This window comes from Treponema zioleckii (genome assembly GCF_014737315.1).
Classification (GTDB): Bacteria; Spirochaetota; Spirochaetia; order Treponematales; family Treponemataceae; genus Treponema_D; species Treponema_D zioleckii.
In genome coordinates this window covers 1-43,140 of sequence record NZ_JPUF01000036.1, presented here as the reverse complement: position 1 = coordinate 43,140, position 43,140 = coordinate 1, and the positions used below count along the sequence as shown (strand labels likewise).

Below are 43,140 nucleotides of genomic sequence, written 5' to 3'. Positions count from 1 at the left end.
TACCGCTAAGGAGAGTTTGTCTAAAAAGTTGGTCATGCCGAATTTATTTCGGCATCTATACTGCATTTTGTATGAAGGACTTCGAAGCAGGTTCGGAATGACAACGGTCACACACGACTGTCTAGGATGGTCACACAAGCCTAGCTAGGATAGTCTCACAAGCCTAGCCAGGATGGTCACACATTCCTAGCTAGGACGGTCGCACCTTTCTAGCTAGGATGGTCGCACCTTTCTGGCTAGGATGGTCACACCTTTCTAGCTAGGACGGTCGCACATGACTGTCTAAAAACCCGAAATCGCACTGTCACCCCGAACATGTTTCGGGATCTGTGCTTCGACACCCTTCGACTCCGCTCAGGGAACAGTGGATGCTGAAACGAGTTCAGCATGACAATAATTCCGTCCATGCCCGGCGTGCGCAATTCTCAATTCTCAATTCGCGGTAAGGCTTGCGCACGAAGAAGGCTTAGCCCCGATTGGAGGGGCGGCGGGAGCCGTTGCGAAGCAATGGAGCGATAGCACGGAACCCAGACGAGCACGACAACGAAAGTGCTCGCGCAAAGCGGGGAATGCAAGTGGATAAGTGGCGCCTGCACGCCCCATGCTTGGTCGACAGGGGGCATTCGGCTCCAAAAAATTTCCCGGTAAGCTAATACATTGGATTTCAAATAATTGGTCAGCCTGCACCCTATGCTTCGGAATCTGTGCTTCGGCTTCGCTCAGCAACCGCAGATGCTGAATCAAGGCGACCGCGAAAACGAAAGCGGTCGAGTTCAGCATGACTTTTATTTGTTATTCGTTATACTAGTTGTGCGAGATGGCTATTAAAACCGGAAGGACACGGTTGTTTACCAAAAGATTTTCCGGGAGCGCGGCACTGAAATTTACGGCTGACTTTGCGAACGCAGCGTATTTTTCAGGAACGACTAAGTTTTTGCCGACTGCATTTTTTACGCGCTCTGGAAAGTTTTCTTTTCCGGCAAGTCCGCCAGAAACCATCTCTTCGTACCGCGCCATAATATCGTTCAAATTAAGTTCTTCAAGGGAATAAAGGACTACAAAATAATCCGTGCCCTCAACGCCATCAAGGCAGATGCATTTTTCCTCGCTAGGATAGACGACGGTATTTTCCGAATAATCCAAAAGCGCGCTCGTATTTGCAAGCGGAAAAATCACATTAGCTTTTCCGGTAGCTTCATCGGCACTGAATGCATAAACGTAGCACGGACTTTTATTGGTCATGTAAAGCTGGAATTTTGTGTTTTCTTTATAGGATTCCGTTGTGGAATAAAAACCGTTTTTATATTCAACGGAAATTTCTTCGTCGCCGGGGAACAAAGGAAGAGAAAAACTGCCCCGAAAAACCTGAACCGTCTCCGAATCAGCATTTTGTTCTTCAAATTCAGGAAGAGAAATGTGTTCTGTAAACGGAACATATTTTCCTGTAGAAACAAAGCCCGGACTTATTTCATACGCTTCGCGAGTCTGACGTGCAAAATCTTCGTACCGAATCCAAATGCACCCGTTTTCGCCCCAGTCACTTCCCCAGCTGTTCTGCACTTTGAACGCACCTCCGTACCGGCTGTCGTCATAGGCAATCACGACCATTGCGTGCCATCCGCCATCAAAATCAAAAAAAGCAGTCGGTTCCCAGAGAGAACGGGATTTTGAAGAATGAAAAGAGTTTTTCGTCATAAAAGAAATGATGACCGGCTTATTTTGCGAAAGCGATTTTTTGATTCTGGTGATTTTTACCAGCGGGTCAGCGTACCAACCATCAAACAGTTTTGCATACGAGCCGATTTTATACTTTCGGCTTGAATCATAAATGTGCTCGTCAAAATAAAGAAAGTACGGATCTTCTGCAGGAATGCGTTTTGGAACGCCGGTGTTTTTCATAAAAGAAAGCGCATCGTAAAGCATCATTCCGTTTTCGCCTTTTCTGTCGTAGGGATTTGCTCCACGGTAAAGAAAATACGGCGAAAAAACTTTCTGCGTTACAGAGTCCCTGTCTGAAAGTCCGCTCGTAACGGCTGCGGCAGTAGTCATTGCGGCATAGGCAGAGGCCCACGCGGCGCAGGTTCCAAATTTTCCCTGGTCTCCTGCATACGGCGTGAACATTGAAAGATTCTTTGAATCCGGCAGGGCTTCGTAATCACGGGTGGAAAGAACGGCTTTTAGCGGAACTTCGTCATAAGCCTTGCTGTCCAGCACAAGACCGGTTTTATAGCCTTTTGAGCATGAAAAAAGACTGGAGCCAAAAACAAAAAAACTAAATGTGATAAAAAACAAGCTTGATTTTTTCATGCGTTCCTCACAGCCCTGAATCCTGTGGCATCGCTTTTATATTCTGGCACGTTCAAAACGAACGATTCAGACGCACAAAATTCTTTTTCAGAATCCCACGAACCGCCGGCGGCGGCCTTTTTCTCTTCCCTGCCATCTGCGCACCATTCCCAGACAAGTCCGTTCATGTCAAAAAGTCCGTATTTATTCGCCTGTTTTGTTGCCACGGAATGTGGAGAAAAAGATGAATTTTCAGAATGCCAGGCGAACAAATCAATGTCGAACGGATTTTCAGAAGCGATTCGCCATTCTTTTAATAAAGGAAGTCGCCAGCCGTTTTTAGAATAATCGATTTTTACATTTGCCAAATCCGAAAGGTCGTAAACTTTCTCAAGATTTTCTTTTTCGCTAAGTTCATTCAAGAAACGAAGCGCGTCGAACCACGAAACGCCAGTTACAGGAAATGAAGCTCTAGGCATGCCAGAATCCTTTGAGAATGAATACTGAGCGTTCGTTACGGGTGTCTTTGCGAATAAAAGTTTTCCGACGCGCACAGTTTCGATTAAGTGGCAAGATTTTTCTGAATCTTCATTTTTTGAATCTGTTTTTGAATCAGTCTTTTCAGCATTGCCCGCGGCCGTTTTGCCAGAAGATTTCGTATCGCGTTCGGCAGTTTTTTGCTTAGCGGAGCCATTTGCATCATTTTTTGCCCGAAATTTCAGCATTACAGCCTTTAAATTTTCCCGCTTAAAATAGAGGATTAAAAGCAATGCAATAAAAAGCGGAAGAACTGTAAACAGCAGTGAAAAAACGTTTCCATCGCCGGTAAAAGCTGAATAAGTGCTTTTTCGCTTTCCTTCGCCGTTTAAGAAAATAGGAGAAGTAAGATTTTTTGTAACCCACGGAATCTGCTTGCCGGCGGTAGATTTTTCAACTTCATCAAAGACGTTCATAAGCACGTCATCAAACGAAATTTTTTGTGCAGTCATGTGATTAAGAAGAGCCTTCGTAAACGGACTGTACTTGTCGTTACCGTCATCAGCGGTGCGGCCAGGCGAACAAGAAAAGACAATGCAGCTTTTTACGGAAGGAGGCATGTCCACAACGCTCAAACCTTTTGAGGCACCGCGTTCTCGCCCGAGCGGATTATTGCGGCAGGCATCGATAATCACGAGCAGTTTTTTGCAGTTCGTGTCGGAGCATTTTTCAAAAATGTCGTTAAGGCTCAGCGCATTTCTTTTTAAGTCATTTTCAGTTTTGATTTTATCAGTTATCGGAATAAGGTAATTCACGTTGTTTGCCTGAATTCCATGCCCCGAAAAATAAAAAAAGGCCAAATCCGCATCGTCAATTTTTTTGCAGAATTCATCGAGTTTTTTGTCCATTGTGCTCGTATCAGCGTTTTCTACGGAAATCACATCAAACCCGATTTCTTTAAGATTTAAAGAAACCGCGCGAGAATCATTCACAGGATTTTCAAGCGGATTATTTTTGTAAGAGGCATTTCCGATTACGAGCGCAACTTTATTTTCAGAAAAAGCAAGTGCCGGAAGAACAAGGCACATTAAAAAAAAGATTTTCTTTACCACCATGATGAAAGCTCCCTGTTTAGATTTTTGTAAGCTTCCCTTGCCTCCGGAAGCATATCTTTTGCGGCCTCGTAGTACGAGCTTGCCGTGTACAAATCTTTTCTGACTCCCTGTCCGTTTTCGTAACAGACTCCAAGCGCATAGCAAGTTTTGTAAAAAATATCCGAATGTGAATATCCGTTGTAATAATCATATTCCTGCCTATAAGCACGCTCAAAATAAAGAACGGCCTTGTTATAATCAACAGGATTAAGGCATTCGTGGAACAAAACTCCGCAGTAATACGACGCGTCCGGCCCCGGATATATTCCCCAGGCTTTTTCAAGGCATTCGGCAGCAAGTTTGTAAGACTGTTTTTTCATTAAATCAAGACCGAGTTTATAAAGATACTCGCCGTCGGCCGGCATCGAAAGCTTTAAGGCACGGGCATAATATGAATACGAAAGTTCCGGGTCACTTTCAAAATAATACTCGCTGAGTTTCTTTTCGGTTTTGCGCCGGATGAGCCGCACATTACGCTCTTTTTCAGCGGCAATTTCCTTGAGCTTTGTGGCAAGTGCCTGTTCGCCCAAAAGGTCATTGTCATACGGAAAGAAAAGCCTGTTCTCAGAAACCATGCGGCTTAATTCAGCTGCATTTGCGGCCAGTGCCCTGAGCGAAGCGATTCTGCTTTCCTCCACAGACGAGTTAGTAAAATACGAAGAGTCGATTTGTTTAAGATAAAAAAGCATTTTTTCTTTATCAGGAAGAACGCTGTCACTGCCCTCTTCCGCATAAGAAGCAAGATTCCACATTGCAAAAACAGAGCCTTTTTCCGCCGCAGACTCCATGAAGTCAATTCCGTTTTTAGAGGAATCTCCGTTGAATTTTACACAGGCTTCGCCGTAGGCCAAAAGTGATTCAGGATTTTCAATCACGTAATTTTCTTTTGAAGAAGGCGCAAGGTACTTTTTTCGGACAAATCCGGTAAAATCATGGTAGCGAACCTTTGCCCAGTCACCGTCAAAATCGCCGTCAATCAAAAGAACGGTATCGTCCTCGTTCAAACGGAGTATTTCTTTTGAGTTTAGCGAGTTTTCAACGCGAAGAATGAGCCTGTCCCCTTCACCGGTAAAAACTTTTCTGTATTCGGCTTTTTTAAAAACTTCCGCAATTGAAAAACTGCCTTCAGAAAAATCATTTTTTTGAAAAAATCGCCCCGCAAAATTTACGGCAGAAAAAACAATCAACAGAACAATCGCTATTTTTAACGCATTTTGAATTTTCCTTAAATCAAAAAGTTTGGTTTTTGCACCAAAAAAATCTGGCTTAAATCCGCCGGAAGGACTTTTTGTTTTGGATTTAGATTTCGTTTTATTTTCATAAAGAAGCGCAAGAGCTTTTGGAAGTTCCTTCAATTCACACTGCATTTCTGGCCGCGAAGCAAAAATCGAGTCCGCAGGATTTTTTGAACCGCAAAGGACTCTGGAAGATTTTGTAAACGAACCGACCACGCAGAGTTTTCTAAAAAAATCATAATTCTTAATGCTTTCGCCCGAAAGAATTATAAAAAGCGGATAGCGCTCATCTTCTGAGACAGCCCTGCTCTGGATTTTCTCAAAATAACTTTCAACAGATTTTTTTCCAGAGTTTGAAAAATACGAAAAGTCGTCGTAAGAAAACGCAAAAAGATCAAAATCCGAAAAATTAATTTCGGCGCCAGAATCACTCTCCTCAGAATCGAGTCCCGCAAAGCCAATTCGAAGCGAAACGTCTTCGCTACAAGAATATTCTTTTAACCGGTACACCGACTGCCGTAAAACATTCCAAAAATCCGATTCATTTTTAAGCTTATCATCATCAAGAACAAAAATAACGTCCTGCACCAAGCGCATAAGTACACTCCTAAGATTATTTTATGTTCTTTTCGTCCGAACTGCAAATGGAAACGCTGCAAGTATTTTTTGGCATAAAGTGCACTCTGAGCGTTTCCGTTGACACAGATGAACACTGATAAACTCAGATGGGACACGGATGAAACGAAAATCGGTGATGGTTGAGCGTAGTCGAAACCACAAGCAACTCAATCACAATGAAAGATGGCTCGAAACCACAAGCAACAAAAGCGCGAGTTTTTCGCCAGAAAAACTTGCGGGAAACGCACAAGAGGCTCTTTTTATAAAGTGAATTTCTAGCGTTTCCGTTGACACAGATGAACACTGATAAACACTGATGGGACACAGATAAATTGAAAACGCACGGTTGCTGAGCGGAGTCGAAACCCAACAAACTCAATCGCAAAGAAAGATGGCTCGAAACCACAAGCAACAAAAGCGCGAGTTTTTCGCCAGAAAAACTTGCGGGAAACGCACAAGAGGATCTTTTTATAAAGTGAATTTCTAGCGTTTCCGTATGAACGGGCATGAAAGCTGAGATTTACTATGTTAAAGGATAATGTTATGCTGATGCCATTGGAGGCAAGGAATAAGAATGTTTGAAAACGACGATTGTGAAAAATTAATTCAACAAAATATTCAAGACGAAAAACTTATTGGAATCTTTCAAGCAACTGAAACCATGTCTATGACACCCAAAATTTATCGCATTGGAGTAACAGACAAAAATTTATACTTTGTAGATACAACCAAAAATATTTCAAAAATTTCCTGGGAAGACGTTTCTGAAATTAAAGTCAAAGGAAAACTTCTGGGATTGCAGACTCTCGTATTCTGTTACAAAAATGGAGAAATGAAAAAATATCTTGCAAATACAAAGGGTAAAAAATATTTATTAACTCCAGAACTGCTGGAATATTTGAAATCAAAAAATAATAATTCGATTACTCCTGAAATTAAGAAAAACCAGGTAAAATACAAAATAGTTGCTTTTATTTTTTATATGATTGTTTTATTGGCTTTGGCATTTGCTATCACAGCAAGAAAACACTTGTTTGGATATTAAAATTCAAATGGCAGTTACGGTGGTTTTGAGAAAGTTCAACAAACACCAAATTACTGCCATTTTTTTTGCAGAATCCAATACTAGATGATATAAAACCAATTTTCGTCCTGTACGACTTCCTTTTTCGTTCCGGTTTTAATGTCGAGTTCCTGATTTTTAATGCTTACCTTTGCATCCGCATCAATTGATGTGGTGATGAAGGCATTTCCTCCGATTACGGCATTTTTTCCGATTACGGTGTTGCCACCAAGAATCGATGCTCCTGAATAAATAGTTACATAATCTTCGATTGTAGGATGGCGTTTCTGACCTTTCAGCATCTGCCCTGCCCGTGTCGAGAGCGCTCCGAGAGTAACACCCTGATAGATTTTTACATGTTCGCCAATAACGGCAGTTTCACCGATTACCACTCCAGTCCCGTGGTCAATGAAAAAATATTTTCCGATTGTAACCCCCGGATGAATATCTATTCCTGTTTTTGAATGCGCGTATTCTGTCATGATTCGCGGAATCAGCGGAACATTAAGATTGTAAAGTTCGTGAGCAATCCTGTTTATTGCAATCGCCCAGATTCCAGGGTATGCGAGGATGATTTCATTTTTGTTGAACGCCGCAGGGTCTCCGTCAAAGGCGGCCTTAACGTCTGTGGCAAGATATTCTCGCACCACAAGAAGCCTTTGCAGAAAAGTGCGGATGACATATTCTGTCTTTTCTTTTACAGTAACGCCTACAACTCCGTTCTTGTCCAGACATTCCGGACACTGCTGCAATGCCAGATAAATCTGTTTTTCCAGATTGTAGACAACATCTTCTATTAAAGAATTTATGTAGCTTGAAAGATTATAAAATTTAAAATTCTTTTCACGAAAATATCCCGGAAACACAATTCTGAGCAGTTTGCGCGTGATTTCATGAATCACATCTACATCAGGCTGACTGTTGAATTCAATTTCTTCTATATGTTCATCATTCTTGTAATTGCTGATGAGCGTATCGACAATTTCACCGGTTTCATAGTTTTCCATTATATTGCCTCAATGATTAAAACAAAGGCCGCCCGTTGATTTACGAAGCAGCCCTTGTTTTTAGAATGTATGAAGGACTTTTACGAGTGCATCAACGTCATCCGGCGAATTGTAAATTGCCAGAGTCGGACGAATGCTTCCTTCAAATCCGAAGTGTCTCAAAATCGGCTGGGCGCAGTGATGACCGGTACGAACTGCAATTCCATAAGAATTGAGCCGCTGACCGACTTCTTCGTCATCGTGCCCGTCCAGCTTGAACGAAAGAACACCGGCTTTGTTTGACGGTGAGCCAACAAAATGAAGTCCTTTTACGGTTTTCATTTCCTTTACGGCATACAGTGTAAGCTCGTGTTCCCACTGGGCAACCGAAGCCATTCCGATTCCTTCAAGATATTCAAGAGCTGCTCCCAAGCCAATCGCATCAGCGATGGAACCTGTACCTGCCTCAAATTTGTTAGGAGCCGGATTGTAAAGTGTTCGCTCAAATGTAACGTCCGCAATCATATTGCCGCCACCATGGTATGGTCGGGCAGCTTCAAGCAATTCCTTTTTGCCGTACACGCCGCCGATTCCCGTTGGTCCGTAAACCTTGTGTCCAGAGAACACATAGAAATCTGCATCGCTTGCACTTACGTTCACCGGAATGTGTGCGATTGACTGTGCGCCATCAATAAGAATCCGAACACCGTGACGGTGCGCAATCGCAATCAGTTCCTCTACAGGCGTTATTGTGCCGGTGACATTTGAAACTTGTGTAACAGAGACAAACTTTGTTCGCTTTGTAAACAGTTTTTCATATTCACCAAGAAGAAGCTCGCCTTTGTCGTTCACAGGAATCACTTTGATTACAGCTCCTGTCTCTTCGGCAACCAGCTGCCACGGAACGATGTTCGCATGATGCTCCAAAAGACTCACGATGATTTCGTCCCCCGGCTGCAAGGTCGGCTTTACATAAGCATTCGCCACAAGATTGATTGCCTCGGTTGTACCACGCACAAAAACTATATTCGAGCTTGAAGGTGCGCCTATAAAGCGGGCAACAGTGTCCCTGGCATTCTCGTAGGCATCGGTTGAACGTGCAGCCAGAGTATGCGCCCCGCGGTGAACGTTCGAATTCTCGTGCTCGTAGTAGTATGTAATGCGATCAATCACCTGACGCGGGCGCTGGGTTGTAGCGCCGTTGTCGAGCCACACCAGATTGTTCCCGTTGATTTTCTCCTGAAGAATCGGAAAATCATCACGAATCTGCTGCAAGGTTTTAGAACCTATGACGATGCTGGAATTACGTGAACTTCCTTTTTCCCCGATAAAAGAAGTCTTTCGGTCTCCGCCAAGCGAAGTCGGAGCATTGATTGCTTTTGAAGCCTTCTGCCCTTCTTCCTGAGAATAAACTTTCGGAGAATAGCTGACCGCAGAATAATCAACTTTCGGATTTTTCTGCAAAGCCTCCCCCTGCCTTACATCCTTCGGCTGAATACCGGCTGGAGAAGCAGGTTCATTTACTTCGCTTAAAAAAGGGTCTTCAAACGAAGCAAAGCTTTCTGCCTTCGGAACATTTCCATAAGTCGAAAGTGTATTTTCTGCATGGTTTTGGTATTCGCCATATACAGGACTTTCTTCCGTAGCAAAATGAGAATATTCGTCTGCAGTTACGGGAGCACCCGGTTCTCTGCCAGCTTCTGCTGCTGCCGCTGACTGCCCCTGTGAGCCAAAATTGCTGAAATATTCCTGACCGGAACTTGTCGGACAGAATTCAGCATTTTTCTGAACCTCAGGAATCAAATCAGGGAACAGAGAATTTGCAAGCTGCTCAAGTTCCTGAGCAGTAGGCAAATCATACGCCTGTTCATTAGTCGTAATCATAGTATTCACCTACCTCTACATCTTCGAGAACTGCGATAGCATCATCAGAGAGAATTGCCGCAGAGCAGTACAAAGATAAGAGATAAGATGCAACACCTTTGTCGTCAATTCCACGGAATCGGACTGAAAGACCTCGTGAATGTTCGTTCTTCAGACCTGCCTGGAAAAGACCGATTACACCGCGTTTTGCTTCTCCGGTGCGAACAAGAAGAATGTTTGTCTTTCCGCTCTGTGATTCAGGTTTCTTAAGGCCGTCAACAAGAAGCTTGTCGGTCGGGATGAGAGGAATTCCGCGCCACAAAATAAATGTGCCGCCAGCGATATTTGCTGTTACCGGCGGAACGCCACGGCGAGTACATTCACGCTCGAATGCGGCGATTGCTCGTGGGTGAGCGAGGAAGAAGCTTGGCTCTTTCCAAACTTTTGAAATCAATTCGTCCAAGTCATCAGGTGTTGGGCGGCCGTCTTCGCGAATTGGACGGATGCGCTGTGAATCCGGAACATTTTTAAGAAGACCGTAATCATCGTTATTGATGAGCTGGCTTTCCTGCCGCTCACGCAAAGAATCAATTGCGAGCGAAAGCTGTTCCTGAACCTGGTCATACGGAGAAGAATAAACATCTTCAACCGCTGTGTTCACATTGATGATAGTAGAAATTGAATTCAATCGGTATTCACGAGGTTCTGTCTCATATTCAACATAGCCGTCAGGAATAATGTCAGATTTTTTTGTCTGTGAGCAAAGAACGTCAAGCGGAGTTTCACCTTCAACAACTTTGTTTACTCGGAAAATTCCTGTTTCAAGACCTTTGAATTCAAGGACTTTTGTAAGCCATTTTGGTGTAAGCGCACCATAAATCGGCTTGGTTTTTGTTACATTGGCAAGATTGTAAACTGCCTTTGCACCTAATGCGTTAATTTTACCTTCGTTGTCTGCCATTTAGCTGACCTCCATGTTTGCTGATTCAGAACCTACTGAATACAGCTGATTATTTTAAATCACCGTCAACAGACGATGTTTTTTGAACTATAACCATGCACCTTCATGCGGAAGGATGACGTCTTTCGCAGCCTCAATACCGCCTTTTAAGTTGTACATTGGTCCCGTATATCCGGCTTCACGCAATGTGTTGATTGCAAGCACACTTCGTTTTCCTTCACGACACACAAAAATCGTGTCGATTGTCGGGTCAAGTTCCTTCTGTCGGCGGGCAAGCTGACCGATTGGAATGACAATGGCATTCGGAAAGCGGTTAATTGCCCGTTCATGAGGTTCCCGCACATCAACAATGGTCATTCTGTCTCCTTTGGAAATGCGCTCGGCAAGCACAGAAGCCGCTATTCCTTCAACAGTAATTTCATTTTCATCCTGCTTCAATCCACAGAATTCTTCGTAATCAAAATCTTCCACTTCAGTAATGGAAGGACTCAGACCGCAGAGCGGGCAAGCATCATTCTTTGCAATTTTTACTTTTGAAGATGTAAGGTTCCAGGCATCAAAAACAAAGGCCTCGCCAATAAGCACGTCTCCTCCGCCAGTAATCAGCTTTAGAACTTCCGTGGCCTGAATACTTCCGATTATGCCTGCCAGAGAACTAATTGAACCGCCTTCTGAACAAGTGGGAACAAGACCAGACGGCGGCGGAGCAGGAAATGCACATCTGTAACAGGGACCGTGCTGAGAATCAAAAACAGAAACCTGACCTTCAAACTGATAGATTGCGCCGAATACATCGGGCTTACCAAGCAAGACGCACGCATCGTTTATCAGATAGCGGGCTTTGTAATTATCTGTGGCATCTGCAACAATGTCATAATCAGCGATAATCTCCTTGATGTTATCTGCCTCAAGTTTTGTATTGTAGGTTTCAACATTTATAGACTGATTAATGCCTTTAATCTTATCTTTTGCAGACATTACTTTTGGCCTTTTTAAATCACGCCTTCCGTACAGTATCTGATTCTGCAGGTTCTGAAGATTCACAACATCAAAATCAACGATTCCGATTGTACCAACGCCCGCCGCAGCAAGATATTCTGCCAGTACCGAACCGAGTGCACCAAGCCCGCAGATAAGAACCTTCGCCGCTTTGATATTCTTTTGACCTTTTACACCAATTTCACGAAGCATAAGATGTTTTGAAAAGCGTTCAATTTCCGTGTCATCAAGTTTTGCTTCTTTTCTTCGTTCCTGCGGTATTACAGATTCTACCGGTGCGCCACCCGCAATTGCCGGCAGCAGAAGAACAGTGTCCCCATCTTTCAACCGAGTCTCAAGATTCTGAAGCTGTTTAATATTTACATCATTAACATATATATTGATAAAAGAGCGAAGAAAGTCATTCTCATCATAAAGTGCCTTTGCAAAATCAGGATATTCTTCAATCAGAGATGCAAGAACCCCTTTAACAGATTTTGAATCCAAAAGAAACGAGGCGTTACGACCAGTGAACGTGCGAAGTGTTGCAGAAACAAGGACTTTTATTGACATACGATTTCCTCCTCGGAAAAATTATTTTTTTCAAATCCGCCTATAAATGCGTAACTTTTTATGACAGCTGCCTTTCCATTTAGAACCTGAACAATCGGATAAGACAAACCAGGAACGGCAAAAGATTTATCTTTTTCTGAAGCAACAACCTCAAAATTTACATGCGAGTGACAGAACCCCAATACATCCAGCCCCTTTACTGCAGCTTTTTTTTCAACTTCCAGCAAATCTTTTTCAGAAATGGCAAATTCTGTTTGTCGATTCAAAGCTGAGTTTTTAATAGGAAAAAATTCTGTTGCAATACGGATATCCATTGCTGACCGGCCAAAAAGAACTCCAGTGCCCTCTTCTGGAAATGCATATTCTGAATGTCGCCGTATCAGAGACAAGAGTTTTTCTGAAAGAATCAGCACCTTTTTCCTCCTGTAATAACCTAGATTACCTATCTATATAGTAGGTAAATAATTTTGTCAAGAGTATTCTACAGATACTGGGCTATTACAGACAGAAAATGTACAGATAACAAAAAGTTAAAATATTGAGTTTGAAACGTAAAAAAAGCATTTTTTTTGTAAAAAAGGGTTTTAAACTATTGACATTTTTTGAATATACGCATAGACTAGTTATCACTTTCGGGCGACTAGCTCAGTTGGTAGAGCAACAGACTCTTAATCTGTGGGTCCGGGGTTCGAACCCCCGGTCGCTCATTAAAATCAGTCCTTTTTGGGGCTGATTTTTTTTCTTTTCGTACCTTGCTGAACTCGTTACAGCATCTGTGTTCATGGATTCCGAAAGGAGTTCGGAATGACGGTTAATTACTTTTCGTTGTACTAGTTTTGAAATCTCTACATTACCAAATTACCAGGCATAAATGATGAATCAAATTCATCATGACAATACTGCCCGCACAAGCCTACTGCATCGTCGGTCGGGTGAATTTAAAATATTTCGGAGCCTTAAAGTCAAGTTTCCACTTTGGAAGATAGAAGCCATTGTCATTGGCGAATGGCGAAACAAAAATCACGAAAAGCGGATTATAATTTTTGTCCACGGAATTCTCGATTTTTGAAGAATCATATTCAAAAACAGTCGAATCCCAGTCGGTGCGGAGATTTTCGGCAACAGGAAAATTTTCAACGTGGTCTTTTGGCGTGTAAACTGAAATTTTATATTTTTCGCCGTGGTTCGTGTTCAAATAAAGATGGCAAATCATTCCGCCGTCAAGATAGAATGATTTTTGATACCACTTTAATTTTTTAGGTTGGTCTATGTACGCATAAGACGCCTTTGCCTGCGTGTACGTAACGTCTTTTCCGTTTTCATCCTCGATTTTTATCCAGCAACGAACCTCATTAATATGGGAAGTGTTCTCCGGGCGATAAATCATAAGTTCATTAGAAAACGCAAAGCTTGAGAAAAACATGATGAATATAGAAAAAAATGCCTTTTTCATACAGTTACGTTTCCTCCACGCAAAAATCCTAGCTTCTCAAAAGAAGGACAATCCACTCGTCTTTTGCGTTTTTAGCCATTACCAAGAGCAGAATGTTAGAACTTTTTCCGATATTTTCAAATTCAGCCTCGCAACCAACATCGCACAAAAAAATATCATCGTTCAACTGAACGAACGTTTCTGGATACAGGCAAAATTTTAAGTCCTTGCTCTTTGCAAAAGTATTTTTAAAATCAGTGTCGAACCGGTAAATAAGATTTTCCTTTTTAAAAGACTTGTAATCCTCAATAAAGTTTTTGTATCGCTCATCGCCGAGCCTGTAATAATGCAAAAAAGCAAGCATCACCTGAAGCGGCTCGCCCTTATCGATTGAAGACGTGTCCTTCAAGAAATCTTCCAATTTAAATCCGTCCTCAACAAGAATTCCTTCACCGAGCGTTTTTTTTAAATTTCCACGGGTATCTTCAACTTCAAAAGATTCTTTTAATTTTTCTACAGTCTTCTCGTTGACCAACGCCAGCGTAATTTGTTCCGTATCGATTTTTTCAGTAATCTTTGCACGAACGAGAACTTCGCCTTCAAAAACAATTGCGACGCACTTTCCGATATTTTTTCCAGTCACACTTGCAAGTTTTTTCTGCCCATTCTTTGAAAGCTCAAAAACCACCGTTGGCTCATGATCCATCTCATCGTCTTTTAGAATGATTTTCGTAATGTGCTTCTCGTCGATAATCGCTTTTTTTTCAACAGCAAGTTCTTCTTCGCCGTATTTTAAAGCTTCGCAATTCTTCGGCAATTTTTCAACATTCAAATTCACATCGTCCCGAATCAGCCTGAATTGCAGAGAGTTTTTTGAATAAGCCGCAAACGAGCACAGCAAAAGTAAAATCAAGATAAAATTTTTACGCATACCTTTGAGTTTAGCCTATCGACGCTGGTTTGTCACGGTATAAAAAGAAACGCTGAAAGATAAAATTAAATCAAAAAGTTTGCTTTGTGCGTTTTCCACAATTTTTCAATGAAAACTTGTGCTTCACTTTGCGCGCAATCCTTGCCACCGAAACTCGAAAACACCTATAAATTCCCCTCCAGCCGAGCAGTTTTCGTAAGAAATCTACTCTGGCACGGCAAAATTGCACGCGTTGCGCGTGCAATAAAACTGCCCCTCCGTGGTGGAGGCCTTGCTTGCCGCCGCAACCACGGAAACACCTGCAAGTTTCCCTCCAGCCGAGTAGTTTTCGCAAGAAAACTACTCTGGCACGGCAAAATTGTTCGCGTGGCGCGGACAATAAAGCTCAACCTCCGATGTTGTGGCTTTCCTTGCCGTCGCAACATCGGAAGCACCTGTAAGTTCCCCCACCAGCGGAGTAATTTTCGCAAGAAAACTACTCTGGCGCGGCAAAATTGTTCGCGTGGCGCGGACAATAAAGCTCAACCTCCGATGTGGCGGCTTTCCTTGCCGCCGCAACATCGAAAACACCGGCAAGTTTCCCCTCCAGCCGAGTAGTTTTCGCAAGAAAACTACTCTGGCGCGGCAAAGCCAATCCAAACTCGTAAAGTTGACAATACCGCGCCATTATAACTATATTTTTAGTCTAGCAAAAGGATTTATAATGGAAAAATTTACATCAAAGACGACGGGAGTGCTCAAACACATTTCTACAGTTGTTGTGACACTCAAAAAATTCAATTTTCAGCCTGAGTACAATAAGGATTTTAAAAAGGCACTTTCATTTTTAAACAAATATCTCGAAACCGATGAAGTTCAGACGGTACTATTCTGCAGTATTTTTACGGCATACTTCGACTACCTTGAACGCCCATTCACGCTCATGCAGATTTCAGATTATTACGAATGCAATCCTCTCAACGTGCTTCAATACAAAGACAAAATGCAAGAGCTGCTCGAAAAAGGCCTCATTGAAGAAACAGATGCACCAGACGGGATGAACGGAAAACCTTTTTACAAAATTCCGAATTATGTTACAGATGCGATTCTTGCAGGCGACAAAATCTCAACAGTTTCTGGAAAAAACGTAAAATCAATTCAAACATTCATCCGGCAAACAGAACGACTTGGCGACCGGCGAGTTGACTCTTCGGAACGCATCGACACGCTTTTTCGCGCAATCGAAAATCTCGAACGCTCGCACAAAGACGTAAAAGCCATCGAGCAGCTAAAAAAAATCATTCCTCGCATCGAAGACCGCGTGATTCTCTACGATACGACGGCGGGAATGATAAATCACATGAATTCGGAAGTTGACCTTATGGTTCTCATAAACCGCGTTACCGACGAGGGACCGGCACGAATGCAACTTGCCGAAAGCATTATGAACGAAACCAACATTCTTTTTAAGAACGAACTCATGCAATTCGAAAACAAGTCCACGATGATGGAATCCACAATTTCGCTGACGGACAAATCACTTCACCTGCTTTTGGGCGACGAAGGAAAATTCTACGAGAAAAAACTTGGCGAAAAACAACTGAAAAGCCACGAAAAGATTCAGCAAAAAGAACTTTTTTATATGGAAGAAAACGAAAAGGAAATCTCAAAACTTTTCGCCTCGCTCAAGCAGGACAACTTCGTAAAATTGCAGACACGGCTCGAAGAACGAAAAATGCCGGTCGGAATCTGCGTGATGTTCTATGGGGAACCCGGAACCGGAAAAACCGAAACCGTTTATCAGCTTGCAAAATCCACGAACAGAAATATTTTTCATGTGGACATTGGCAGCGTCCGTTCGCAATGGTACGGCGAAACTGAACAGAAAATGAAGAAAATATTTTCTGACTACAAAAAGCTCTGCGAATCCGCTAAAAAGAACAACGACAACATGCCGATTCTGCTTTTTAACGAAGCAGACGCACTTTTCGGAAAACGCCGGGAAATTTCAGGACCGGGTGAAGGCAGTCGCACCGACAACACGATTCAAAACATATTGCTTGAAGAAATGGAAACTCTTCCGGGGATTTTGATTGCAACAACGAACCTAGAAGAAAATTTTGACAAAGCTTTTGAAAGACGATTTTTGTTCAAAGTGAAGTTCAAAAGTCCGAACGCTTCTGTAAAAGCTAAAATCTGGAAGAGCAATCTTGCATGGCTCACGGAAGAACAAGCCCAGACGCTTGCAAAAAATTATTCTTTTACGGGCGGAGAAATTTTAAACATCGTAAGAAAAACCACGATGGACGAAATTCTTACAGGAAATCTTCCATCATTCAAAGAGGTTCTCGACTACTGCAAGAATGAAAAAATAAAATCAGGAGCAGAACCAATTGGCTTTGAACGGAAAATATAAAAAGTAAATCTTGTCTTTTTGGCGCAGATGGGAAAGTATACGTTTCACTAACATACCGCATCCTATTCGCAAAAATCTGCGCCAAAATACTAATTTTCCTGTATTTATCTGGCTTCTATTGAATAAACTATGGATTTTTCAAGGCCGTTTATATCGCCTACAACCACGGCAATTTCATTTTTGCCTTTCGGAATCGTAACTTCGCCCAAAAGCTGCAATCCAGGCTCCGGGTAACAATCCTCCACCGCATAGTTTGTTCGCCCACCAGTAACGATTTTCCCGTCTTTTTCAAGCAAAACATCATAGGTGAGAGTCTCAACCGAAGCTCCGTTCACGTAAACAATAGTCTTGAACGGCATGGCAATATCCTGACTCTCGCGATAAAGCCTGTAAATTCCAGAATCAAGATTTTTCTGGAATCCCAAGTTGTATCGCTCGCCTTTTTTGTTTATGGCCGTAACATTGCGGATTGAAAGTTCCAGTTCATCCCCATATCTAGGCATTAAAACTCTAGGATTTATGAAAGATTCGTTCTTAACGTCAACTACCTGAAACTCAAGACAACCCTCGCCCATTTGCCAGCCAGAACTGCCTGTTTTTCCCAAATAAGTTCCAGAAGTAACGTCTCGCATCTTAAAACGCTCTTTTTCATTTGAATCGTCAAGATTCGCGTAAACGGTCATCATATTGTCATCATGCGAAATAATAACCGCGTTTCCGAGAGTGCTTTCAAAAAAATCTCCGCCGGCATTATCCGTAAGGACAGCAAGAACACGCCCCTGCCCCGCGGCCTTTACTTCGTGGGTTTCAGAAAAAACAAGCGAGGAACTGATTGTGCCCCCCCGGTCCTGAGCAAAATAAGAAAAGAATGTATCGGAACTGATTTCATTCTGCGGCCAGTCGAACGCAAAAACCAACGCGGCAGACAAAACCGCAACTCCAGCAACAAATATTTTTTTCATAAGGCAAATCCTGCAAAATCAAAATTTCACACATTAACGGTGATGAATGTTTATCTTTGAAATTTTTGTGTCCCGTCCAACGTACAGAGAATTATTCTTAACCTCAATAAAGGCGTCGTCGGCATCAAAAGAGAATGAACCGGCAAAAACATCTACAGGTTCAATCACAGAAACGGTATATTTTCTTCCATCACGGCTAAGAACAAAAACAATTCCGTTTTCAGACTCTTTAATCGAAATTACAAGACCGTGCAAAGGAATCTGAGTGTATTTTAAAGTCTTTGTATTAACGATTCCAATTCCGCCGTTATAGTTATAATAAACCGCTTTCTCATCATTTCGGAATTTTACAAGGACTTGATGATTCATTTCTGTATCAAAAAATTTGTGAGAAATAATCGCAGTGTTGTCTCCAGTTTTCTTTGAGAGAACAAAACGCTGTCTTTCCTGACCAGAAACAGCAGCAACGAACTTTCCAGAATCAGAAATTCCCGCGCCGTAAATAACAGGATAATTGCTTCCGCCAGGAGTAAATCTCTGGGTAATTTTGCCTTTTTCATCAAAGGCAATGATATTTCCGTCGGCAAAGCCCGCTACAACACCAGCCTCAGAAGACGAAAAAGCTGTAATCGGTGAATAATATTCAAAAGTCCATCGAACAGTTCCGTCATCGTTCAGCTGCGAAAAAGAAGAACCGCCCGGCAAAAGAAGATATTTTCGATTCTCCTCAAAGAAAGGGAATCCATATTTGTTTATAGAAAAAACGAGATTTCCGTCAGGAGAATAAACTGGCATTGTTGGTGAACTAGTTCCAAAAACCGTGTAAAACTCCGGCGTAAGAACCGCTTTGTAAGGAAACGAAACATACGTAAGAACTTGGCCGTCCTCGTTAAAATAGCCCATATTCTGACCAAGCTTAAACGGAATTACATTTTCGAACGAAGGATTTTCGACTTTTGCCGCACGGCTTGAATCAATCGTCCAAACCGGTTCAAATTGAATTTCTCGTGACAAAGGACGTGCCGCAATAACCACATACAAGATACAAGCACCCAACGACGAAAAGAAAATAATCTTTTGCTTTTTATTTTTCATACCACACTGCCTGCTATTTTTCTATTTTTAATGCAAGCTAAAATTATAAAGAAAATTGCTGAATTGATAAAGTGATACGCGAGGAAAGCTCACGGCTTCCGCAGTATAAACTTGTAAGTGTAAAAATTGTCTGCACTACCGCAAAAAGCCGTTTTTGTTCACGCGGTGCAAGACGCAAGGAAATTTATTGACGCCACAAACCGGCTCACCTTGCAAACGTTCACAAAAGCCGTTTTTTGCTCTCGTTCCGCCAATTTTTTCGTCAACATGCCTGTAGTGCGGAAAGTCTGGTAATTTTAGAAAAAATCATTCCATGACACTTATTTGGTATTTGTTATACTAGAAAGTAGGAAACCGAAGTTTTTCTGTTCAGGAACTTCATTTTTCCGTATACGTTGTTTTGGTCTTTACGGTTCCGTCCTGCCAGAAAGTGTATTCGTACCATTCTTCATAGCCGCCGCTGTTTTTAAAATAGATTTTATTTCCTTTGGAATCAAGCTCGCTCCACGATTCACTGATTTTCTCTGAGGAAAGAAAGCTCGTCGTGTGCATTTTAGTCCCGGTCTCGTCGTAATCAAAGTGAAATTCGCTTCCGTTGCATTTTGTGCAAATCTTTCGTCCCTGCGCGTCAAATTCATTCCATTCAGAAATCTTCAGATTTTTCACATAAGTTTTTCCTTCGGCAGTCACCGTTTTTCGGACTGTAGAACCGACCTTTTTGTTGGAAGAACACGACGCATTAAAAAGAATTTGTGCCGAACAAAATAATAAAACAAGCTTTTTCAAAATTGGCTCCTGTTTGCTGATGAATGAGAAAAGGATTTTTAAAGTTTCTGCAAATTCCACGGTCTGATTATGCAGGAACAAGATTTTTGCTGTATAATCTGAACTGTTCGGAAACCTATGTTTCCTCCAGGTCTATGCGAGTTTTTTCAGGCTAAAGCCTTGCAAAAACTCAGTTTTATTTGGAAGCTGTTCGAAAAGCTGAAGTTCTCGAACACCTCTAATTTAAAAAAAATAATTAAAAAAAGGAAGTGTTTATATGGGTGCTCCGTTAGACGCAGATTTTTCCATTCTTTTTGAGATTATAGGGTGGCTCCTGTTTTTCGGACTTACAGCCCTTGTTTCAGGCGTGATTCTTATTTTTGCATCTGGAACTGTAAAGACTGTTGCAAGGATTGTGTTCGGACTAAGTTTTTGTCTTCCGTTAGGACTGATGATTATCGGTGGAATTTTTTCCAGTATTTCCGACAGTTTTTCAGAGTGGAAAGAAGCGCGGAACTTTAAAAAGGAACTTACGCCGCTCGTGCGCGCTGTTGAAAAGAACAATGTAAGAAAAGTTCGTAAGCTGCTTAAAAAGGGGCAGAATCCGAACGAGACTTCAAAAGAATTTTCAGCACTTTCTCTTGCCTGCCTTGATGACGAAAACGACAAGTCAAACAAAATAATCACTTTGTTGCTTGATTCCGGTGCTGATGCAAATTTTGTTCCGCTAGATGAACAAACTGGAAAGCCGGTTCTTTTTACCAAAAGTATTTTTGCAAAAAAAAGAAACCAGGCTTCCTCAGCTTACCTTCGCATTCAGGCTTCACCGCTTGCTTTTGCCATTCAGGGAAACAGGTATTCTGCAGTAAAAAACCTTATTTCGCACGGAGTTGATTTTAGCGGCAGTGAAAACAAAGATTCGGACTGCGTTCAGCCGATTCAGCTTGCCCTGCATAACGATGATTATGAAAAAATGACTCTCTTGCTGCTTGAAAACGGCGTAAAGCCTGCGCACATGTTCTGTTCATATACCCACCCTGACAGGACGCTTATAATGGAGCTTTTTGAAAAGAAGGAGATGAAAAGCCTTGAGGCAAATGTTTCAATATTAAAAAAGCTGATTGAATTTGGATTTGATTTGAATGCCGGTGATTACTGGCAACAGACAGCCGTGCATTACGCTGCGGATGCCATTTCAAGAGGAACTTCGCCTTTTGCCCTGCAGCTTGCATCCGTTCTGCTTGAGTACAGTCCCGACGTTAACAAATTTAACTACTACGGAAATACTCCGCTTCTTGAAGCTGTGGCTCACGAAGAAAAAATTGAAAACATTCTTTCGGCAGTTGAACTTTTATGTTCACATGGCGCTGATATTACGCTGAAAAACAAGAACGAGATGATAGCGCTTGAAGTGTTCCAGAGTTATTTTCCTGAACCGCGTCCGAATTTCACGCCTAACGAAGTTAAAAAATACCACCGCATAATAGAGCTTCTCACGCCAAAAACTGCCGAAATCAGTGAGATTCAAAAAATCGAGCCTCCGGTCGCTAAATCTATAGACAAATCGATAGCAAAATCGGTAACTAAAAAAGAATTGAATCAGAAAGTCAAACCTGCTGAAAAGAAAGATGTTGAAAAAGTTGCCGAAAAAGATTCGGAACGAAACATTTCCTCGATTATAGAAAATACAGAAAAAGTTGAAGTTCAAACCGCCAAAGTTCCAGAAAAATCCACTTTTCAGGAAGAAGCCCACGTTGAGCTTTTTGACATGACAGACAACTGGTAGAAGGCAACGCCAAGAGAGAATAAAATGGAAAACGAAATAATTTTATACACTGACGAAAACGGCAGAACGAATGTTTCCGTTCGGTTTGCAGATGCACCGTCAGAGCTGATTTTTGGTCAACTTTTTTTTTAATTTTATATTTCTCGAATCAGATTTTTATACACAGAAACACTATTTTTTGATTGCAAATTATTAATTATGTATTATCATAATAAATAGTTCTGTTGTTTACTAACAGACGTAAAAATGCTCTAAAAAGTCATGGATTGTACAAAAACACAACAGAAAAAAGAAATACGTGCAAAATCTCGCATATCTTGACAACAAACCGCAAACCTTGCAAAATAATACAAATGATTTTTGGGGAACTTCCCTTGTTGGAAAATACGAATTAAAGAAAATAAAAGGAGATTTATCTTGGAAGACGATATTCTTACGATTGAAGAAGTAGCAAAATATTTAAGAGTTTCAGAGCGCACAGTTTACGACTGGGCACAGAAAGGCGAAATTCCAGCTGGGAAAATCGGCACTGTATGGCGATTCAAAAAATCAGAAATCGAAAAATGGGTAAACGCACGCCTTTCATCACCTGTAAAACAGACTGAAACAGTACAGCAGGTTCGCGTTAAGAACATTCTTTCTCCTGACAGAATCATTTATATCGACCATTCAACAAAAAGAGATGCAATCGTAGAGCTTGCCCAAAATCTTGCAACTGCACCACAAATAAAAGACGGAAGCGAACTTGTTCGCGAAATTCTTAAACGCGAAGAGCTCATGTCAACCGCAATCGGACGCGGACTTGCAATTCCGCACGTAAGACTTTCGTCAGTCACTGATTTGGTAATGAGCGTCGGAATCTGCAAAAACGAGTTGATTGACTTTCAGGCAATTGACGACACGCCGGTTCGCCTCCTGATTATGATTGCAGCCGCTTACAACCAGCATTCATATTATTTGCAGACATTGAGTTTCTTTAGCTCTAAACTCAAGCAGCGCGAAGTAAGAGATTCTCTTTTGAACTCTACAAACCCACTCGAAGCATACAACATTCTTACAAACGAATAGGACGAATGCAGAGCTTCTATAACCACTTGCCGTGCCCGGCACGGCAAGCTTTAACAGATTCAGCTGCAACGGTTATCGGGTCTAGTCCGATACTGGAGCACAGCTTGATTTTGTAAAATATAGAAATAAAAATCAAACCGAATAAAAAATGGGGGCATCCGCCCCATTAAAATCAATACATTTCAATAGCACGCCATTTTGAACGGTCTTGCATCTGAGCGTCAATTTTTCCGAGCGTAAGATTTTTCGCAGTCGTTTCGCCCACAAGATATTCTTTATCATCAACTTTGATTTTTTGACCTTCCTTATCAGAAAGACAAATCCCAAACATTGCATGACTATAAATTTCGCTTACGAACATACAAGTGTCCATTCCGCAATTCTTTAAGATAACCGCAAGAAGCATACTTCGAGAATCGCAGTCACTTCCGCGCCCAGCCAAAACATCTGGCAAATTCGTAAAATCGGCTTTGTCAGTCTTTGCAGAAACACGTTCATAATCAAATTCCTGAACCCAGTTCAGAAGGATTTGCGCAAGGGCTGCATCTGGATTCAAAGCATCTTTTTTCATCGATTCAGCCTGCAGAGCAGACCAAATATCAAACGAAGCCTTTTTTAGCCTTCCGAGACTGTCACGGGCAATCAGCCTGTAAAAACGAATCCATGCGTCATACATCAAAGGCGACTTTGTGGCCGCATAATACTTAAAAACATCAAATTCGCGGTCAATCAAAAATTGGCTGGCCTTAGAATCAACATTATCGAGAGTTGTCTTTATAGACTTTCCGGCGATTTTTAGCGCAACATCCTTTTTGCCCTCGCTTGGAAAGGCAAGCGTCGTAATAAGTCCTGGCTCCGAAAAACTGCCCTTATCAATAAAAATTGCGTCCAGCACCGAAATCATCATTTGCTCGGTGTCAAAAGCCTGACTTTCAGGCGAGTAGGCTAGAACCGTAAGTATTCCTTTTTTTTCGGGAACGGGCACACCGGCCCCCCACCCGATTGAAATTCCTCGTTCGCTGAGTTTTGCCGACTTAAAATTCGTAACGACGCACTTCTGCTTTCGCCATTCCACCTCGGAAGTGTCAAATTCCGCACCGAGACGCTTCATCGTATCATTCATCGCCTCTTTTGCATTCTTGAACTGGCCTTCAGGCCAAGCCCTCAAAAGCACGTCCAAATTCAACGAGGAATGGGAAAACACAACGATAGTCTGGTCTTCGCTCATGTCCTGAATCTCAAAACCTTCTGGAAAATCAATCGAATAGCCAAATTCATCGGAAGTAACCAGCTCCGCATGGGCAAATCCAAAAGAAAAAACGAGGAAAAGAAAAATAAAAATTTTATTCCCAAAAATCCTATTCATAAAAACTTCCTTTTAAAGTAGTATAATGCAAATGAATAATATTCCAATCGTTTTTGAAAACAACGAAATTATAATCATAAACAAACCGGCCGGCATTTCGGTACAAGGCGGAGAAGGAGTCGCGCACCCACTCGACGAGGAACTTTCAAAGCAAATGGGCTACAAACTTCATCTCGTTCACAGACTCGACAAAGAAACCTGCGGTCTTATGGTCGTGGCAAAAAATCCTGCCGCCGCCGCAAAGTGGATAAACTACATTGCGGGAGGAAATGTCAAAAAAGAATACATCGCTATAACATTCGGCATTCCACAGCTCAATGGCAAGGAAAAAAAACAGGGAACGATTCAAGACAACGTTACAAAAGGAAAGCGTGAACTTTCTGCCGTAACGCATTTTTCTGTCGAAAAGACTTGGACTACAGAAATTCCTTCGCAAAACGAAAATGATGAATCAAAATCGCTCACCTTTTCAAAAATTCACCTTAAACTGGGAACGGGCAGAATGCACCAAATCAGGATTCACCTTGCAAAAGCAGGCGCACCGATTGCTGGTGACGACAAACACGGAAATTTCAAACTGAACAAAATGGCAAAAAAAGCGTTGAAAATCAAAAATCTGCTTTTATGCTCAAAAAAACTCACATTAAAAGAAAACGGAAAAACAACGGCATTTGAAGTTGAACTTCCAGACTACTTTTCTTTCGAAAATCCAAAGGAATAAAAAAATGAATGAGACTCTAGTTATTGGCAGCACTGTTGCCGACGTAATTATCAACGTTTCAAAGCTCCCAGAAACAGGGGAAGACATTGTTTTTTCTTCTCAGGAAGTGAATCTGGGAGGATGCGCATTTAACGTATCAGAAATTTTACGGCACTTTGCAATTCCCTACACGCTCTGCTCGCCGGTCGGCAACGGAATTTACGGAGATTTCGTAAAAAAATCACTTTGCGAAAGAAACATAAAAATCTTCGCGGAATCAAAAGAAGAAAACGGATGCTGCTACTGCCTGGTTGACTCAAACGGCGAACGAAGTTTTATGTGCAGGCACGGAGCCGAGTACAAATTTGACAGGGCAAATTTTTCGGAGATTGATTTTAGCAAAATTGACAGCGCATACATTTGCGGACTTGAACTTGAAGAATCAACGGCAGAAAACGAAATAGAATATATAGAAGAAATTTTTAATTTCCACAAAAAAAATAGGTTCAAAATTCACTTTGTTTTTCGCACCGGCACCGAGAATCATGTTCTTGAAGGAACCGCTTATGAAAAGAATTTTTGCCTGCAATCCGGTGATTCATTTGAATAAAGACGAAGCTCTAAATTACACGCAGCAAAAAGACGTTTTGTCCGCGGCAGAAAAAATCTATGAATCAACTAAAAATCATGTTATCATAACTTGTGGCTCTGACGGAGCGTTTTTCTTTGATGCGGGCACAAAAGAGATGGGAATGATTCCGTCCGTAAAAACGACGGTAACAGATACGATTGGAGCGGGCGACTCGCATTTTGGTTCTGTAATCGCCGCATTAAAACTCGGCAAATCCCTAAAAAATGCCGTTTCTGTTGGAAATTTGGTTGCCTCAAAACTCGTAAGCAAAAAAGGCTCAACTCTGACGGACAAAGAATTTGCAGAATTGAAATTAGAAGATTTTTAGAGAATCAGAAAAAATAAAAAATGGAGTGAAGATGAAAAAAATCATTTTTGTTGCGATTCTTGGGCTTTTTTCGCTCACACAATTTTTTTCGCAATCAATGCTGGATTCAAAAACCTACGCAAAAGTGATGGGAGCAGTTTTTGAAGTCGTCGTTGAAAAAACAGATTCAAAAAACGTGACTTACGAAAGAGAGCTGCCAATCGACAGAATCGACTTTACAATCCGAAACGACAAATACGTGCCGATTGGAACGGCTTTCCGAACGAGCGACGGAACTTTTTTTACAGCCGCTCACGTAATAACACTCTTTGGCGAAAGCGTCTACAAAGATTATTACATTCGCGACACTAACGGCGAAGTTTACAAAATTGACGAAATCACGGCATTTTCCACCGACAGAGATTTTATTTCGTTCACGGTAGAAAATTTTAAGGGCAAAAAAAAGAACGGTTTTCAAATCGCAAAATCAATCGAACCGAATTCGCAAGTTTTCTCAGTCGGAAACGCGCACGGTGAAGGAATCATCATTCGTGACGGCGTTTTTACGAGCCAAACTTACGAGTCAAAAAACGGTGAATGGCGCTGGCTAAGATTCTCTGCGGCGGCAAGTCCGGGCAACTCCGGTGGCCCGCTAATCAAAGCGGACGGTACGGTTGTCGGAATCATCACGATGAAAAGCGAGAACGAAAATCTAAATTATGCGCTACCGATTGAAGAGGCAATTTCCGCAAAAAAGAATGTCGGTGTGTTTTCAAAAAGATTCAACTACGTGATTCCGAATATTTTTAATCAGAAATTTTATCACGAATCAAAGACCGAAATTAAACTTCCAAAAAAACTGAACGATTTGCAAAAATCGCTCACAAAGATTCACAACAAAAATATCGAAGAAATAATTGAAGATATCCGCAAGGACTACTCTCCGACCAGTCCAAAAAGTTTTGACAACAGCTCAGGCAAGGCTGAATTTCTTTCGAGCACCTACAGAATTGACTTTCCGTATGTTTTGTATCTCGGAGAAACCGGCCACTGGGACTGGGCAAAACCAGCAAAACTCAATACTTACAGACTAGAAAACAATGGATACGTAGAATTTGGCAGAATGATGAATCAAGTTTTTTCAGTCATCAAAAAGCCAGACGATATTTCTATGAAAGATTTGGTGTCAAACCCAAAAATCTACATGGACTATCTTGCAAAAGCGACGAACTTGAACCGAACGATGGCTGGCGAAAAAATTCAGATAACATCGCTCGGCGAACCCGTAAAGACAGATACGCACAAAGATTTTTTTGGTAGGACATGGCTCGTAAATTATTTTTCGATTGACTTTGCCGACTGCATGGTTTTGACGTATGCACTGCCACTGCCTTCTGGCCTGTTCGTAATTTACTCGATTGGTTCCACAAAAACCATAAAAAGCGAGTCTTTCCACGATTTGGATTTTTTGACAGATTTTGTCTACATGAGCTATCAAGGAAAACTAAAAGAATGGAAAGAATATCTTGAACTTCCGGCCGAGTATGCTCCTAGAAGCGCGGATTTTGAATCGTCAATCAAAATTGAACGCGGAGAAACGACTTTTGAAGTCAAAACTGATAAAATTGAACTTTCGCTTCCACAAGAAATTTTAAAAGTTGATGACGACACGACACTTTTTATTTCGAACGGATACACGAAGAATGATGGAAAACTGGGAATCGAAAATCTTTCGATGGGCGTTTACACAGACCCAAAATCCGAAAATTACACTTCATTTTTGATTCGCTACCAGAATAAGCCTGCGAACGACGCGCTTGAAGAAACAAAGAATTTCTGGACACAGCTTATGCGCGAAATTTCGCCGTTCAACGGCATTCCTACGGACAACAAACAGTTTACGACAATCCAAAAAGTTATTTTCCCGGAAGGCACGACCGACGAAAACAAAGAAGACATTGACCACGCCTACATTTACGGCACGATTATGACGTGTAAGAACGACAAGGACGTGATTTTGGAGTTTAGTAAAAAAGCTCAAGACTGCTTTAAGCTAAAAGAAGCTGGAAAGTAAAAAAACAACAAAAAAGCGGATTAGGAAGCCCCTAATCCGCTTAATTTTTTAAAGCACCAAGTCAAATCAAATTCTGAAATGGCGACTAACTATTCCTCGCGGCTCTTGTCAATTTTCTCAATCACTTTGTCCCCAAGATTGTCGATTGTGATTCCAAGCAACGAAAAAACAAAAACCGAAACCATAATAGCGAAAAAAATACCTAATCCAAATAACATAATGACCTCTTTTTACTTTCAAGCAGTTCTGGAAACTGCACTTTTCAAAACTGCTTCAAGAACTTAAAAATTAAAAATCCGATTATCCGAAGATATTAAACAGAATGAATTCAAGCCCTTGTCTAGCTGAAGAACACAACACAGACAACAGTAAGAACTACAAATATGCCGATTACAACGAACACAGACATACCTACCTCTAAAAGCGAGAAATTAAATTTTTTTGTGAAAATTGGTTTTAGAACTGAATAGAATTTCAGCTACCCAGAAAAAACGGCACTTTCAAAAGCCGAAAATACCGTGCAAAAGAGAGTTTTTTATAGGACAGTTTGAAGAAAAATTATATTCTTTATTACTTTTGGAATCAGAAGGATTCTGGAAAACTTTACCGGTCCTCTGACTAACGAAAAGAGTGGCTGAACGACAAAAAGTTTTTCAACCAAAAAACAAGTAAAAAGACGATACTGAGGAGCCTTTACCTCAGCACGCCTACTTACAAAGTGACTGCTGTTCCTTGAAGAAGTAAAAATGGACGGCGAAAGCTGACTCTGCGGAATGTAATGTGTAGTGACCTGAACTTCCCCGGAGTGACTAAAGCAGACAATCCGTGTACGCTGCCCCATCAGAGGCGAAATAAGAGTTAGGAAAACAAGAATCAGGCTAAGTCTTTTAAAACATTCCATATCAGCAATTCACAAAACATTCTACTTGCGTTCAAATTCCTCGTCAACAATTTTTAAGCCGTGCCGGCCAGCCCAACGACGAAAGTTCACACAAAAATCATTGTACTTGTCTTTGCTTCCGTAAAACCAATTTTTATAATTTCCGGAAACCTGCACGATTTTAGAACCATTGAGTTCCATGCCAGCAACAATATCGTTTCCCTTTTTTACGAACATAAGGACAATATCATTTTTTAAGATTTCAGAAATATAGTCACGCCCCTCTTTTTTGAACATCGAGAACCATTCGGAATAAAAATAAACTTCATCGGTGTTCTTCGGCAAAATGAATTCATAGTCAATCGCACTGTCTGGCAAAGTGTAAACGCGGTCATCCATGTAATTGATTTTTGTGTTCTCAATTTTATGCTCGTTCTCACCAACAGAGCGCAATGGATTACGAACATAATTTTCGATATCAGAAAGTGTTTTTGGCGCAAAACCAAGTCGCATTCCGTACACGCCAGAAGAAAACAGTTCAAGAACATTTTTTAGAATCTCAAGAACATTCTGAGGAATATCGCACTCAGGCGACTCCAACAAACTAAATTTACTTTTTTCGTAAGGATTATAGGCAACCACATGATTTTTCATGTCAAAAATTGCCTCGTAATAAATCTGGCGAAGTTTTAATTCATCAACAATTTTTTCAACTTTTCCATAAGTTGCCGTAAAAGCAACGGAAAGTTTTTCTGCGTCAGGCTCAATGCAAAGCATTTGAAGCTCGACTTTCTCGGTATCACATTCAATATTACGAGGTGCAGCTATGCGAGAAGGCGCCCACATTTTTGTTTTATCATCAAAAATATAATACATGGAAAAGAGTATAGCACACTGTTGAATATGAAAAAATAGCGTCGAGAGAGAAATTTAAAAAAAGAAAAAGGCTGCCTGAAAACCAGACAGCCTTAGTTCAGTCCAAAAAAGGACTAGAATCCGCCGTATGTAGCAATAAATACACCAGCAGCGATTGCAGTTCCGATTACACCAGAAACGTTAGGTCCCATAGCGTTCATCAAGATGAAGTTTGTAGGATCGTCACCCTGTGCAACTTTGTGTGCAACGCGGGCAGCCATTGGAACGGCAGAAACACCTGCAGAACCGATGAGCGGATTGATTTTCTTACCTTTTGGCATGAAGAGGTTCATGATATGAGCCATACAGACACCAGCGGCAGTAGCAATAGCAAATGCAAGAAGACCGAGAACGATGATACCTACAGATTCACCCTTGATAATCTTTTCAGGAGTCATCTGTGAACCTACACCGAGAGAAAGAAGGATAGAAACGATGTTCATCAACTCATTCTCCATTGTCTTTGAAAGACGTGCAGCAGCACCAGACTCTTTTACAAAGTTACCGAATGCGAGACATCCAATAAGAGGAGCAGCAGGTGGCAACAAGAGGATAGTAAGGAGAAGAAGCATCATTGGGAACAATACTTTCTCTGCCTTTGGTACAACACGTGGGTTGTCCATGTGAATCATGCGCTGTTTCTTAGTTGTAAGAAGCTTCATGATTGGAGGCTGAATCATTGGAACCAATGCCATGTATGAGTAAGCTGCAACAGCGATTACAGCCATAAGCTCAGGAGCAAGTTTTCCAGAAACATAGATTGATGTAGGGCCGTCTGCTCCACCAATGATAGCGATAGCACAAGCCTGCATGATGTTGTAGTTGAGTCCGAGAAGGTTCAATACAGCAACACCGAAAAGAGTGAAGAATACACCGAACTGTGCGGCACCACCAAGCAAAGCAGTCTTAGGATTAGCGATAAGAGGACCGAAGTCTGTCATAGCACCAATTCCCATAAAGATAAGCATTGGGAAGAACTCGTTACCAACACCAGCTTTATAGATAATTGCAAGCATACCGTCCGGGAGATTACCCATTCCAGCACCAACAGCGTTTACGAGAATTGTACCGAATCCGATTGGAATCAAAAGGAGCGGCTCAAATCCACGTCCAGCACCAAGATAAACGATAAGGAATCCAATAGCCATCATAAGGAATGACTGCCAACCAGGAGCTGTTCCCCAATCCTTAGTGTGGTTAGAAGCCTTCTCGATTACCTCTGAAAGCTGCTCGTCATTAGAGTTAGAATCCATAAGAACGCCACGGAGTTCATTTACAGTCTCTTTTGGCTCGTTGTTAACTTTAGAAGGCTCATAATCAGCATCATTTGCTTCAGTCTTCTGTGGAGCACCTTTCTCTGAAAAGATTTTTGAGATACCAGTTGATTCCCAAATACCATTCAAGAATTTAAGAGGAGCGATATCGTGGTCATTTTTGTCGCCATTGTGAGTCCACTTCTCAGTTCCCTTAATAATTCGGTCTACACCAGTTCCATAATCAAAGTCTGAAGTTGCAGAAACAACTTCATTTGTAGGCTCTGAAGTAGACTGTGCAAGAACCTGTGAACCCAAGCTCAAAACGAACGCGATTCCGGCAATTGCAAGACTTACTCCCAAAGCCTGTCTTTTATAATTTTTCTTTAAGTCGATCATAGTTAAAATATTTCCCAAAGCGACCGCCAAACCAAATGTGATTCGGCGGTGCGTAGATTTTACTTACGATATTCTCGTTTAGCCTTACTGAATAACAGCTACAGCCTGTCCGTTAGAAACCTGAGTTCCTGTTGCTACTGTAAAGTGAACTTTACCAGCAGCTCCGGCTTTAATCTCAAGTTCCATCTTCATTGACTCAATGATGATTACAGTTGTGTCTGCCTGAACAGAAGCACCTTCTGCAACAGCATATTTGAGCAATGTTCCAGCAACAGGAGCATTTACTGGTTTTCCGCCAGCAGGTGCGGCAGCTGCAGGAGCAGCGGCTTTTGGTGCAGCAGCAGGAGCTGGAGCAGCCTTTACAACACCACCGATAGTAGCGATTACCTGACCGTTAGAAATCTGAGTTCCTGTTGGAACTGTGTAAGTGATTGTACCGTCAGCAGGAGATTTTACCTCCAATTCCATCTTCATTGACTCAACGATGATGATTGTCTGACCTTTTGTAACTTTAGTTCCGTTTGAGAAGCAGTGCTTGAGCAAAGTTCCAGCAACAGGAGCCTTTACGTCCTCACCGCCAACTGTTGTTGCGGCAGCGGCAGCAGGAGCAGCACCAGCAGCTCCGAACTGAACGTCGTAAGCAGTTCCGTCAACTGTAACAGTTGAACCGTTTGAAGTTACCTGATAAGCCTGTCCGTTAACTGTAACTGTGTATGAACCATTTGAAGAAGCGGCAGCTTTTGGAGCCTCTTTGAGACCGAATGTTTTCTCTGCATCAACAGGACCATTTGCTCTCTCTGAGAAGAATTTTGTAGCAACTTTCGGGAACATAGCGTAAGTGAGAGTATCCTCAACAGAACCGTTTCCACCGTTCTGCTTAGCCTCTGCAACCATTTTGTCCCACTCTGGCTCAATTTTGTCAGCTGGTCGGCAAGTGATAGCAGCGTCCATCTTGTTCTGCTCAAGAGCCTTCTTAACAAGCTCTGGATTTGGTTCTGCAGGAACTTTTCCGTATTTTCCAACGAGAAGGTCACGGAATTCCTGAGTAAGGTTCTTGTAGCGTCCGAAGAGAACGTTGAATACAGCCTGTGTACCAACAATCTGTGAAGTTGGTGTTACGAGAGGAACGTATCCTACATCCTTCTGAACGAGAGGAATTTCTTTGAGTACGTCGTCGATTTTGTCTGATGCACCCTGCTGTTTGAGCTGGTTCTCAAGGTTAGAAAGCATACCGCCAGGAACCTGTGATTTAAGGATTCGAGTGTCTGCTCCGAGGAACTTAGACTCAAGTGAAGCATAGTGCTTGCGGATGTCGCGGAAGTAAGCTGCGATTTCGAGGAGCGCGCTAATATCGAGTCCTGTATCGTACTCTGTTCCTTTGAGCATCTCAACGATAGTCTCTGTTGGTGAGTGAGAAGTACCCATAGCCATTGCAGAGATTGCAGTATCGAGAACATCTGCTCCAGCCTCAGCAGCCTTGAGCAATGTTGCAACAGAAAGACCTGTTGTAGCATGTGAGTGAATCTCGATTGGAAGATCAACCTTAGCTTTGATAGCTTTTACAAGGTCGTAAGCTTCGTAAGGCTTGAGCAAACCAGACATATCTTTGATACAGATAGAATCTGCACCGAACTCAGCATATTTCTTTGAGAGATCTGCATAGATTTCTTTTGTGTGATATGGAGTTGTTGCATAAGAAATAGCCATCTGAACGTGCTTTCCAGTTTTCTTTGCAGCTTTTGTAGCTCTCTCAAGGTTACGAGGGTCGTTACAAGCATCGAAAATTCGGAATACGTCTACACCGTTGTTAGCAGCTGTCTCAACGAACTTATCAACAACATCATCAGCATAGTGGCGGTAACCAAGAAGGTTCTGACCGCGCAAGAGCATCATGATTTTTGTATTTGGCATTGCAGCGTGGAGCTTTCTGAGGCGCTCCCACGGATCTTCGTTCAAGAAGCGGATACAAGAGTCATAAGTAGCTCCACCCCAAGCTTCTGCAGCCCAGTAACCGATTTTGTCAAGTTTTGGAGCAATTGGCAGCATGTCTGCCAAAGTCATACGAGTTGCGTGCAAAGACTGTGTTGCATCGCGTAATACAAGTTCAGAAATACCGATTTTGTTAGCCATTTTCTAAAAACTCCTTAGTTTTTTTCGTGTAAAGCAGTTGCAATCGCAGCTACGATTGCTTTTTGATCAACTGCTGGTGCAGCAGCAGCCGGTGTATCAACTTTAGCCTCTACCTTATCAAGTTTGGCAGCATGAACAACGATTCTCAAAACATTCATACAACCGATAAGAATTACGAGGAAAGCGAAAACAACACACATACCAAGCACAGTAAGAACAGCACTCTGTTCAAGCATCTGTGCAATTGTCATACCAGTTTCCATAAGTCCTCCAAAGGATTTTATCCGAAAGGGTATCTCCAAAAAGTGCGTTTTCAGAGATTAGCACTCGAATTTTAGGAAGCAAAATAAAACTTCCCAACGATAAGAATACTTTTGATTATAAATGAAAAAAAATGTTTACACAATTCATAGAACAAGCCGAAAAGAGAATTTCATAAAGAATTTTGTAAACTGCCCGATAATTCGGAATCAATCTTCCATAGAATCAATTCTATTTTATCTTGACGTATAAAAAAACTAACCTTAAAATTTTCTTACATTTCAAGCTCTGCACATACCTATCAAACTTTGAGGAGAAAAGCGATTATGAAGAAAAATTTTAGAAGAAAACTGAAGAAAATATCGACCAAATTCAGCATAACGGTCGGAATCGAAATCATGATTATGTTCGGAATCTTCATGGTGCTCAGCGTGAACAAGATTTTCAAATCAAGCAAAGACAGCGTAATCGTATCGCTAGAAGCCCTCACAAAATCCTTTGCGACTAACTTGAATCAGCGAAACTCAAAATTCATGCAGCAGATGCGAATGTACACAATGAGCGACATTGTTCGCAGGCATGACTTCTCTACTGAAAACGCGGTCGAATGGCTTTTAAATCATCAGAGCATACGAAGCAAGGATTTTAAAGAAATAATTTACGTTGATTACGAAACAGGAATGGCGTATTCGGATGAAGGCAGGGAATTTGACGTTTCTAGCTCAGAACATTTTAATAGAATGAAAAATGATGCACTTTCGCAGTACATTTCGAATCTCGAAGGAACTAGCGAAGAAGATGCTGTTTACTGGGTCTGCAAATCCGTCAGCAAGAACAAGCAGCACGTCGGATATTTCGCAGGTTCCATAACTTATGCGACGCTTTCGGCAGCACTGGCCGAAAAATCGCTTACGGAAGAAGGAAAAATGCTTTTAATCGGAGAAGACGGCAGAATCCAGTTTTATACCGACACGAACCTTACGATGAAGGCGAACGCGCTCGATTCCGACAGGCTCGGTGACACGCAGGGCATGACCGAAATGGTGCAGAAGATGGTTCAGGGCGAAACCGGTTTCGGCTGGATGAAATACAAGAACGGCAAGGATTTGCTCGTATACACGCCAGTCAACGGAACAAAGTGGAGCCTGGCATTTTCGGTTCCGTATTCATACGTTTTCAAAACCGCAAGCGAAATCAAGGACTACATGATAGTTTTCGTTTCAATAATCGAGCTGATACTCGTCGGAACGCTTTTTATAGGCGTAAGGCGGGCACTCAAACCGCTCTCGAATTTGGAAGAACGAATACACGAAATCGCATCTGGAACGGCAGACTTAACGGCAAGAATCAACGTAAAAACCGATGACGAGGTAGGCTCGGTAACGACGGGATTCAACAGCTTCATCGAAAAACTGCAAGTGATTATGCAAGGCATAAAACATTCGCGGCAAACTCTGAACACCTCGGAAGACAATCTTGGAACAGGCATAGAAGAATCAAACGGCAGCGTATCCGAAATCGTGAGCAGCCTCGAAAACGTTACGGAGCAGCTTGACAAACAGACAAAATGCGTAAACGCGACTGCAAGTGCGGTCAACGAAATCGCCTCGAACATCGATTCGCTCGAAAGAATGATTGACAGACAGGTCGAAGGCGTTAACGAAGCAAGCAGCGCTATTTCGGGAATGTTCAACACGATAAACGACGTTACGAATTCCGTTGAATCCATGGCAGGCTCATTCGATTCTCTTGAAGAACTCTCTCGCGCAGGAAACGAAAAGCAGGGCGAAATGAACAACCGAATCACGCAAATCGAAGGACAAAGCGCGATGCTTCTCCAGGCGAACAAGGTCATCGCTTCGATTGCGAGCCAGACAAACCTTCTCGCGATGAACGCGGCAATCGAGGCGGCGCACGCAGGAGAAGCCGGCAGGGGATTCAGCGTCGTCGCGGACGAAATCAGGAAGCTCTCGGAGAATTCGGCCTCGCAGTCACGGACAATCGGTGAGCAGCTCAAGAAGATAAATGACTCGATAAATTCGGTCGTAAAAGCTTCCGACGAAACGAGCAAGATGTTCTCCGAGGTTTCCGAAAAAATCAAGGAAACGGACGAAATCGTCAAGAACATCAAGGCGGCAATGGAATCGCAGAAGAGCGGCAGCGTGCAAATCAACGGCGTACTCAGCACGATGAGCGACGCAAGCGAAGAAGTTATGCGGGCTTCAAAGGAAATGACGAACGGAAACAAAGCGATTCTGGACGACGTGCAGCGGCTCAAGGACGCGACCGACCAGATGAACGAAAGCGTCCGCACGATGAGTTTCTGCACGACGCGCATGACGGATACGGACGACAAACTCAAAGGAATCGTAAAAGAAATGCGTGCGTCAATCCTAAAAATCGGCGAACAAATCGACAATTTCGAAGTTTAGAAAATCAGATTTTGACGCAGATGAACGCAGAGTCACGCAGCTGGAACTCGGATAGCAAAAAAAAATAACTATCTGCGACCAATCTGCGAGCATTCGTGTTTATCTGCGTTAAAAATCTGAAAGGTGATTCCAATTTTTCCTGATGACAAATTGTTGTTTATCCACCGCGCAATCTTCTATAATATAGATTCGAAATAGATTTATTCACAATTCAAAAACTAACGAGGTGGAAATAATGAGTTTTAAGGATTCTAAGGTCGTTATCGTGGGAGCCGGAAACGTAGGCTCAACAACGGCATACAGCATTCTGAACCAGGGAATTTGCGAGGAAGTGGTTCTTATTGATGTGAACAAGGAAAAGGCGATTGCCGAGGCTTTGGACATGCAGCATTCGATTTATTTTATGAACCGAAACATGAGCGTAAAAGCAGGCGATTATTCAGACTGCCGCGATGCGGACGTGGTTGTAATAACGGCAAGCGCGCCAATGCCAAAAGACTCTCACAACCGTCTTGAAATGCTCGCTCCGAGCATGAAAATCATAAAGACAATAGTGGACAATGTAATGTCAAACGGATTTGACGGTGTGTTCGTTGTGATTTCAAATCCAGTTGACATAATGGCTTATTACACTTGGAAACTCTCTCGACTGCCTAAAAACCGCATAATCGGAACGGGTACAACACTCGACACTGCACGCCTCTGCTGCGAGCTTTCCAAAATGTACAATCTTGACGCAAAAAGCGTTGAGGCATTCGTAATGGCGGAGCACGGAGACACAGAGATGGTTTCGTGGGCCAGCGCGACAATCGGCGGAAAAAACCTTGAGGACGTTTTTTCGGACAACGCGGACAGAACCAAAAACGTTACGAAAGAGGAACTTTTAAAACGCACGAAAGAAGCCGGCTGGGAGATTTTTAGCCGCAAAGGAAACACTTGCTACGGAATCGCTTCAAGCGCAACGGCAATCATAAAATCAATTCTTTTTAACGAGAACAAGATTCTTCCTGTGAGCGTAGGTCTTAACGGTGAATATGGACTGAACAACATTTTCTTAAGCGTGCCGACAATCATAAACAAAAACGGTGCAAAAGAAATTGTAGAAATAAAGCTCGCCCAAAACGAGCGAGAACTTCTCGAAAAATCAGCAGAAGTGCTAAGCGGAGTCTACAAAGAACTCCAGATTTAAGGAAAGCAAACCGGAAAGCCGATTTTCCATGCAGGAAAGTCGGCTATTTTTTTTAAGCTAGTTAAAAACAAGGTGCGCAAAAAATGAAAGCTGATTTTTTAGAAGAAAACCGTGCGGCAAGGGTAAAAAGAATGCGATGCACGGAAGGAAGTCTTCAAGAATCATTTTTCTTCCGATTTTGAAAAATCACTGCGAACGACGCGGAAACCTTGTCGTCGGCTTGGAATGTGAGGGGAAGCGGAACCGCGGATGTAAACAGAAGTGAACGCACGGTCAGAACTGAACTCGGCTCCACGGACGACGCGATATTCTCCGGATTCGGCTCCCGTCGGATTCGGGGCAGTTGCGGCATCTTTTATATAAAAGTTTTTTGAAAACCAATCCCAGCACCAGTTATAGACGTTTCCGCACATATCGTAAAGACCGAGTTCGTTCGGTTCGAGCATTTTTACCTGATGAGTTTTGCCTTTTGAGTTTCTGTCGAACCACGAGTATTTTTCAAGATCCGGGGATTCAGAACTGACTCCGGCAGAAGAATATCCCAGGGCATTTTTTCCGCCACGTGCGGCATATTCCCACTCGGCTTCGGTAGGGAGTCTGTAACCGTTGGCTTTTTTATCCCATTTTATGGAATTCCATGCTTCACTCCCCTTCTCCGGAATCTCGCCCCATTTCTCGGTGTTCGTTACATCTTTTCCTTTTATGAGCATTGAATAAGCGGGCTTTAAATGATTCAATTTGCTTAGTTTGTTGCAGTAAATTATAGCTTCGTACCAGGTAATGTGCTCCACCGGACGCTCATCCTGCTTTTCGCCTTCGGCCGGCGCTTTTATAGAATCCTTTCCAAAATAAAAACTCGGATTGTAGCCCATCACATCGGTGAATTCTTTTTGAGTCACGTCGGTTGGCGAAATGTAAAAATCGCTCACCGTAGCATTGTGAACGAGATGCTCATAAGCGTAATTTCCAGTTTTTTTAACGTTGCCCATTTCAAAAGTTCCGCCTTCAACAAAAACAAGCCCGTCGTCAAAGCCCTCTGTGGAAGAACGTTCCAAGCAGCCCGTGAACGGCACGAACAGCATTGTGGCAAAAAAAGCGACAAAAAAAAGTGAATGAAACTTTTTTCATAATTTTTTCCTATTTTTAGAATCAATTTTTATAATTTCGGTAAAACCAAACGATTTCTTCTGTAAGTCTCTGTGACAAATCGGCGGCAAGCTGCGCTTACCTGCGTGCGGATTTTGATTTTTTCTCCTCACGCCTTTTTACGGAGCAAGATTTTTCAAAAGAATCCTCGCACACTTCGCAATCTTCAGGAATCGTGATTGTACGAAGGCTCTCGCATCCCAAAAACGCTTCATCGCAAATCTGGGAAAGACCTTCGCCCTGAACAATCACTTCGTTCAAATTCACGCAGTTAAAAAACGCACCGGAATCAATCGATTGTACCGAAGGTGGCAGAATGATTTTTGAAAGTTTTTTTGAGAACATGAACGCACCGCGTCCAATATACGCAACTGAATCTGGCAAGGAGACTTTTTCCAGCGACGGCAGATTCGAAAGACAGTTCCAGCCAAGATATTTCGTGCCATTCTTTATTTTTACAGAATCCAAAGTTTCCTCAGTAGCGAACAAAAGTGATTTTGATTCAAGATTATACAAGAGTCCATTTTCTTCCATATAATTATCTTTTTTTTCCAGGAGCAGTTTTTTTGTATCATCAAAAGAATCTTTAGCCACTTCGATTAAAAAACGAGGAACGCTCTCCAATTCAAGCTTCGGGCAATTCAGAAAAGCTTTTGAGCCGATAATCCTGAGTTTTTCTGGCAAATTGGTTTTAAAAAGATTTTCGCAGCCCATAAAAGAGCCAATGTTGATTTCTTGAAGACTTTCCGGAAGCAAGACCGATTTTAAATTTGCGCACCCGCAAAAAGCATAATTTCCAATGTAGTCAACGCCTTGCGGAATCTTGATTTCTTCAAGCGAAGAATTGTTCAAAAACGCATCGTCGCCAATCGCTGTAATTTTCGCAGGAATCTCGACTATTTTTTCGTTTCCAGTATATTTTTCAAGAAAGCTTTCGCCTTCACTCGTCGTTGATATTACAAATGTTTCAGCATTTTCCATACCGCTATTTTAAAGGCGATATGGAAACGGTGCAAGTCAAGGAAACGCTACAAGTGTATTTTTAAATGCAAGTCTACTTTTGCGTTTCCCGCGAGTTTTCCTTGCGTAAAACTCGCGCTTTGGTGGGGGCTCTTGCAAGGGCTTTCGAGTCGTCGCGACAAGCACGGCGACGACTCGAAGGTTCGTTTTTGTGCTCGCCGCAACGGCTCTCACTTTGGTGGAGAGACTTGCAGTGAGCGAGTCAACTTTCAAATTTAGAACAAGTCTTCCATGCCGTAAAGTTTGCCGCGGGAAAGTTCTCCAGAAGCAAGCTTTGCGACGAGTTTTTCAAGTGCAACAACAGAACCTCGGGCAAAGCCTTCACGACTTCTTGCACGGTGCGTAAGTTCAATTGAATCAGCAGGAGAATCAAAGAACACGGTATGAGTTCCAGGAACAGAACCAATTCGAGTCGAGCTTACGTGCAATTCATTTGCCTTTGGACGTTCGTGGAATGCATCAAAAACCATTTCTGTTTTTGAAGAATTGCCTTTCATTACACGGCGGGCAATTTCGAGAGCTGTTCCAGACGGAGAATCAGCCTTTTGATTGTGGTGAGCCTCCCAAACAGCAACGTCGTATTCTGAATATTCAGAAAGGAGTTTTGCGGCTTCCTCAACAATTTTATAAAAAGTATTCACGCCAATCGAAAAGTTTGAAGAACGCATCGCAACACCGTTCGTCTTTTCCAGAAGCGAAGAAATCTCCGCCTCGTTTTTAGCCCAGCCTGTCGTTCCAACAACCACCGGAATACCAAGCGGAATCAGGGCGTTAAGGTTTCCGATTACGGCAGACGGATGTGAGAATTCAATCACGCCCTCAGCACCAGATTTTTTTACAGCCTCGGCAACTGCAGCATAATCCCCAGCAGAAACCAAAGCAGACGCATCTTTTGCAGCAACATCAACAGTCACCACAACTTCGTGACCGAGAGACTTTGCAGCGGTCTCAATCATGTGCCCCATTTTTCCATATCCAACAAGTGCAATTTTCATAGAATTCTCCTGATTTTTATTTTTAGCCCGCCATTAACAAACAGCAGGTCTTTTTGCCAAAAGCTACGCTAAAATCTAAAATGATGCCGAAGTCCTACAGTTAGTCCGTCCGTGCAGTCATAACCAAACTCATCATTATTTATGTTCATGGTCTTCCATGCGGCAAAAACTTCATTAGGGCCGCTTAAAATTCCAGCCTGAAGATTCGACTCAAAAACAACAAAATCACTGTACTGCTGGAAATCAAAGCGCCACTCCAGGGCAACAGGCTTTTTAGGATATGAGCGCATACAAAATCCCCACGCCACTCCGTTTTTTAGCTCAGAAATGACATTCCCGTACCAAGTTGCATATTGAAGCGTAAAATTCACGCTGAGCAGGTCTGACTGAATAAGAGAAAGTTGCCCACCAAGTTTTAAGTTACCCTTAAAAGCAGAGCTAGAAAAAACAGCTTTATTAGCAGAATTGTTATAGATTACAAGATTTTCAAAGCAAGGGCCGTAATACGGAAAAAGTAAGCCTTCAAAGCGAGTTTCGTTTCCACAGCCAAAACCATGCAAGTAAACGAGAGAAGTATCAACTGAAAAACGGTTATCGTTGAATCCTGGGTCAGAGAGACCAATTCCGTCGCCTTCAGTCTCACCACGAATTACATATTTATTAGACTCTCCGTTACCTACGTTCTGATAAGGATAGTCATAAAAATCTACAGTATTGAGCCAATAATAGGAAATTCCGATTCCGCAAGCAGCAAGCAGAACCAACAGAAGAAGAAGCTCGCCAGTTTTATCCTCGTTTTCGTCATCAGAAGAAGCACCGAAACTAAAAGAAACCTTTTCTGCGCTGAATTTCTCAAATGCCGAAGGACTAAAATTAAGAGCAAAAGTCCTGCTCAACATAAAAGGAATAAGAATCGAAACAAGAACTAATTTTTTCATAGGTCGCCTGTAAAAAAATCAGGCGGAGCACAAACAAACTCCGCCCTTTGAATTTAATTACTTGAACAAAGCAGTATGAAGAATCTGAACGACTTTGTTTGTCTCGTCGCTGTCAACGAGCATTGAAATATTCACCTTGCTAGCACCCTGCGAAATCATCTGAACGTTGATAGACTCGTTTCGGAGAGCCGAGAAAGCGTCCGCAAGAATTGAAGATGAATGAGCAGCGTCACAAATAAGCGTAACGATTGCCTTGTCGCTTCGAACCGTAACATCCGCGCCTTTCTGCAAGTCTTCGATAAGCCCAGTAAGGTCTGCTTTTCCGTTCACGGTGAGCGAAATTGAAACTTCGGAAGTCGCAATCACGTCAACGCTAACGTTCCATTTTAAGAATTGATTGAAAACGTGGGCAAGGAATCCGCACGCACCGAACATATTGTTCGACTGGATATCGATGAGCTTTACGTTTTTTACGCTCGTAATCGCTGTTACTCGTGGCGTTGGTCCGCTGTGCTTCTCTACGATTACCGAACCTTCGCTTGAAATATTGTAGCTGTTTTTTACGCGTACAGGGGTTCCTGTCTTTCGGCACGGAATCATTGAGCGCGGGTGAAGAACCTGAGAGCCGAACATAGCGAGTTCCTGAGCTTCTTCGTAAGTCACTTCGTGAACCGGACGAGCCTCTTTTACGATTCTTGGGTCTGTCGTCAAAATTCCGTCAACGTCTTTCCAAGTCTGAATTTCTTCCGCGCCCATAGCTGAGCCAATCATCGTTGCCGACAAGTCTGAGCCACCGCGACCGAGAGTCGTTATGATTCCATTTTTATCTTTTGCAATAAATCCTGTTACAATCGGAATTTCTTTTTGAGTTCCGTTTTTATACGCACCCAAAGCTTTTGGAATGTTATCCCAAACTTCGTCCAAAAGTTCGGCATTCATGTAATTTGAATCAGACACCATACCGATATCCCACGCGTCGTAGAATTTCGCCTGTGTGCCTTGTTTGGAAAGGTATGCAGCCATCATTCGCACAGAAAGCCGCTCGCCAAAAGAAACAAGGTAGTCTCTTGTACGTTTGGTCAACTCATGGAGCATTGAGATTCCTGTGAGCAAAGTCTTAAGTTCGCCCAAAAGTTCCTTTACGGCCGGGATGTCAACTTCAAGTTCCTTTGCAGTGTCAAAGTGAAGTTTTTCAACTTTCGCAATGTCAACGGTTCCTTTTACAGCGAGGTCAGCAGCCTCAAGAAGATGATCCGTGGTATCGCCCATGGCACTAAGAACAACAACTGGTCTTTTTTCCGCATAAGCCTGAATTACAGATGCTACATGCTTAATTCTCTCTGCGTTCGCGACAGAACTGCCGCCGAATTTCATAACTATCATACGCCCTTCCTTTTTGCCATGAATTCATTTATAGAAACAGATTTTCTAAATATAGCTTGAAAGTTTAGCGGAAAAAAGGCGCACTGACAATTAAATTTAAGAATAAAAATGAACTTTGTGTGCGCCCACCAGTTTTGCTAAAGCAAAACTGGTGGTTTGGTGGGCGGAACTTGCAGGTGCTCACGAAACGCGGCGGCAACGAGTGCCGCGTTTCGTGAAGGCAGTTTTGTTGCTCGCGCGCCGCAAGCAACTTTGTGGAGAGCGTGGGGAACTTGTGATTCACTTTGCGAACAAAAATTGGCTTTATGTGCTCCCACAAGCACGGCCTCAGCATTATAAGCTTGTAAGTATAAAAAAATTGTCTGCACTACCGTAAAAAGCCGTTTTTGTTCACGCGGTGCAAGGTGCAAGGAAATTTATTGACGCCGCAAAGCGACTCACCTTGCAAACGTTCACAAAAGCCGTTTTTTACTCTCGTTCCGACAATTTTTTT

The 43,140-nt window shown here is 42.3% G+C and carries 35 protein-coding genes and 1 tRNA gene; 12 read left to right on the top strand and 24 right to left on the bottom strand.

Annotated elements, in window-relative coordinates:
• Positions 1-804: 804 nt before the first annotated feature.
• From JI65_RS10450 to JI65_RS10440, 3 genes are read right to left on the bottom strand one after another with little or no spacing between them, the layout of a single operon-like run.
• Complete coding sequence (locus tag JI65_RS10450) at positions 805-2,307, bottom strand: C1 family peptidase (RefSeq protein ID WP_191016158.1); 1,503 nt, start codon at positions 2,305-2,307, stop codon at positions 805-807.
• Positions 2,304-3,878: a caspase family protein gene (locus JI65_RS10445; protein WP_191016155.1), complete on the bottom strand. Its 1,575-nt coding sequence runs from the start codon at positions 3,876-3,878 to the stop codon at positions 2,304-2,306. Before JI65_RS10445 ends, JI65_RS10450 begins: the two co-directional genes overlap by 4 nt.
• The gene (locus JI65_RS10440) at positions 3,869-5,749 is read right to left on the bottom strand and encodes a hypothetical protein (RefSeq protein WP_191016152.1); all 1,881 of its coding nucleotides are present in this window, start codon (positions 5,747-5,749) and stop codon (positions 3,869-3,871) included. Before JI65_RS10440 ends, JI65_RS10445 begins: the two co-directional genes overlap by 10 nt.
• Positions 5,750-5,888: 139 nt before the next feature.
• On the opposite strand from JI65_RS10440, the gene JI65_RS10435 reads away from it, so the two are divergent.
• Both JI65_RS10435 and JI65_RS10430 read left to right on the top strand, forming a co-directional pair.
• Positions 5,889-6,041 carry a hypothetical protein gene (locus JI65_RS10435; RefSeq protein ID WP_191016150.1) on the top strand — a complete coding sequence of 51 codons (153 nt, stop codon included), beginning with the start codon at positions 5,889-5,891 and terminating at the stop codon, positions 6,039-6,041.
• Between the two features lie 303 nt (positions 6,042-6,344).
• Positions 6,345-6,815, top strand: coding sequence for a hypothetical protein (locus JI65_RS10430; RefSeq protein WP_191016147.1), 471 nt, complete (start codon positions 6,345-6,347; stop codon positions 6,813-6,815).
• Positions 6,816-6,895: 80 nt separating this feature from the next.
• Here the strand turns inward: JI65_RS10430 and epsC are convergent, their stop codons facing one another.
• The 5 genes from epsC to JI65_RS10405 form a co-directional block, all read right to left on the bottom strand.
• Positions 6,896-7,840: a serine O-acetyltransferase EpsC gene (gene epsC / locus JI65_RS10425; protein WP_191016145.1), complete on the bottom strand. Its 945-nt coding sequence runs from the start codon at positions 7,838-7,840 to the stop codon at positions 6,896-6,898.
• Between the two features lie 60 nt (positions 7,841-7,900).
• The gene (locus tag JI65_RS10420; protein WP_191016142.1) at positions 7,901-9,703 is read right to left on the bottom strand and encodes a cysteine desulfurase; all 1,803 of its coding nucleotides are present in this window, start codon (positions 9,701-9,703) and stop codon (positions 7,901-7,903) included.
• Complete coding sequence (locus JI65_RS10415; protein ID WP_191016139.1) at positions 9,690-10,643, bottom strand: family 2A encapsulin nanocompartment shell protein; 954 nt, start codon at positions 10,641-10,643, stop codon at positions 9,690-9,692. Before JI65_RS10415 ends, JI65_RS10420 begins: the two co-directional genes overlap by 14 nt.
• Positions 10,644-10,730: 87 nt before the next feature.
• Positions 10,731-12,194, bottom strand: coding sequence for a ThiF family adenylyltransferase (locus JI65_RS10410; protein ID WP_191016136.1), 1,464 nt, complete (start codon positions 12,192-12,194; stop codon positions 10,731-10,733).
• The gene (locus JI65_RS10405) at positions 12,185-12,607 is read right to left on the bottom strand and encodes a M67 family metallopeptidase (RefSeq protein WP_191016134.1); all 423 of its coding nucleotides are present in this window, start codon (positions 12,605-12,607) and stop codon (positions 12,185-12,187) included. Before JI65_RS10405 ends, JI65_RS10410 begins: the two co-directional genes overlap by 10 nt.
• Before the next feature lie 221 nt (positions 12,608-12,828).
• Here JI65_RS10405 and JI65_RS10400 point away from each other — a divergent pair.
• Positions 12,829-12,901: transfer RNA gene (locus JI65_RS10400), tRNA-Lys, on the top strand.
• A gap of 206 nt (positions 12,902-13,107) precedes the next feature.
• On the opposite strand, the gene JI65_RS10395 is transcribed toward JI65_RS10400, so the two are convergent.
• Positions 13,108-13,647: a hypothetical protein gene (locus JI65_RS10395; protein ID WP_191016132.1), complete on the bottom strand. Its 540-nt coding sequence runs from the start codon at positions 13,645-13,647 to the stop codon at positions 13,108-13,110.
• A 28-nt stretch (positions 13,648-13,675) separates the two neighbouring features.
• On the bottom strand, positions 13,676-14,557 hold the full coding sequence (locus JI65_RS10390) for a SecDF P1 head subdomain-containing protein (protein WP_191016129.1): 882 nt from the start codon (positions 14,555-14,557) through the stop codon (positions 13,676-13,678).
• A gap of 703 nt (positions 14,558-15,260) precedes the next feature.
• Between JI65_RS10390 and JI65_RS10385 the strand changes: the two genes are divergently transcribed.
• Positions 15,261-16,952 (top strand): ATP-binding protein, encoded by a 1,692-nt coding sequence (locus tag JI65_RS10385; RefSeq protein WP_191016126.1) that lies wholly within the window; start codon positions 15,261-15,263, stop codon positions 16,950-16,952.
• Between the two features lie 104 nt (positions 16,953-17,056).
• On the opposite strand, the gene JI65_RS10380 is transcribed toward JI65_RS10385, so the two are convergent.
• The 3 genes from JI65_RS10380 to JI65_RS10370 form a co-directional block, all read right to left on the bottom strand.
• Positions 17,057-17,914, bottom strand: a complete 858-nt coding sequence (locus JI65_RS10380; RefSeq protein WP_191016124.1) for a M23 family metallopeptidase — start codon at positions 17,912-17,914, stop codon at positions 17,057-17,059.
• Positions 17,915-17,947: 33 nt separating this feature from the next.
• Positions 17,948-19,009 carry a PQQ-like beta-propeller repeat protein gene (locus JI65_RS10375; protein WP_191016122.1) on the bottom strand — a complete coding sequence of 354 codons (1,062 nt, stop codon included), beginning with the start codon at positions 19,007-19,009 and terminating at the stop codon, positions 17,948-17,950.
• A 378-nt stretch (positions 19,010-19,387) separates the two neighbouring features.
• On the bottom strand, positions 19,388-19,795 hold the full coding sequence (locus JI65_RS10370) for a hypothetical protein (protein WP_191016121.1): 408 nt from the start codon (positions 19,793-19,795) through the stop codon (positions 19,388-19,390).
• Positions 19,796-20,051: 256 nt separating this feature from the next.
• Between JI65_RS10370 and JI65_RS10365 the strand changes: the two genes are divergently transcribed.
• Both JI65_RS10365 and JI65_RS10360 read left to right on the top strand, forming a co-directional pair.
• Positions 20,052-21,560: an ankyrin repeat domain-containing protein gene (locus JI65_RS10365; protein WP_191016120.1), complete on the top strand. Its 1,509-nt coding sequence runs from the start codon at positions 20,052-20,054 to the stop codon at positions 21,558-21,560.
• A gap of 417 nt (positions 21,561-21,977) precedes the next feature.
• Positions 21,978-22,628, top strand: coding sequence for a PTS sugar transporter subunit IIA (locus tag JI65_RS10360; RefSeq protein WP_191016118.1), 651 nt, complete (start codon positions 21,978-21,980; stop codon positions 22,626-22,628).
• 172 nt (positions 22,629-22,800) lie between these two features.
• Here the strand turns inward: JI65_RS10360 and JI65_RS10355 are convergent, their stop codons facing one another.
• Positions 22,801-23,994: a hypothetical protein gene (locus JI65_RS10355; RefSeq protein WP_191016115.1), complete on the bottom strand. Its 1,194-nt coding sequence runs from the start codon at positions 23,992-23,994 to the stop codon at positions 22,801-22,803.
• Positions 23,995-24,025: 31 nt separating this feature from the next.
• Between JI65_RS10355 and JI65_RS10350 the strand changes: the two genes are divergently transcribed.
• The 4 genes from JI65_RS10350 to JI65_RS10335 are packed head-to-tail and all read left to right on the top strand — an operon-like array spanning position 24,026 to position 27,706.
• Positions 24,026-24,715 (top strand): RluA family pseudouridine synthase, encoded by a 690-nt coding sequence (locus tag JI65_RS10350; RefSeq protein ID WP_191016113.1) that lies wholly within the window; start codon positions 24,026-24,028, stop codon positions 24,713-24,715.
• A 4-nt stretch (positions 24,716-24,719) separates the two neighbouring features.
• Entirely contained in the window at positions 24,720-25,304 is a 585-nt protein-coding gene (locus JI65_RS17565) for a PfkB family carbohydrate kinase (protein ID WP_191016110.1), read from the top strand.
• Positions 25,261-25,653 carry a PfkB family carbohydrate kinase gene (locus JI65_RS17560; protein ID WP_191016108.1) on the top strand — a complete coding sequence of 131 codons (393 nt, stop codon included), beginning with the start codon at positions 25,261-25,263 and terminating at the stop codon, positions 25,651-25,653. Before JI65_RS17565 ends, JI65_RS17560 begins: the two co-directional genes overlap by 44 nt.
• A 31-nt stretch (positions 25,654-25,684) precedes the next feature.
• Positions 25,685-27,706, top strand: coding sequence for a S1 family peptidase (locus JI65_RS10335; protein ID WP_191016105.1), 2,022 nt, complete (start codon positions 25,685-25,687; stop codon positions 27,704-27,706).
• Between the two features lie 89 nt (positions 27,707-27,795).
• Here the strand turns inward: JI65_RS10335 and JI65_RS17555 are convergent, their stop codons facing one another.
• The 5 genes from JI65_RS17555 to JI65_RS10315 form a co-directional block, all read right to left on the bottom strand.
• Positions 27,796-27,924, bottom strand: a complete 129-nt coding sequence (locus JI65_RS17555; protein WP_277950598.1) for a hypothetical protein — start codon at positions 27,922-27,924, stop codon at positions 27,796-27,798.
• Positions 27,925-28,628: 704 nt separating this feature from the next.
• Positions 28,629-29,462, bottom strand: coding sequence for a hypothetical protein (locus JI65_RS10330; protein ID WP_191016103.1), 834 nt, complete (start codon positions 29,460-29,462; stop codon positions 28,629-28,631).
• Between the two features lie 113 nt (positions 29,463-29,575).
• Positions 29,576-31,153 (bottom strand): sodium ion-translocating decarboxylase subunit beta, encoded by a 1,578-nt coding sequence (locus JI65_RS10325; protein ID WP_198912818.1) that lies wholly within the window; start codon positions 31,151-31,153, stop codon positions 29,576-29,578.
• Positions 31,154-31,237: 84 nt separating this feature from the next.
• Entirely contained in the window at positions 31,238-33,283 is a 2,046-nt protein-coding gene (gene oadA, locus JI65_RS10320; protein ID WP_191016100.1) for a sodium-extruding oxaloacetate decarboxylase subunit alpha, read from the bottom strand.
• Between the two features lie 14 nt (positions 33,284-33,297).
• Positions 33,298-33,546 (bottom strand): OadG family protein, encoded by a 249-nt coding sequence (locus tag JI65_RS10315; RefSeq protein WP_242457221.1) that lies wholly within the window; start codon positions 33,544-33,546, stop codon positions 33,298-33,300.
• Between the two features lie 324 nt (positions 33,547-33,870).
• Here JI65_RS10315 and JI65_RS10310 point away from each other — a divergent pair, with 324 nt between their 5' ends.
• Both JI65_RS10310 and JI65_RS10305 read left to right on the top strand, forming a co-directional pair.
• Positions 33,871-35,976 carry a methyl-accepting chemotaxis protein gene (locus JI65_RS10310; protein ID WP_191016097.1) on the top strand — a complete coding sequence of 702 codons (2,106 nt, stop codon included), beginning with the start codon at positions 33,871-33,873 and terminating at the stop codon, positions 35,974-35,976.
• Between the two features lie 235 nt (positions 35,977-36,211).
• Positions 36,212-37,165 (top strand): L-lactate dehydrogenase, encoded by a 954-nt coding sequence (locus JI65_RS10305; RefSeq protein WP_191016094.1) that lies wholly within the window; start codon positions 36,212-36,214, stop codon positions 37,163-37,165.
• Positions 37,166-37,326: 161 nt separating this feature from the next.
• On the opposite strand, the gene JI65_RS10300 is transcribed toward JI65_RS10305, so the two are convergent.
• The 5 genes from JI65_RS10300 to JI65_RS10280 form a co-directional block, all read right to left on the bottom strand.
• Positions 37,327-38,220 (bottom strand): formylglycine-generating enzyme family protein, encoded by an 894-nt coding sequence (locus tag JI65_RS10300; protein ID WP_191016092.1) that lies wholly within the window; start codon positions 38,218-38,220, stop codon positions 37,327-37,329.
• A 169-nt stretch (positions 38,221-38,389) separates the two neighbouring features.
• A complete protein-coding gene (locus tag JI65_RS10295; protein WP_191016083.1) occupies positions 38,390-39,292 on the bottom strand; it encodes a leucine-rich repeat domain-containing protein in 903 nt (300 codons plus the stop codon).
• Positions 39,293-39,546: 254 nt separating this feature from the next.
• Complete coding sequence (gene dapB / locus JI65_RS10290) at positions 39,547-40,326, bottom strand: 4-hydroxy-tetrahydrodipicolinate reductase (RefSeq protein ID WP_191016080.1); 780 nt, start codon at positions 40,324-40,326, stop codon at positions 39,547-39,549.
• Between the two features lie 68 nt (positions 40,327-40,394).
• A complete protein-coding gene (locus JI65_RS10285) occupies positions 40,395-41,264 on the bottom strand; it encodes a hypothetical protein (protein ID WP_191016078.1) in 870 nt (289 codons plus the stop codon).
• A 57-nt stretch (positions 41,265-41,321) separates the two neighbouring features.
• Positions 41,322-42,647, bottom strand: a complete 1,326-nt coding sequence (locus JI65_RS10280; protein WP_191016075.1) for an aspartate kinase — start codon at positions 42,645-42,647, stop codon at positions 41,322-41,324.
• Positions 42,648-43,140: the final 493 nt, after the last annotated feature.

Bases quoted from the DNA above. Each gene is read 5' to 3' on its own strand.
- JI65_RS10445 (WP_191016155.1), bottom strand. From the start codon at position 3,878: ATGGTGGTAAAGAAAATCTTTTTTTTAATGTGCCTTGTTCTTCCGGCA.
- JI65_RS10285 (WP_191016078.1), bottom strand. From the start codon at position 41,264: ATGAAAAAATTAGTTCTTGTTTCGATTCTTATTCCTTTTATGTTGAGC.
- JI65_RS10385 (WP_191016126.1), top strand. From the start codon at position 15,261: ATGGAAAAATTTACATCAAAGACGACGGGAGTGCTCAAACACATTTCT.
- JI65_RS10365 (WP_191016120.1), top strand. From the start codon at position 20,052: ATGGGTGCTCCGTTAGACGCAGATTTTTCCATTCTTTTTGAGATTATA.
- JI65_RS10410 (WP_191016136.1), bottom strand. From the start codon at position 12,194: ATGTCAATAAAAGTCCTTGTTTCTGCAACACTTCGCACGTTCACTGGT.
- JI65_RS17565 (WP_191016110.1), top strand. From the start codon at position 24,720: ATGAATGAGACTCTAGTTATTGGCAGCACTGTTGCCGACGTAATTATC.
- JI65_RS10395 (WP_191016132.1), bottom strand. From the start codon at position 13,647: ATGAAAAAGGCATTTTTTTCTATATTCATCATGTTTTTCTCAAGCTTT.
- JI65_RS10430 (WP_191016147.1), top strand. From the start codon at position 6,345: ATGTTTGAAAACGACGATTGTGAAAAATTAATTCAACAAAATATTCAA.
- JI65_RS10335 (WP_191016105.1), top strand. From the start codon at position 25,685: ATGAAAAAAATCATTTTTGTTGCGATTCTTGGGCTTTTTTCGCTCACA.
- JI65_RS10330 (WP_191016103.1), bottom strand. From the start codon at position 29,462: ATGTATTATATTTTTGATGATAAAACAAAAATGTGGGCGCCTTCTCGC.
- JI65_RS10280 (WP_191016075.1), bottom strand. From the start codon at position 42,647: ATGATAGTTATGAAATTCGGCGGCAGTTCTGTCGCGAACGCAGAGAGA.
- oadA (WP_191016100.1), bottom strand. From the start codon at position 33,283: ATGGCTAACAAAATCGGTATTTCTGAACTTGTATTACGCGATGCAACA.
- JI65_RS10325 (WP_198912818.1), bottom strand. From the start codon at position 31,153: ATGATCGACTTAAAGAAAAATTATAAAAGACAGGCTTTGGGAGTAAGT.
- JI65_RS10415 (WP_191016139.1), bottom strand. From the start codon at position 10,643: ATGGCAGACAACGAAGGTAAAATTAACGCATTAGGTGCAAAGGCAGTT.
- JI65_RS10295 (WP_191016083.1), bottom strand. From the start codon at position 39,292: ATGGAAAATGCTGAAACATTTGTAATATCAACGACGAGTGAAGGCGAA.
- JI65_RS10315 (WP_242457221.1), bottom strand. From the start codon at position 33,546: ATGGAAACTGGTATGACAATTGCACAGATGCTTGAACAGAGTGCTGTT.
- JI65_RS17560 (WP_191016108.1), top strand. From the start codon at position 25,261: ATGAAAAGAATTTTTGCCTGCAATCCGGTGATTCATTTGAATAAAGAC.
- JI65_RS10450 (WP_191016158.1), bottom strand. From the start codon at position 2,307: ATGAAAAAATCAAGCTTGTTTTTTATCACATTTAGTTTTTTTGTTTTT.
- JI65_RS10420 (WP_191016142.1), bottom strand. From the start codon at position 9,703: ATGATTACGACTAATGAACAGGCGTATGATTTGCCTACTGCTCAGGAA.
- JI65_RS10435 (WP_191016150.1), top strand. From the start codon at position 5,889: ATGAAACGAAAATCGGTGATGGTTGAGCGTAGTCGAAACCACAAGCAA.
- JI65_RS10355 (WP_191016115.1), bottom strand. From the start codon at position 23,994: ATGAATAGGATTTTTGGGAATAAAATTTTTATTTTTCTTTTCCTCGTT.
- JI65_RS10390 (WP_191016129.1), bottom strand. From the start codon at position 14,557: ATGCGTAAAAATTTTATCTTGATTTTACTTTTGCTGTGCTCGTTTGCG.
- JI65_RS10375 (WP_191016122.1), bottom strand. From the start codon at position 19,009: ATGAAAAATAAAAAGCAAAAGATTATTTTCTTTTCGTCGTTGGGTGCT.
- JI65_RS17555 (WP_277950598.1), bottom strand. From the start codon at position 27,924: ATGTTATTTGGATTAGGTATTTTTTTCGCTATTATGGTTTCGGTTTTT.
- JI65_RS10440 (WP_191016152.1), bottom strand. From the start codon at position 5,749: ATGCGCTTGGTGCAGGACGTTATTTTTGTTCTTGATGATGATAAGCTT.
- epsC (WP_191016145.1), bottom strand. From the start codon at position 7,840: ATGGAAAACTATGAAACCGGTGAAATTGTCGATACGCTCATCAGCAAT.
- JI65_RS10350 (WP_191016113.1), top strand. From the start codon at position 24,026: ATGAATAATATTCCAATCGTTTTTGAAAACAACGAAATTATAATCATA.
- dapB (WP_191016080.1), bottom strand. From the start codon at position 40,326: ATGAAAATTGCACTTGTTGGATATGGAAAAATGGGGCACATGATTGAG.
- JI65_RS10305 (WP_191016094.1), top strand. From the start codon at position 36,212: ATGAGTTTTAAGGATTCTAAGGTCGTTATCGTGGGAGCCGGAAACGTA.
- JI65_RS10310 (WP_191016097.1), top strand. From the start codon at position 33,871: ATGAAGAAAAATTTTAGAAGAAAACTGAAGAAAATATCGACCAAATTC.
- JI65_RS10380 (WP_191016124.1), bottom strand. From the start codon at position 17,914: ATGAAAAAAATATTTGTTGCTGGAGTTGCGGTTTTGTCTGCCGCGTTG.